We start from the raw sequence: 56,047 nt of genomic DNA, 5'->3' as shown, positions 1-56,047 counted from the left end.
ACCGCGCACCGGGACCGCATGGTCCTGCGCGTAGCGCTTCGCACAGGCCAGCAGCACCTCCGGCTCCGCGCCGGTCGGCAGCAGGGCAAAGGGCTCGGCCGCCTGCTCGCCGGCCAGCACGCGATGGCAGGTTTCCTGCAGCAGCGACGCGCATCCGTCCCAGCGGCACGCAAGCATGCGGTCGTGCAGCCAGTACCCGCGCAGGTAGCCGGTGTCGGCCGGCAGTCGCGCGAGATGGGACAGGGCTTCGCGCGCGGCGTCATCGCGGCCGGCGCGTTCGAGCAGTACGACGTGGTTCATCGACGCGTACACATCCTGAGGTGCGAACTGCAGGGCGCGCTCGCAGCTCGCGATCGCTTCGTCCAGCCGGCCCTGCTCGGCCAGCGCCATGGCGCGCTCCGACCACGCGCGCGCGAGTTGGGGCTGCAGCTTCAGTGCACGCTCGAAGTGCACCACGGCCTGCCGAGGCCGCTGCAATGCCAGCAGGCTGCTTCCGAGATTGAGCTGCAGTTCCGGCACGCGATCGTTGATGCGTGCCGCGCGCTCGAACGCCGCGAGCGCGCGCGCATGCTCGCCCGTCGCGCTGTGGGCGACGCCGATCTCATGCAGCGCTTCGAAGAACTCGCCGGCCTCGCGGATCGCGCGTTCGAAGCAGGCAATGGCTTCGCGCGCGCTGCCTCTTTGAAGGCGAACGCGGCCCAGATAGAAGTGCGCTTCGGCGGAGCAGCCGGGCAAGGCGACTGCGCGTGCCAGGTAGTGCTCGCAACCTGCCAGGTCCCCCTGGTTGCCGCGGATGAACGCGAGAAGCTCGAAGGCACGCGCGGGCGTGTCCGGCGTGTCGATGATGGCGCGCAGCATCGCCTCGGCTTGGGGTGCGCGGCCCGATCGGAACATCTGTTCGGCTTGGGCGAGAAGGGGCGGAGTTGCGCTCGGCATGGCGCCGATTTTCACGCATGGGAAATGCAGGCAGGGTGGCCTTGCCCTCGCCGAATCCCTTTACTTAACTTCACTTGCTATTGAATTCATAGCGCCAACGTCTCAAAGCAAAGGGATTGCGAGCCGAAAGGGGCGTTTTCCCCACGCCGGCGCCAGCCGACGCAAATGACATTCATTCTCATTCAGCGCCTAGAATCGCGGGCGCCAATGACCTCCGCTCCCAACGCCCCCCGCCGCGCCTACTGGCTGAAAACCTTGCACGAATGGCACTGGATCAGCTCCGCGGTTTGCCTCGTGGGGATGGTGCTGTTCGCCGTCACCGGCTTCACCCTGAACCATGCAGCGAGCATCGAGGCCAAGCCCCAAGTCACGAATCGCACTGCAAAGATCGATGCGCGCCTGCGCGAGCAGCTCGTGCAGGCCGTTCCCGAAACCCGGTCGAACAAGGGCAAGGCCGAATTGCCCGAAGCCCTGCAGGCGTGGGTCCGGCACGAATGGTCGGTCCAGACCGCCGGCCGCGAGGCCGAGTGGTCCGACGACGAGATCTATCTGTCGTTGCCGCGTCCGGGCGGCGACGCGTGGGTGCGGCTCAACCTCGACGACGGCGAGATCGAGTACGAGCGCACCGACCGCGGCTGGCTGTCGTACTTCAACGATCTGCACAAGGGCCGCAACACCGGCGCGGCCTGGAGCTGGTTCATCGACATCTTCGCCGTGGCGGCGCTGGTGTTCTCGATCACCGGCCTGTTCATTCTGAAGATGCATGCGGGCAACAGGCCCCTCACCTGGCCGGTGGCCGGGATGGGGCTCGTCATTCCGGTGCTGCTGGCCTTGTTGTTCATCCACTGATTTCAGGAAGAGGTTTTCGTGCAAGTTCGCTACTCCCTCGCTCTCGTTGCGCTCCTGGGCGCGCCGGCCTTCGCCGGAGGGCTCTCGGTCAACATCGACGTGCCGCGCCTCAATGTCGCGGAGTACCACAGGCCCTACATCGCCGCGTGGATCGAGCGGCCGGACCAGTCGGTCGCGACGACGCTGGCCGTCTGGTACGACGTCAAGAACAAGGGCAATGGCGAGGGCGAAGGCACGAAGTGGCTCAAGGACCTGCGCCAGTGGTGGCGCCGCACCGGTCGCGAACTGCAGATGCCGGTCGATGGCGTAAGCAGTGCGACGCGGCCCGCAGGCAAGCACCAGCTCGCCTTCACCGAAGGCTCGGTCCAGCTGCCCAAGCTGGCACCGGGGGCGTACAAGCTCCATGTCGAAGCGGCGCGCGAAGTCGGCGGGCGCGAGATCGTGAGCATCCCCTTCCAGTGGCCGCCGGCCAAGGCGGAGACGGCGACCGTCGCCGGCAGCAGCGAACTCGGCGAGATCAGGCTCGACCTCGCGCCCTGAACCCTTTCCATCCTCGACTTCGGGAATTCATCATGAAGATTGCCACCCGCCTGGCCTCGATCGCGCTTGCTCTTTCCGCCAGCGCCGCGGTCCACGCACACAACGTCTGGCTGCTGCCGTCGAGCACGGTGCTGTCGAAGGGCGACTGGATCACGGTCGACGCCGCGGTCTCGAACGACCTGTTCTTCTTCAACCATCGCCCGATGGGGCTCGATGGCCTCGTCGTCACCGCGCCGGACGGCAGCACGGTCAAGCCCGAGAACATGCTCGAAGGCAAGCTGCGCAGCGTGTTCGACCTGAACCTCGTGCAGCCGGGCACCTACCGGGTCGCGGTGCTGAACGACGGCGTCTTAGCGCGCTGGAAGGACAAGGCCACGGGCCAGGTCAAGCGCGCGCGCGGCACGCCGGAGAACATCGCGGGCCAGATCCCCGCCGACGCGCAGGAGGTCGAGGTCACGCAATCGGCCGGGCGCATCGAAACCTTCGTCACGGTCGGCAAGCCGAGCGCGTTGAAGCCGAGCGGCAAGGGCCTGGAGCTCGTCGCCGCCAATCCGACCGATCTGGTGAAGGGCGAGAAGGCCAGCTTCGCGCTGCAGATCGACGGGCAGCCGGCGAAGAACTTCGACGTGACGATCACGCAGGGCAACACGCGCTATCGCGACAAGATCAACGAGACCACGCTCCGCACCGATGCCAATGGCCAGTTCTCGGTCACCTGGCCCGACGCCGGCATGTACTGGCTCGAAGCGACCGGCAAGGACACGAAGACCTCCGTGCCGGCCGCCAAGGAGCGGCGCCTGAGCTACGCCGCGACTTTGGAAGTGATGCCCTGACGTCCCCCGCGAACCCGACACCGCCGCGCGTTTCGTTCGCGACCTGGCGACCCAGCGGCTATACGAACGGCGCCGTGCCTCGGCTCGCGGACCCCGCAAGTCTGCAAAGCCTGGGCGGCCGAACGATGGGCACCACCTGGAGCGTGCGTCTGGACAACCGGTCGATGGTGCCGCTCGAGACCATCCGGGCAGCCATCGAGTGCGCGCTGGATCTCGTCGTCGCGCAGATGAGCACCTGGGACACCGGCTCGTGCATCACGCAATTCAACCAGGCGCCCGCAGGCACCCGCCATGTGCTCGAACAGCCATTCGCCGAGGTGCTCGATGCCGCACTGCACTGGGCGGCCGCGAGCGGTGGCGCGATCGATCCGACGATCGGGTCTCTGGTGTCGCTCTGGGGGTTCGGATCGCACGCCAGCCCGCTGACGCGCCTGCCCTCGCCGTCCGAACTCGCTGCCGCGCGCGCTCGCGTCGGCTGGCAGCAGTTGCAGTTCAATGGCGCGGCACGCACGATCACGCAGCCCGGCGGCGTGCGGCTGGATCTGTCCGGCATCGCCAAGGGCTTCTCGGTGGACTGCGTGGCCGATTCGCTGAAGGCGCTCGGCCTTCGAGACTTCCTGGTGGAAGTCGGCGGCGAAGTGCGTTGCGCAGGCCGGCGTCCGCTCGGCGCGCCGTGGCGCGTGCTCGTGGAGGCCGGTCCCCAATCGGTTCCGGTTGCGCTCACCGACATGGCCATCGCGACCTCCGGCAACCGATGGCACGCGCACGAGCTGGACGGACAGCGCTGGTCGCACACGATCGATCCGCGCACCGGAGAGCCCGTGAGGCATCCGCTCGTTTCTGTGACCGCGCTTCATCCGCGATGCATGCATGCGGACGCGCTGGCCACGGTGCTCACGGTGCTCGGGCCGGAGGACGGCTTCGCGTTCGCGGAGCAGCAGAAGCTTGCCGCGCTGTTCGTCATGGAACACGAGGCCGGCCACCTGGCGCGCTCCACCGACGGCTGGGCGGCGCTGGCGCAAGTCCTCGCCTCATGAACGATTCCGCATGGCGCGCCCTCGGAGCGAGCATGACCGTGCTCGCCTATGCGGCGCTTTGTGCGCGCGTTTACTGGCGGCAGCGCCGGCTTCGCGCCGCCAACGCCCGTGCAGCCGCTGCGCTGGCCGGCGGCGATGCCGGCCAGCAGGCCCTGGTGCTTTTCGCCAGCCAGACCGGGAACGCCGAGACCCTCGCGTGGAAGACGGCGCGCTGGCTTCACGAGCGCGGCACGCCTTCACGTTTGATGCCGCTCAACGATGTCGACGCGGAGACCCTGCGCTCGGCGGGCAGCGCCTATTTCATCGCGAGCACCTACGGCGAGGGCGATGCGCCGGATGGCGCGAGCCTCTTCGCCGAGCGCGTGATGGGCGGCGCGATCGCCGATCTGTCGTCGCTCCGATACGCGGTGCTCGCCCTGGGCGACCGGCAGTACGCCCATTTCTGCGCCTTCGGCCGTGCACTCGATGAATGGCTGCACGCCAAAGGTGCCCGGCGCCAGGCCGAACGCGTCGAGGTGGACAGCGGCGATGTGGTTCAGCTCGCTGCGTGGCAGGCACATTGCAGCGGCAGCGATACCGAAACCGTGGCCGAAGCCCCGGTGTCGGCCCCACAGCCATGGCGCCTCGTGCGCCGAAGCTTGCTCAACGAAGGCAGCATGGGCGGGCCGATCTTCGAGCTGGCCTTCAAGCCGGTGGACGGAAGCGTTCCGCACTGGGAATCCGGCGACACCGCGCAGATCACGCTCGACGGTGATCCGGGCCGCCCGCGCGAATACTCGATCGCCTCGATCACCGCCGACGGAGAAATGCAGTTCCTCGTTCGCCAGGAACGGCACCGCGACGGCACGCTGGGTGCCGCCTCCGGGCTGCTGACCTCCACCCTCGCGATCGGCGAGGCCGCGACGTTTCGCATCCGCCCGCACCACGGCTTCCGGCTCGGCGGCAATGCGGACCGTCCGCTGATCCTCATCGGCAACGGCACCGGACTGGCGGGCCTTCGGGGCCATCTGCGCGCCCGGGCGGCCGAGGGCCGGCACGAGAACTGGCTCGTCTTCGGCGAACGCAACGCGCGATGCGACTTCCTCTGCGGGGACGAGATCGCGTCGTGGCACGAGAGCGGCGTCCTTCGCCGCGTCGATATGGCTTTCTCGCGCGACCAGAATGAGTCGCTCTACGTGCAGCATCGTCTGCTGCAGGCGCATGAAGAGGTGTCGGAATGGGTCGCGCGCGGTGCGGCGATCTATGTCTGCGGCAGCCTGAACGGCATGGCGTCGGGCGTCGATGCGGCGCTCAGGCAGATCCTCGGCACCGCGGTGGTGGGTGAACTGTCGGCGGGCGATCGCTATCGCCGCGATGTCTACTGACCGCATCCTCCCTCACTCCAGGCGCCGGCAGATCCAAGCTCAGCTACCAAGCGATCGCTGGCGCCAATTGCGTCGGCTCACCACACGCCGCATTCAAGTCCGGTGGTTCTGAGCTGCGTCCGCGCGAGACGCTCACCAGTTCATCTGCCCCGCGGTTGAGAAGGTCACACTAGTTCAGGTCCTTGTCCTTCCAGACCTTCGAGCCTCCCAGGGCTACTCCCGCCTGAAGGCCGGTCTTGGTCAGCACGTAAGCATGGCCGCCCGTGAATGCGATCGCACCCGCCTTGACATTCGCATCTTCCTTTCCCGTGCCTGCGCCTGCGCCGGCACCGGCAGAGGCGTCCCACCCTTGGTCGATGAAGTCGGCCAGAGCCTTGGCATCCTTGAAAACGAAGAGATAGCGCGTGTCGGAAGCTCCGATTTGCAAGCCCGCGCTCGCTTGCGCGATGGACATGTATGTGTCCTTCTTGGACTTGCTGTCGTGCGCAATGCCCTTGCCGCCAGCGCCCCCAAGGCCAAAGCTCAAGCCGTAGGTCGTGAACACGGCGTAGCCCGGTGCCTTGCTGACCTCATCCTTGATCGCGGGATCGGCCTTGTAGAAGTCCTGCAATGCGTGCATGGCCTTCGACTTCACCTCGGCCTGGTGCGCGGCCTTGTCTTTGTCCTTCGCGTACGAGATGCTGGTCAGCTGCGTGGCCAGAACTGCACCGATGAGTATCTTGCGACGTTTCACGGTTTTCTCCTTTCCACTTGTCGTGAGCCCCAGGCGCGAAGGCATCGGTTCGGAACCGCGGTCACCCTCGCACAACGGCCGAATGCTGACACGATTTGGGGATCTTTTCCATCCGTTACCGAACTCGCATTGCTGTCAAAAAGGTGCGACACGACCAGTTGCTCATGATGATCGTCAATCGCGCTGCCCGCGGGAGGGCAGCACCGCTGGGGCCGCGCCGTAGATCCCGGCGGGCGTTGACGCCCGTTAGCGGCCCCTCACGCACCTGTCAAGAAGGCTCAACGCCCGTGGTGGCAAGCAAACGCAACAGCTGCTGCCGAGCTCGCCGGATGTGAGCAAAATCGCCCTCCCATCTGCTGACCGGGAGACAGCCAATGATGAACTTCACCGAGCCCGCGGATCTGCATCGACAGATCTTTGCGCCCCATCGGCCGCGAAGTAGCGGGCGACAGGATCTGCTGCGCCAGCAGGTGGACAAGCTCTTCGAGCGCCTGCAACGGATTGGCGTGAAGTGCGAGATCGCGGGCCCTCTCGCACGTGAATCGAAGCCTTGGGTCGCCGGCTCCGATGTCGAGGTGTTGATCTTCGATGACGCAGGGCTGCGGGACTTCCGGATCTGGGAGATCGCCTGGGATGAGGTCCCGGACGCCGAGGTGAACCTGGTTTTCGCGCGCGACCTGGCGCTGGAGAGCTTGCCGCGACCAAATGCCTGACTGCAGAAATCCCGCGAGGCAAGCCGCCTGAGTTCACGGAAAGCGCTTTTCGCTCGCGGACGGTGAGTATGTTGCACTCGCCGAGCCATAGCCGCGAATCGACCGCTCTTGCATCGCGCAAGGAAGGGTCTACAGTGAAGACATCCGCCCACGTCAAAGCCAGCCTTCCTTCGTGCCCCAGGCTGGTTGTCGAGCTTTGAAGGCTTGCCCTGGGCTACTTGTCAGCGCACTTCCCAAGAAGGAGCGCTGCCATGGCCGCATCCTCAGACCCACCCCCGGCCGGTAACCGCCGACTGGACACCAGCACGCGCGCGCTCTTGGCCGAGTGCGCGGCCACGCGCGAGCGAGCTTGCGCAGCGAAGGAGAAGATGCGTTTGACCCTTTCGTCGGCGCGGGCGGACCTGCAAAAGGCCCGCAATGAGCTCGCCGCGGCGAAGGCGTATATGCAGGCCTTGCTAGAGCGATAAGACCCCTACGATTGCTCACACGAAGAGAAAGAAGGCCCCCGGCTGTCTGCGCTGGCCGCATTCAGCTGACCCTTGCTCGCAGCACCTCGTCAAAAAAGTGGAGCAGGTGCCGTGCGAACATGTCCATGTTCGTGGCGCGCTCGACACCCCCTGTTTCGATGGTCTTGGCCACAGACGTCGCGCCGACCACCGCGAGACACACTCGACCGGGCGGGTCTCCATACGGGCTGCCAGAAGGGCCTGAAGCGCCACTCTCGCTGAGACCCCAGGTTGCGCGGTGACTGTCTCGCATCCGCCCGGCGACAAGCAGGGCGTAGGGCTCGGTTTCACCACGCATCCCCGCGAGGTCGGCCGCGGTCAGGCCCAAAAGTGCCCGACCAGCTCGCCTCGAATAGACGACGGCACCTCCAAGGTAGAAGGCGGAGGCCCCGGGTATCGCAAGAAGCGATGCGGACACGAGCCCTCCTGCAGAAGATTCAACGACTGCGACCGACTCTCCCCGACTGCGCAAGGATGCACCCACGCGTTCTGCGAGAACTGCCAGTGATGGAAGGTCGACCTCAACAGATGTATTCATGGCTATGCCTGCAAACTGAATTCATGCTACCGACCTTTTCGTTGGGCGTTGCGCTCGGCTTCGGAAAGCGGTTTGCTGCAGGCCCACATACGGGCGAACCCGTCAGTCGTTACCGATTGCCAGTTCTATCCAGGCAGGCGCATGATCACTTGCACCCGGCCGTCCGCGCACGTTGCGATCCACGCCGGCGCCGAGCAGCATCGGCGCCGCCTCAGCATTCAGCAGCAGATGGTCGATGCGCAGGCCGGCGTCGCGCTGATAGCGGTTGCGCCAATAGGTCCAGAAGGTGTAGGGCACGCGATCGGGGTAGCAAGCGCGAACGGCGTCGGTCCAGCCCTGTCCAATGAGTTGCGTAAATGCCGCACGGCTTTCCGGCTGCAGCAGCGCGTCATTGCGCCAGGAGGCGGGGTTGTAGATGTCCGCGTCGGTCGGCACCACGTTGTAATCGCCGGCCAGCACAACCGGCATACCGCACCCGAACAGCTTCTTCGCATGGTCATTGAAGCTCTCGAACCATCTCAGCTTGTAGTCGAACTTGGGCCCGGGCCGCGGATTGCCGTTGGGCAGGTAGAGACAACCGATGATCACGCCGTCGACCACCGCCTCGATGTAGCGGCTCTGAGGGTCGGCCTCGAGGCCTGGCACGCCGCGCCCCGTCTCGATCGGTTCGCGCCCCCGCGCGAGGATCGCCACGCCATTCCACGACGGCTGCCCGAACCCGACGATGCCATAGCCGGCGCGACGGATTGCGTCCACAGGCAGCCTGGCATCCGGCGACTTCAGTTCCTGCAGGCACGCAACGTCCGGCTTCGACTCCGCCAGCCATTCCAGCAACAGATCGAGCCTGCTGGCAATGCCGTTGACGTTGAAGGTGGCGATCCTCATCACTGGGTGAAGAAAAGAGCAGTATGGGAAGATCTTCGCATCGCAGCAAACCGGAATCGACCCCCCGGGCGAAAGGCCTCGAGCCCCGCGGAGACAATCGTCTTCCGACCCAGGCCGGTCAGCCCCTGCGGTCGGCAGTGTCTTCCACCTTGAGCCATCACGTCGCCAAGGGTGCTGGCCAGAATGCGGTCAACTGCGTAGCAGATCATGGAGCAACACAGCGATCCACGGGAGGCGCAGGTAGCATCTGCGTCAACGACAAGCAGACGACAAGGCGTCGTCAGTCTGATCGACTATGTTTGGGGCGTCATCCTGCTGATCCCGGCCCTGACGATCTTTTCAACCACTCACGTGCGGGATCTTGGGGCCGCCTGCCTCCTAGCCGCAAGCGCAGTGTTCTTCGGCTTGCTTCGGGCGATCCTGGGACTTCGAGTATTCCTGGTTCTCACATACGTCCCGGCGCTGTTCGGCGTCCTGGCCGTGGGAGCCGATCTTCTGCGCGATTTCAACCTTCTCGAGGCGGCCTTGATCCGGCCGGACCCACACGAAGCGTGGCCAGTCATTCAGCCTCATGCTCAAGGGATAGCCCTGACCGCGGTCCTGCTGGCCATGCCTGTCTGGGTGTCGTTTCGCACTCCGTCAGCCCGATCAGCGCGCAGGAGGTGGTCTGCGACCACCCTTGCGGCAGTCACTGTCGCCGCAGTCACATGCGGCGTCGCCTTTCATGACACCGTGCTGCGCGCGTGGCCGCTGAATGTGATTTCCGTGGCCGCGGCGAGTGCGATCGGCCGTGGCGAATTCATCTCGACGGCGTTGCCCTATGCGCCGATCGACCCTCGTTCGGCGTCCGCGAGTTGGGGCGCCTCGCGGTTGCCGGGGCTTCGCCCGCATGACGAGACATACATCCTCATCATCGGGGAATCCGTGCGTGCCGACCGGATCGGCGCATGCGGCGGCCCAAAGCAGGTCGGCATCAGCCATCAAGACGCGATCATCTATTGCGATGTGATGGCCGGGTCCAGCAGCACGCATACGTCGGTCCCTCTGCTCGTCTCGCGCGAGATGCCTGGCGGCGCACTTCGGGTCAGCAAGGACGCAACATTCATGAAGGCTTTCGAGGAAGCTGGATTTCGCACTTATTGGCTTGCCGTCCAGGAAAGAGGCATTGCTTGGCCTGACGCCAACACAGACGTGTTCTTGACAATGAAGAAGACCGATCGTGAAAGCCTTCTGCCATCGCTCAGATCGGTGCTAGCGGACAATGCGCCCAAGAAATTGATCGTGGTGCATGCCTATGGCGCACACTTTTCGTATTGCGATCGCTATGAGCTCGCCACAGCTGCTTTTCAAGCCGACTGCTCGAAGCTCTCTGAACTCCCCGTTGATTCCACGCTGCCGGATTTCATCCACGCCTACGACAACGCCGTTGCGGAATCCCTCCGATTCGTCGATGCCGTGATCTCGGAGGCGGCGCGGGCGGGCGGCTCGTCCTTCGTGATGTACACGCCTGACCATGGCGAGAACCTGCTCGACGACCGGCGAAAACTCTTTCAACACGCGCTGAAGGATCCGACGCGCTGGGACACGACAGTCCCCGTGGTCATGTGGGCGAACGATGAATGGCGCGCCGGCAACTCCGCACGTTGGCAACAGCTCCGCGCCAACCATGAAGGCAAGGCGATGCATGCCGACCTTGTGCCAACCCTGCTCGGTTCAGCGGCCATCAGGTATGTCGATGAGCAGCGAGTGGCTATCGATCTCGGAGCGTCGTCGCCTGCTGCTGATAGAACCCGGTGGGTCGTGCGACGTCTCGGGGAGAAGATGGATGGCGACAAACTGCGCCAGGCGCCTCCCGGACGGCAATAGGCGCATGACCGGCCCGCACACACCGGGCCAGATGTTGGCGAAGCAAACATCCAGGGTCGAAACCCTTCATTCTGAAAACTCGGGTCCTGGTGTGCAGCGGATGCCGGTGAGGCCGACAACCTTGGCTCCAACCTCCTCCATCACCTTGGCCACGCTCGCACCCTTCATGTGGACCGAAAACGCGGCGTTGTCGGCGTAGAGCTCGTAGAGCATGAGCTTTGTCGGCTCCTCGGTCGGCACCAGAACTTCAAACTGGAGGGTGCCGGGCTCGTCCCGCAAGCAGCGGTCGCGGTGGGCAAGGACGGCGCTCAGAACCTCTGCCCTGGCACCGGGTTGGACGTCGATTGTTCCGATGACGGCGAGCTTTGTCATGGCAGGCCTGCTGCTGTAACGGCAGCGCCAGTGTGCCGAAAATCTTCATCGGCTCCAATGCGGCCGCGCTGCGGCATCTCCATCATCGAGGGGATGGAGCGGCGTGCGCCAATCAGGCTGCCTCGCTCCTCTCTGACTCTCTCGCCACTGCGGTCCATCAACAATATCTCCACCGCCTGCACCTGGATCAACGTCGAGGCCACCAAAGGACCGTCATCCTCTCCCCCGCACCCCTGAAGCCGACCCTTAGAAAAGCCGGGCATTGATCGCCTCGCGAGACCATTCGGGCGCGACCATCTGAATGAAGTCGAAGGCGAACTTCTTCAACAAATGGTCCCGTCGCAGGCTGATCATCGCGCTGGACGAAGGAAACAGGTGGTCGACCGCCACAGCGCGCAGGTCCTTGTCCAACGCAGCGTTGAACGCCATCTTCTGGAGCACCGCAACGCCCACGCCGGCGGCGACGTAGGCCTTGATGATGCTGGCATCCATAGCCCGCATCACGATCCAGGGCGTGATGCCGTGCCTGCGGAATTCCCCCTGCACGACCGAACCGGATGTGAAGCTGGTGTCATAGGTGATAAGCGGCCATCGCGCGATCTGCTCCATCGTCAGCTTCCCCAGCTTTCCCATCTTCAACAGAGGATGGCGCGGCGGCACGATGAGACATCGGTCGATGTCATAGGCTTTCACCGAGACAACGCCCTTGGGCACCGTATCGGGCAGGGTGCACAGGCCGATGTCGATGGTTCCCGCCGTGATGCCAGCCAGGATCTGGGTGGGGGGCCCCACCGTGAATTCGAGCTTCACTTGCGGATACACAGCAAGGAACCGACGGGTGACATCGATCAGCGAATAGCGCGCATGGATGTGCGTCGTCCCGACGCGCAAGGTGCCTTCGCTCTCGGCGGGAAGGTCCAGTCTCAGGCGCTTGAGGGCCTGTGCGTCTTGCAGGACCCGCGCGCACAGCGAGAGCGCCTCCTGGCCGGGCTCCGTCAGTGCCGTCAGGCGGTTGCCGGAACGCGCGAAGAGCTCGACGCCGATCTCCTTCTCGAGGGCACGAATCATCTTGCTGACGCCGGGCTGGGTCGTGTGCAGCGACTCGGCCGCGCGTGACACGCTGAAGCCACTGTCGACTACCTGGCGCACGCATCGGAGTTGCTGGAAGGTAATCGGCACGGTTCCCCCAAGTATGCCTTTATGGCAATGATGACGGCCTAAATATTCATTTTACACAATGGTCTGCGGAGCCAAGAATCAACGTCACCAAGGCACGACTCCATGAAGAATCCGCAACAAACAATCGAGTCCCAAGACGTGAACGCGAGCTTCCGCGGCGGCGGACGCTCGGTTGAATTCCTCGACCAGATCAACAAGGCGTCCCTCGTCGCGCTGACCGACGCGGGCATCGTTTCGGAGGACATCGCCAGCCGGATCGCGGCCGGCATCCTCGCGTTGATCCGCGCCGAGCGGGGCAAGCCGCGGCAGTGGTCCGCGGACTACCTCGACTACGAACCCAAGCTGCTCGCCGCCGTAGGCGCCGATGCCTCGCGACTGCATTGCGGACGCAGCCGGCAGGACATCTCGGCCACCATCGCACGCATGAACCTCCGGGCGGGCTTGCTGGACGAATGTGAGGCGCTCGCGCGGGCTCGCGAGGCGCTGCTCTCCCTGGCCAGTGAGCACACGCGCACCATCGCGCCGGCCTACACGCATGGCGTGCAGGCGCAGCCGACGACTCTCGCGCACTACCTGCTCGCCTTCGACGATGCACTGACCCGCAGCGCGTGCCGGTTGCGCGCCGCGTACCGGCATGTCAACCAAGGCCCCCTGGGTGCCGCCGCGTTGACGACATCGAGCTTCGCGCTCGATCGCCGCCGCTTGGCTTCGCTCCTGGGGTTCGATGGCCTCGTCGAGAACGCCTACGACGCGAACCATCTCGCGCCGGTCGACACCAGCCTGGAGGTCGCCGCAGTCCTCGGCATTGCAGCCGTGCAGATCGGGCAGTTCGCGCAGGATCTCCACGCGCAATACGCCGCCCCCGAGCCGTGGATGACGCTGCAGCGCGGCGAACTCGTGGGCGTCAGCAGCATCATGCCGCAGAAGCGCAATCCAGCCGCCCTGGAGCAACTGCGCGTGCAGAGCAGCATGCTCCTCGGCGAGATGCAGGCCGTGTCGCTGATGGCGCACAACGTGCGCAGCGGCATGTTCGACTACCGGGCCTACGACCCTGTGCCGAGCGGCCGTGCACTCGCCGTGTTCGAGCTTCTGCGCAAGATCCTCGGCGGCCTTGTCGTCGACAAGGCGCGCGCCCTGGCCGAGGTCCACGCCGACTATTCGACTGCGACCGAGATCGCCGACGCATTGCTTCAACGCGCGGATGTTCCCTTCCGCATCGGCCACCATTTCGCATCGGCCCTGACCGACTACGGCCGCTCGCGCCATCTCAGCCTGCGCGAGATTCCCTACGGCGAGGCCGCTCGCCTCTACGAGGCGACGGCATCGGAAGCCTTTCCGCTGGACGCACAGGCTTTCGCTGAAGTCACGAGTCCCGAATACATGGTCTTCGGCCGCAAGGGGACGGGTGGCCCGCAGATCCCGGAGGCCGAGCGGATGCTCGCCCGTCAGCGCGGGGAACTTGCTGCCGATCTTGCATGGACGCAATCGTGCCGCGCCCACCTGTCGAGCGCGGAGGCGCAACTCGAAGCCGCCGTCGCGGCGATCGTGGATCGCAGGTCGGCTACTTCTACAACCTCAGCCTCGAATTCGGAGACGACATCATGAAAAGACTTCTATCGCTGCTCGCAACCCTGGCGGTTTCCCTTTCGGCCATGGCCGCCCCCTACCCGGACAAGCCGGTACGCATCGTCGTGCCCTACTCGCCCGGCGGTGGCGGCGATGTGGTCGGCCGCCCGCTATCGCAGGAGCTGGGCAAGCAGCTCGGCGGTACGTTCTACATCGACAACCGCGGCGGCGCGGGCGGCAATATCGGCATGGAGTACGTGGCCCAGTCGCCGGCCGACGGGTATTCGGTGGTGCTCGCCCTCACCTCGCAACTGGCCATCAACCAGGCGCTGTACGCCAAGCTGCGCTATGACGCGCTCACCGATTTCGAGCCCATCACGCTGATCGGGTCGGCGCCCTATTTCCTCGCGGTCAACGCATCGCTGCCGGTCAAGAACCTGGCTGAGTTCATCAAGCTGGCGAAGTCGAAGCCCGGTGGCATGTCCTATGCGTCGACGGGCAATGGCAGCGGCCTGCATCTGTCGATGGAACTGCTCAAGTCGATGGCCGGGATCGATCTGGTCCATGTGCCCTACAAGGGCGGCGGCGCGGCGCTGACCGATTTGCTCTCCGGCAACGTGCAGGCGATGTTCGTGAGCTACGGGGCCGGCAGCGCCCACATCAAGGCGGGCAAGCTCCGCGTCCTCGCCGTATCGTCGAGCCAGCGCTCGCCAGCCCTGCCGGATGTCCCGACCATCGCGGAGGCCGGTGTGCCGGGCTACGAGTCCGGCGTCTGGTACGCGCTGCTCGCCCCGCACGGCACGCCGCCGGAGATCGTCAAACGCCTGCACGACGGCTCGGTGGCCGCGCTTCAGTCCAAGGAGCTGCGCGAGCGCTTTGCGTCGGATGGCGTCAAGACGATAGGCTCGAAACCGGAGGAGCTGACGAAGTACATCCAGGCCGAGCGCATCAAGTGGGCCGAAGTCGTGAAGCGGTCGGGAGCGACTGTCGAATGAAGGCAGCCGACCTGTCTGCGGATTCAGACATGCACAGGCCTGAAGGCTCCGCCTTGGCAAAGCACTGTCACATGATGCAGTGACACCTGTCACATCGCGGCACTCCCCACCCCGTGGGGAAACCCGTGGTCCCGACGCTGGCGCCAGAGGCAATGGCACTTGCCCGCATCGCTCTGGCACGCCAGTTGCGCAACAAAGGCCATGTCACATGCGCCCAGCCTTGCATCTCCCGTCGTCGGCCTGATCGCCAACCCCGTCTCCGCACGGGACATCCGGCGCATCGTGGCCAATGCGGGGAACCTGCAGTTGCCGGACCGCGTGAACATCGTGCTGCGCCTGCTCTCCGCGCTGGCGGCCACAGGCGTTTCGCGCGTCCTGATGATGCCGGACCGCGCCGGCCTGACGGCGATGCTTGCGCGGCATCTTCTGCGCGAACGGCGCCAGGGTCATGTGCTGGCGGACGTGGAGCTGCTGGACATGGTGCCGGTCGCCACGATGGAGGACAGCTGCCGCGCCGCACGACTGCTGCGCCAGGCCGGCGCCACCGCGATCGTGGTGCTGGGAGGCGACGGCACGCACCGCGCCGTGGTGCGCGAACTGGTCGCGGGCACCGCCGACTGGCGCGAGACCGTGCCGGTGTGCGGCTTGTCGACCGGCACCAACAACGCCTTTCCTGAGCTGCGCGAATCCACCACTGCCGGCCTGGCCGTCGGCCTGTATGCCACCGGCCGCTTGCCGGCAGAGCGGGCCCTGACCGCCAACAAGCTGCTGGACGTGCGCATCGATGGCCCCGCCGGCACGCGGCGCGACATCGCGCTGGTGGATGCCGTGCTGGCCGACGAACGCCTGATCGCAGCCCGCGCGTTGTGGAAGCCCGAAGGACTGCGCGCTGTCTACCTGGCCTTCGCCGAAGCGCAGGCCATCGGACTCTCTTCCATCGGCGGCCTGCTGCAGCCGGTGCCGCGCGACGCGCCCGGTGGGCTCGCCGTGCATCTGGCGCCCGAGCCCGTGCGCCGTCAGCGGATCGTGCGCGCGCCCCTCGCACCGGGCATGGTCCGCGCCATCGGCATCGAGCACGTCGAGGCCATGCCGCCCGGGCAGGACTTCACCGTACGCCAGGCGGCCGGCGTGGTCGCGCTGGACGGCGAGCGCGAGCTCGCTTTCGGGCCCGGCGAGCGGGTGCACGTCAGCGTGCGCGCCAATGCCTTTTCCACCATCGACGTGGGCCGCTGCCTGCACGAAGCCGCCCTGCGCGGCCTGCTGTGCGGCACCGCCTGAATGCTTTCTTCATTGTTCATCACCAACCCAAGGAGACGCACCATGCCTAGTGACAACCCCTTCCCGCTCGACAAGACGGGCCTGCTCGCGGCCTACCGCCGCATGCGCACCATCCGGGAGTTCGAGGAGCGCCTGCATGTGGACTTCGCGCGCGGCGACATCCCCGGCTTCGTGCACCTGTACGCAGGCGAGGAGGCCACTGCCGTCGGCATCATGAGCCACCTGGGCGATGGCGACCGCATCGCCTCCACCCATCGCGGCCACGGCCACTGCATCGCCAAGGGCGTGGACGTGGTGGGCATGATGAAGGAGATCTACGGCAAGACCGGCGGCTCGTGCAACGGCAAGGGCGGCTCCATGCACATCGCCGACCTGTCCAAGGGAATGATGGGCGCCAACGGCATCCTCGGCGCCGGTGCGCCCCTGGTGTGCGGCGCCGCGCTGGCCGCCAAGTACCGCGCCAAGGCAGGTGGGCCGAGCGACGTCGGCATCTGCTTCGTGGGCGACGGCGCCAGCAACCAGGGCACCTTCCTCGAGAGCCTGAACCTCGCCGCGGTGTGGAACCTGCCGGTGATCTTCGTGGTGGAGAACAACGGCTATGCCGAGTCCACTTCGCGCGACTACGGCACCGCGGTCGACAGCTACGTGGACCGGGCGGCGGGCTTCGGCCTGCCCGGCGTGACGGTCGACGGCACCGACTTCTTCGCCGTGCACGAAGCCGCGGGCGAAGTGATCCGCCGCGCGCGCGAAGGCGGCGGGCCCTCGTTGCTCGAATGCCAGATGGTCCGCTTCTACGGCCACTTCGAGGGCGACGCCCAGACCTACCGCGCCAAGGGTGAGCTGGAGCACATCCGGGCCAACCGCGACTGCCTGCGCCGCTTCGCCGATGCCGTGACCGGCGCCGGCCTCGTGAAGGCCGATCAACTGGCCGCGATCGACCGCGAGGTGCTGGACCTGATCGAGCGCGCCTGCACCGAAGCCAAGGCCGCTCCGCAACCCGCGCCCGCAGCGCTGACCACCGACGTGTACGTGAAGTACTGAACGAGAGAAACCCAGGAGAACACCATGGCCAGAAAGATCAGCATGAAGACCGCCATCAACGAGGCGATCGACCAGGAGATGGCACGCGACGCGAGCGTGATCATGATGGGTGAGGACATCGTCGGCGGTGCCGGTGCAGAGGGCGAGCAGGACGCCTGGGGCGGCGTGCTCGGCGTCACCAAGGGCCTGCATGCCAAGCACGGCGACCGGCTGCTGGACACGCCCCTGAGCGAAAGCGCCTACGTGGGCGCGGCCATCGGCGCGGCGGCCTGCGGCATGCGGCCCATTGCGGAGTTGATGTTCATCGACTTCATGGGCGTGTGCTTCGACCAGATATTCAACCAGGCGGCCAAGTTCCGCTACATGTTCGGCGGCAAGGCCGAGACGCCGGTGGTCATCCGCGCCATGGTGGGCGCGGGCTTCCGGGCCGCGGCGCAGCACTCGCAGATGCTCACGCCGCTGTTCACCCACATCCCGGGCCTGAAGGTGGTGTGCCCGAGCACGCCCTATGACACCAAGGGCCTCCTGATCCAGAGCATCCGCGACAACGACCCGGTGATCTTCTGCGAGCACAAGAACCTCTACGGCCTGGAAGGCGAGGTGCCCGAGGCCAGCTATGCCATTCCGTTCGGCGAGGCCAGCGTGGTGCGCGACGGCAAGCACGTGACCATCGTCAGCTATGGGCTGATGGTGCACCGTGCGCTGGAGGCCGCGGCGCTGCTTTCCAAGGAAGGCATCGAAGCCGAGGTGATCGACCTGCGCACGCTTTCGCCGCTGGACATGGACACGGTGCTCGAGAGCGTGGAGCGCACCGGCCGCCTCGTGTGCGTGGACGAGGCAAGTCCTCGCTGCAACATCGCCACCGATATCGCCGCGCAGGTGGCGATGCAAGCCTTCGCTGCGCTGAAGGGGCCGATCGGGATGGTCGCGCCGCCGCATGTGCCGGTGCCCTTCTCGCCCGCGCTGGAGGACCTCTACATTCCCGGCGCCGCGCAGATCGCCGCCGCCGCGCGCCGCACGCTCGGCAAGGGAGCGCACTGAAATGAGCAACACGCAGATCATCCCCATCGTCATGCCCAAGTGGGGCCTGGAGATGCGCGAGGGCACCGTGCAGGATTGGCTCGTGAAGGAAGGCGAGCGCATCGCGGTCGGCCAGGCGATCGTCGATGTCGAGACCGACAAGATCTCGAACGCGGTCGAGGCTGCCGATGCAGGCCTGCTGCGCCGCATCGTCGGCCAGAGCGGCGAACTGCTGCCGGTGAAGTCGCTGCTCGCCGTCATGGCCGAGCCCGAAGTGGCCGATGCCGACATCGACGCCTACATCGCTGCATTCGAAGTGCCGGACGCCGGTGCCGACGACGAGGACAGCGGCCCGGCTTTCGACCATGCCGAAGTGGACGGCATCCGCGTCCGCTTTGCGAGACGAGGCCCCGACGAGGGCGTGCCGGTGCTGTTCATCCACGGCTTTGGCGGCGACCTGAACAACTGGCTGTTCAACCTCGACGCCGTCGCGGAGCGACACCCCGTCATCGCGCTGGACCTGCCGGGCCACGGCGGCAGCGATGCCAGGCTGCCCGGCACCTCGCTGCCTGCGCTTGCGGGCTTCGTCGCGCGCTTTCTCGATCAAGCGGGCGTGCCAGGGCGGTTGCACATGGTGGGCCATTCGATGGGCGGCGCCATCGCGCTGCAACTGGCGCTCGACGCACCCGGGCGCGTGGCCAGCCTGGCACTGGTCAGCCCGGCGGGTTTGGGCCAAGAGATCAACACCGGCTACACCGACGGCTTCGTGCAGGCGCAATCGCGGCGCGAACTCAAGCCCGTGCTGGAGCAGCTATTTGCCGACCCCGCCCTGGTCAGCCGCCAGATGGTCGACGACATGCTCAAGTACAAGCGGCTGGACGGGATCGAGCCGCTGCTGGGCGAACTCGGCGCCGCACTCTTCGCCGCAGGGCGGCAGAGCACCGTGCTGGCCGAACGGCTCCAGGCGCTGGACAAGCCGCTGCTGGTGTTCTGGGGCGAGGACGATCAGGTGATCCCCGCCGCCCAGGCTGCCAATGCCGGGCCGCAGGCCGAGGTGATCCGGTTCGCGGGCACCGGCCACATGGCCATGCTGGAAAAGGCCGGCGAGGTCAATGCAGCCCTTCTGAAGCACCTCGCGCGCGCTGGTTAGCATCGCCACATGTTGCCGCGCTTTGCCATGCTCGAACACCATGTCAGTCCATTGGCTGACGGTATCGCCGCCGAGCGCGGCTGGGCGCAGGCGGCAGCCGCGGGGGCGGGGCCGCAGGCGCATCTGTGGCAAGGCGAGCCGGGCTGGGCGGTGCCGGCCACCTACGCGCGCGCGCCGGGCTGGGCCGACTGGCAGGCGCGCTGCGCGCAGGCCGGCACGCCGGTGCACGTCCGTTCGTCGGGCGGCGGCCTGGTGCCCCAGGGACCGGGCCTCTGGAACCTGAGCCTGCTGTGGCGCACGGCGCAGTCCGAACCGGTGCAGGCCGACGCGGTCTACCGCGACCTGTGCGCGCTGCTGGAACGCACGCTGGCGGCGCTGGGCGTGGCTGCATCGCCGCAGCCGGTGGAGGGCTCGTTCTGCGATGGCCGCTACAACCTCGCCGCCGGTGGCCGCAAGCTCGTGGGCACCGCGCAGGCATGGCGGCGCGTGGAAGGCGTACCGGTCGTTCTGGCGCATGCCGTGATCGTGCTGGACGCGGATCCGGCCGCTCTCACCGTCGCCACCAACGCCTTCGAGGAAGGACTGGGTCAGGTGCGCCGCTACCGCGAGGATGCGCTGACCAGCGTCGCGGTCGAAGCGATGCGGGCCGGGCAAGCGCCTGCCGCCGACTGGGCCGGCCGGCTGGCCGGGGCGCTGCGCCTGCATGGGCTGGACGGCGCCACGTGAAGAAACGCTAGAGAAGCAAGAGACGCAACAAAAGGAAGATCCATGGTTCTGCTCGAATTCCAGATCTCGCCGCGTGCCGACGGCGACAGTGTCAGCGCCTACGTGGCTCAGGTCATCGACATCATCGACAGGAGCGGCCTGCCCTACCAGCTCACGCCCATGGGCACCATCGTCGAGGGCGAATGGGACGAGAGCTTCGCTCTCGTGAAGGCCTGCTTCGATCATCTGCGCCAGGCCGGCTGCACACGCATCGGCCTGAACCTCAAGGTCGACTGGCGCGACGGACCGGCCGGACGGCTGCTGGCCAAGACCGCAAAGGTCGAGCAATTGCTCGGACGCAAGCTGCGCACCTGATCCTGCACGGGGTTTATATTGGCCAACCCCCGGGGCCAGGGGGCGATCCCGGCGCGTGCCCACGGCAGGTGCCCACAGCAGGAGACAGCGCATGCACACAGCGCAGAGCGAGCACATCCATGAGGTGATCCGGCTGATCGACCCGCGCACGGGCATCGCCGGGCCGGATATCGACCCGCTCATCCGGGAAAGCTGGTCGCGCTGCGTGCACCAGCACAAACTGGACCCCACGCGCATGCAGGAAGCCATCATCCTGCCCTCGCAACGGATTCGCGAACACCGCGAGCGCATCGAGGAATTCCTTTCCATCGCGCGCCACGGGCTCGAAGCCATCCACCAACAGGTGGGCAACCTGGGCTATTGCGTGCTGCTGGCCGACGCGCGCGGCGTGACGGTGGACTACCTGGGCGACCTGCGGCTCGACCCGGACCTGCGCCGCACCGGCCTGTACCTGGGCAGCGACTGGAACGAGCACCTCGCCGGCACGTGCGCCATTGGCACAGCCATTGCCACGGGCCAGGCCCTCGTCGTGCACCAGACCGACCACTTCGATGCCACCCACATCCCGCTGACCTGCACCGCGGCGCCGATCTACGACCCGCTGGGCCGCCTCACTGCGGTGCTCGACATCTCGGCACTCACTTCGCCGCAGGCCAAGAACAGCCAGTATTTGGCGCTTCAGCTCGTCAAGCTGTACGCGCACCGGGTCGAGAGCGCGAACTTCCTGCGCTGGTTCCGCAGCGAGTGGGTGCTCAAGCTTCATCCCTCGCCGGAGTTCGTGGAGATCAGCCCCGACTACCTCGTCGCGCTGGACGCGGGCGGCCGCGTGGTGGGCCACAACCGCGCGGCCCAGCTGCTGCTGGAGGCGGCCCACGGCAGCTGCGTGCTGGGCCTTTCCTTCGAGCAGCTGTTCGAGCTGCGCCTCGATGACCTGGGCCGGTATCTGCGTGCCATGCCGGGCGAGCGCCGCGCCGTGGTGCTGCGCGGCGGCACGCGACTGTTCCTGCACGCCATCGCGCCGCCCAGCCGCGTGGTGGCGCCGACGGCCGACGCCATCGCCCTGCCCTCGCCGCTGGCCGCGTTGAGCGGCGGCGATGCGGCACTCGACCAGCAACTGCAACGCGCAGCGCGACTGGCGGAGACGGAGGTCAGCGTCCTGGTCACCGGCGAGACCGGCAGCGGCAAGGAATACCTCGCGCGCGCACTGCATGCGGCCAGCCCGCGGCGCGACCAGCCGTTCGTGGCCGTGAACTGCGCGGCGATTCCCGAAACGCTCATCGAGAGCGAGCTGTTCGGCCACCTGCCCGGCGCCTTCAGCGGCGCCGCTCCCAAAGGCAAGCGCGGCCTCGTGCAGGAGGCCGATGGCGGCACCCTGTTCCTGGACGAGATCGGCGACATGCCGCTGGCCATGCAGGCGCGCCTGCTGCGCGTGCTCGCCGAGCGCGAAGTGCTGCCCATTGGCGCCACCCGTGCCGTCAAGGTCGACGTGCGGGTGCTGGCCGCCACGCACGCCGACCTCCCGGCGCGCGTGCGCGAGGGACGCTTTCGGGAAGACCTGTATTACCGCCTGGCGGGCGCACACCTCACGCTGCCCCCGCTGCGCCGGCGCCGCGACCTGGGCTGGCTCATCGGCCGCTTTCTCGACACGCCGGCCGATGCATGCCAACTGGACCCTGCCGCCGAGCAGCGTCTGCTGGCCTATGCGTGGCCTGGCAACCTGCGCGAGTTGCGCAACGCGCTGGACTTTGCGCGGGCCATGGCGGGCCACGGCGGCACCATCGGCCTGTCCGAACTTCCCGAGAGCATCCTGGCCGCCACTTCCCCAGCTGCCTTGGAAGCCGTGGAGACGACAGCCACGTCGGGCGACAGCGCGAGCCCGGTCGGCCGCCCGCAATCGCCCGAAGCGATGTTGCTGCTGCAGTACCTCCGTGCATCGCGCTGGAACATCAGCGCGGTGGCCCATCAGATGGGCTTGGCACGCATGACGATCTACAGGCGCATGCGACGCTGGGGAATCCAGCCGCCGAACTGAAGGTCGATGAAGGCAATGTTCCTGCGTGCCGGATGGCGGGGAACACTGGATCTGGCGCTCCGACCACCATGCGCCGGCATCGTTGCTTCGGATGACGCATGAACCTCATCGCATCTCTAGCCTTTCGAGTCAGTCGGACTGAGAGGGGAATCGAGATGACGGCGCACATCGGAAGTGGGTTCGAAGTCGCAACGACGCGAGGTCAGCGGGTGCGCCAATGATGCAACTGCATCCCACGGACTGCCTGGGCTACGCGGCGTCGGCGGCGGTGCTCGCGACCTTCGCCCTGCGCGAGATGCGGGCGCTTCGCCTGATGGCAATCGGCAGCAACGTCCTGTTCGTGTGGTATGCGCACCGGATCGGCTTGGGGCCGGTGCTGCTGCTCCATTCGATGCTGTTGCCTTTGAACGCACTGCGGCTCTACCAGGCGATGCGGTCGAGCGCGTGCGCGCCCCCGTCCGCGGGCCGGCGGCCGACGCGCCATAGCCGCTTCAGGCGCGGCGCCGCTCATTGCCCTGTCAACGGGAATGCCGGTGGCGTCAATTCGCATGTGCCGCCACACGCACCGGTGGCGTGGAGCGATGGAGCAGGCTCAGCAAATCCGACTGCCGCGTCGTGCCCGTCTTTGAAAAGATTCGCTGAAGGTGGGTGCGAACCGTCGGCTCGCTGATGCCGAGCATCGCTGCGGACTCCATGCCGCCCAGGCCCTGGGAGAGGGCCAGCAGCACCCGAAGCTCTCCGCCGGTCAGGCCATGCAGGCGGGCGAAGGCTTCGCCCGGCATGAGCGGGACCTGGACGGGGTCCTGCATGAAGATCGCAACCGATGCGGCGAAGGGCGCCAGGATGCCGCTTCGCTCGCCGTTCTCGATGGGCAGCAGGGTGGCGACGTAGCCGCAGCCGACGCCCACGCCGGCGCCATCCGGGATGGCCACGGAAGGCGATTTCCAGGACGGGTCGGCCACGCTGCGCATCGCAGCGTCCATAGCCTGCGCAAGCGCTGCACGCGCTGTGGGATTCACCGCAGACAGGCGCTGATGATCCAGCCGGATCGACCGGCCTGCGCGGACCTGACCTTCGGCGGCCGCGTTCATGTAGACCACATGGCCATCGCGGGCCGTGAGGAAGACACCCGCCGAGAGCCCGTCCAGCGTCTTCTCGAGCATTTCCGAATGGAGCGCGCGAATGTCGAGCGCGTCGGAGATCGCCAGCGCCCGGCAGACATGCGGCGACAGCAGCCTGAACAGCTGAAGGTCATGCTGCTGGTAGAAGGGCCTTTCCCTGCTACGCGATGCATGCAACGATGCCATGCGCCTGCCGGTCCGCAAGGCCGGAAACCAGACCATGTCTGCCAGATCGAACGGTTGCAGCACCTCGCGGTAGAAGCGGCTTTCGATCAGTTGCCGAGGCTCCCTGGACAGCGAGTTCACGTCGCCGACGTTGGAGACGACATCCGCGGCGGCCATCGGACTCTCGGCGTACTGGCTGCCCAGCTTCTCCAGAAATTCCGGCGAGTAGCCGAATACGAACAGCTGATCGTTTTGCACCTGCTGCAGGTCGTGAACGCAGATGCCGCCGCCCGTGCTCGCGCACAGGTCGGCGACCATCCGGCAGGTTGCCGGCCATCGCTCCGGCGCCAGGGCGCAGTCGTAGATCGCTCCGATCACGTCGGAAAGTTGCCGGGCGGTCACGCCTTCCAGGTCGATCATGTCGAAGTCCTTTCTTCTCTCGGGTGTGCAGGTTCGTCGTTGCTTCCCGGATGCTTCAGGGCCCGCCGCCCGAGCTTGCGAACGCCTCGCATGACAGCGGCGCTGGCGAACCCCAAGGCGTCCTCGTCGACCCCTGGATTCCGCACTGAATATCGTGCGCGGCGACGCGGCTGGGTACTACCTCGATAGGTGGCCCCATGTCCCTTGTGTCCCTTATGCTTGCCCGAGCGATCCGCACACACTTCTTTCGGGGACGACATGCACCAACCGACGGATTCAACCGATCTGCACCATGAGGACGCCTATGCAATGTGGGACCGACTTGCCGAGTTCTCGGCGGGCGAGGGCGATGCGGCGCTGAACTTTCTTCTGGCCACGCTGTGTGCCATGTTTGCGGCGCGCAACGTCCTCTGGGCCGTGGTCGTGCGACTGCCGTCGGCCACCCCGACCGATGCCTTGCTTGGTTGGCGCCCGCGCCTCGTGCGGCTCTTGCATCCGATCCCTGCTGTTGCAGCGTCAGTGCAGGAGCAATTCGACGGGCTCTGGTCTCCCAAAGTGGACGTGTCGCAGATTCTTGCGGTTTCAGGCGATGAGCCGTTTCGCACCCGCCTGCTTTTCCAGACGCTGCCGCCTGAATGGTTCGAGGGCGAACACTATAGGCGCCACTACCTGAACGTCGGACACGCCGACAGCATGTCGATGCGCTGCTCGCTCAATGACGATGTGAGGATTCACCTGTTCGTATTCCGGGACGCGCAGGCGCCCCGCTTCTCCGCACTGGACAGCCGCCAACTGGGTTTCGTGATGCGCGGCCTGCGCTGGTTCTACCGCCAGCAGTTGCTCAGCCACGGCCTGCTCATTGCGAATGCGCCCCTCACAGCGGCCGAGCGAAAGGTGCTACTGGAGATGCTCGACGGGCACACCGAAAAGCAGATCGCCCAGAAGCTCGACCAAAGTCCGAATACCACGCACTTCCACGTCAAGTCGATCTACGCCAAGTTCGGCGTGGGCAACCGCTCGGCGCTGGCGGCGCTCTGGCTGGGGAAGCTTCGCTAGGTTCGCCTCCCCGGGCCGACGGAGAAATCTTGGCCAGAAAAAGCCCGCCGACCCCCACTGGGGAGGGAGGGCAGTCTACGGAATCCAGCCTTCTGGATCAACACTTTAGGCCAATGGCTAGCTCCTCCGGGGGATGCTTTCGAGGTCGGCCTCATCGCTTCCGACAGCGAGCGGGAGATTCTTCTGGACGCGATTCCAGCCTCTGCCCCAGATCACCTTGCATTGGCGACCGGACTGCCCGCAAAGTAATCCATGGCTGCCAGCACGCCGCTACCGGCCAGCGATACGCCAGCCAGCCTGAAGCCCATCTCAACACCCGTCAGCGCCGCCATCAGCGTGAGGTCGTTGCAATCGCCCAGGTGCCCGATCCGGAACATGCGGCCCTTCAGCTTGCCGAGCCCGGCGCCGAGCGAAAGATCGAAGTGCTCGTGGATCAGCCTGCGCAGCGCATCGGCATCGACCCCTTGGGGCGTGATGACCCCCGTCAATACCGGCGAATGCAGCCGCTCATCCGCGCATTGCGTTGGCAGGCCCCAGGCGCGCACAGCCGTGCGAACGCCCTCGCCCCAACGCTGGTGGCGCGCAAACACCGCCGGCAACCCTTGCTCCAGCACCATGTCGAGCGATTCGCTGAGGCCGTAGAGCAGGTTCGTGCTCGGCGTGTAGGGCCAGTAGCCGCCTTTGTTCATCTCGACGATCTCGTCCCACGCCCAGAAGGCCTTGGGCAGGCGTGCCGTCCTGCTGACCTCCATGGCCTTCGGGGACAGCGCGTTGAAGCTGATGCCCGGCGGCAGCATGAGGCCCTTCTGCGAGCCGCTGACCGTTACGTCAACGCCCCACTCGTCATGGCGGTAGTCGGCACTGGCGAGGCCGGAGATGGTGTCGACCATCAGCAAGGCCGGGTGGCCTGCCGAATCGATCGCGCGCCGAACCGCCGCGATGTCGGAGGTCACGCCGGTGGAAGTCTCGTTGTGCACCACGCATACCGCCTTGATGCGATGCGCGGCATCTTTTCGCAGGCGCTCCTCGATCAGATCGGCCTGCACGCCATGGCGCCAGCTCCGCGGCAACCCTGTCTCGTCGGTGCCCGGCAATGCGAGGAACTCGGGCTCCAGGCCGAGCCGCTGCGCCATCTTCTGCCACAACGTCGCGAAGTGGCCGGTCTCGAACATCAGCACGTTGTCGCCGGGGCTCATCACGTTGACAAGCGCGGCTTCCCACGCGCCGGTCCCCGACGCGGGGTAGATCACCACCGGATGCCGTGTCCGGAACACCTCCTGCAAACCGCTGATCACCTTCTTGCCGAGCGTCGCGAACTCGGGCCCGCGATGATCGATGGTGGGCAGGCTGATTGCCCGGAGGATGCGGTCGGGCACGGGGCTGGGTCCGGGGATCTGCAGGAAATGGCGGCCGCTGGGATGGTTGTCGAGAGCGATCATTTTTGTCTCCGTCCTTCGTTTCAATCAGGGGTTTACAACTGCACCGACGCATGGCCGATGCCCGGAAATTCAGCGACGACGAGGTCACCCTCGGCCGCATTCAGGATGCCTACCCACGTGCCGGTGGTCACCACCGTGCCGGCCGCAATGCGGCCGCCGCGGCGTGTGGCATGACGCAGCCATGCGGGCAGCAGGTATGCAGGGTCGCCGAGCGAGTGACTGCCGCGGCGCTCGACTGGCGCTTGCGTGCCGATGCGCACTGCGCAGGTTTGCGCACTCCAGTCGCGCGCGACAAACGGAACCCAGTGGCCCAGCACCAGCGCACCGTGCGACTGCAGGTCGGCCAGCTTGCACAGTGCAGGCGCATCAAGCGCCTCCCGCCAGCGCGAATCGACGATTTCTATCGAGACGGCCATCGCATCGACGAGGGCCAGCGCGCTTCGCGTATCCAGTGTCGATGCAAGCGCTTGATCGACCTCGCGTCCCACCCGGAGGGCGACTTCGGCCTCGATTCCACGAAGGTGGAACGGCCACCCGCCGGTGCGGGCGGGACTCGTCCACACACCTTCGGGCGGCAATGGCGCGCAGGTCAGTTCCGCGTCGCGCGACGGTCCCCCAGCTTTCCAGTAGCGCGGCGGCGAGTTCGCGAACCAGCCGATTTCTTCGGCAACGCGTTGCTGCACTGCATAAGCATCACCGGCGTCGCGGAGCGCATCGGCCAGCGGCGCGGCGAGGGCCACGGTGTTGTCGCGGCGCGCACGGATCAGTGCCTCGACGACAACGTCGATCCTTGAAGTGTCCATGTCGATTTCCTTTGGTCGGGTTCGATGCGCTCAGAAGAAGAGGCTCAGCGGCGCGAGACCTGCCACTTCCACGTGCACGGCCGTGCCTTGCGATGCGAACAGCATTCCGGTGCACGAGCCGGTCGTGACGATCTGGCCGGCCTGCAACCCCGAGCCACGCGTCATGCAATGGTTGGCAAGCCACACCAGCAGCCCGCCGACATCCGGGTGCGCATGCTCGCCAATCGTGTGCGCGACGATCTGATCGTCAAAGCGCATCACGACCTCCGTCTGCTTCAGGTCGAACCATCCGGCGTCGAACGCCTCGGGCTCCCCTAGCACCAGGCCACCATGGCACAGCAAGTCGGCAAGGAGCGCCACGGGGGCGGCATCGAGCCAGTCGGCGAGGCGGGTTTCAGCCACTTCGATCACTGGCAGTACCGATGCGATCGCTCGCGCCACCTCGTCGCGCGTGTACGGCCACGCGCGTGGCGGCAAGTCGGATCCAAGGCGGAATGCGACCTCCGCTTCGGTTCCAAGCAAGTGCCATCCGCAGCCGTTGAGCGCAGATCCGCCGGGCACCAGACCTGCGGCCGGCAGCGGAGCACATTCCGGCTCCTTACCCGCTCCCGCCCCGCAGACCTTCCATCCTCCGATCGGGCCGATCTCAGCCAGGGTCGCGTCCTGGATCGCATAGGCCTCGTCACGGCTGCGCAGCTGAAGCTGCGTCGACAACACGCGCCGGCCATCGCGCCGCGCTCGGCCCAACGCCTGCGCAGCAGTGACCTCGGCCGCCACGGGCGCGGACATCGTCAAAGGTCGGGGAAGCGCTGCCATGGATGGGCTTGCTCGATCGATTGGGCCAGCGCGAGTAGCGCGTCGTCCGCGCCTTCACGCGCGACCAGTTGCATGCCGACCGGCATCCCGCCCGCGAAGCCGCAGGGCAGCGCAATAGCGGGCAAGCCCGCGGCGTTGGCGAACCCGGCAAACACTGCGTGGCCTCGTGGCCCCACCGCGCGTCCATCGATGCGCGGCGGGTGAGTTTCGTTCGCGGGCCACGGCAATGCAGCGGCCGCCGGTGTCAGTAGGAAGTCGTACCGGTCGAACAGTCCCGACAGCCCGGTGCGCAGCCGCTCCGCCTCGAACAGCAGGTCGAAAAGGTCCGTTGCAATGGCCTTGCGGCCGGTTTCGGAATTGGCCTGCATCATCGGGCCGATCAACGACGGGTCGAAGGGCCGGCCCGGCAACTCTTGCGGATGGGCAACGAGCCACGCCAGCCCCACCTGCGCCAGCAGCGACCAGCGCTCGTTGACTGCCTCGGCCATGTCGAAGTCTTGTGCCGTCGTGACCTCGTGCCCCATTTCCGCCAGCTTGCGCGCGGCCGCTTCGGTCAACGCCGCGATCTGCGGATCGACCGGATGACGACCGAACCGCGGGATGAAGAGAACGCGGGCACGCGGCGCACTCCACTCCTCCATCGGGCCCCGCCCGATCACCCGCATGACCGAAGCCACATCGGCCACGCTGCGTGCAATCGGCCCTGCCACCTCGAAGTCGAGGAATATCGGCGGCAGCCCTTCGCCGCGCGGCACGCGCCCACGCGACGGCTTGAAGCCGACCAGGTTGGTGTGCGAAGCAGGCCTGCGGATCGAGCCGCCACCATCGGTGCCCAGCGCTATCGGACATCCTCCCGCGGCCACCAGTGCCACTGCCCCGCCGGACGAACCGCCCGGCGTGAGCGCCGGGTTCCAGGGATTGCCGGTGGGACCGAATACCGGGTTGTCGGTGTAGCCCTGCATCGTGAACTCGGGCACGTTGGTCTTGCCGAAGATCACCGCACCCGCCTCGCGCAAACGGGCCACCGGCATTTCGTCGCGCTCCGCCACGAAGCCGGCCAGCGCGCGACTGCCCCAGTGGGTCGGCAGGCCGCGCACCTGCAGGTTGTCCTTGATCGTGATCGGCACGCCGTCCAGCGCACTCAATGCGCGTCCTTCGCGCCACCGGAGACCGCTCTGCTCCGCGGCGTGCATGGCACCCACCGCGTCCAGCGCGACCAGCGCGTTCAGGCAGGGGTCGACGGCGTCGCTGCGCAGCATGCACGCTCGCAGCGCGTCGCTCGGCGTGAAAGCGGCGTCGCGAAAACCTGAAGCGAGTTCCGTCGCGGAAAGTTGCCAGAGCGCTTGCATCTCGGGCTACTTGAGGCCGACCACCGGACCGACGACCTGCTTCCAGGTCGCCGAGCATTTTTCATAGGACTTGTCGCACAGCTCGCTCCATGTCGGAAACGACACGGTCGCCAGTGCCTCGCGAACCATCTGCTCGTCGGCAGCCTTGACCGGGACGTCCTTCATTGCAAACTTCTTTACCGTCTTGCAGGGCTCCTTGCCGACGTTGCAGCGCGATGCATCGTCGAACAACTCCTTCGAATAGGCCCACACCTCGGTCTCGAACTTCCTGAACGCGGCTGTCAACTTCGCCTGTTGGTCGGGCGTCATCGCGTTCCACTTGGACAGGTTGATAGCGTAGGCGTTGAGAGCGATCTGGAAGCCGATCGGCATGAAATGCGTCGTCACTTCCGGCCAGCCCGCGGAGTTGGCCGAACTCGGGCCCGTGATGGCGCAGTCGGTCACGCCCCGCTCCAGGGCCTGCTGCGTCTCCCCGAAGGGGATCGTGACCGGAATGCCGCCGAGCTTCTCGATGAACTTCGCGAGCGACTGGTCGTACACGCGCACCTTGCGCCCTTTCAGGTCCGCCAGTCCGTTGATCTGCACCTTGCAGAACACAACCTGCGGACCGAAGGGATAGATGCCCAGCAGCTTGCCGCCATGGCGCTCCTGCAGGCGCTTGTCGAAGGCGTCGCGGTAGGCATCGACGACCTTGCGTGCGACCTCGTAGTCGGTCGACAGGCCCACGATGTCGGGGCCGAGGAAGAACGGCTCGTCACGCGAGACCTGCGCGAGGCGCAGAGTGACCACATCGAAGAGGCCCGACTTCAGCACGCGCAGGCCGTCGGCATCCTTGACACCCAGCACGTCCATCGGCTTGTAGTCGGCATCGATGGGCAATCCCGTGTTCTTCGCGAAGTTCTCGAAGAAGGGCTGCTCCTTGGTCTGCTGGATCAGGCCGGTGGCCACCAGATTACCGGCTACCCGCAGCTTGGCGTTGTCCGCATGGGCAGGAAGAACCAACGCGAGGGTTGCTGCGAGCAGCGGGAGAACGAACTTCAGTTTCATGCCTGACTCCTTGAATAGAGAACCGGAAAAAAGATGCGGTGCCTTCATTTGCCGAACATCAGGTTGGGCAAGTAGGTGGCGATCGAGGGGTTGTGGATCAGGATCGCGGTCATCACGATCATTGCGGCGAAGAAGGGCAAGGTGCCCTGGAACACGTCGTTGATGGAGCCTTCGGCGCGCACGCCCTGGATCACGTAGAGCGTCATGCCGATGGGCGGGCTGATCAGCGAGATCTCGCACATCAGCACCATGAACACGCCGAAGAAGACCGGGTCGATGCCCGCCGCCTGGATGATGGGAAATACCACCGGCAGCGTGCCGACCAGCATCGGCATCGTCTCGAGCGCGATGCCGAGCACGAGATACAGGACCGCCAGCATCCACAGCAGCATGACAGGCGAGACATCGGCCGACTTGATGAGACTGGCCAGCGCCTGCGGCACGCCCAGCATCGACAGCACGAAGTTCAGGTACAGCGCCGCCACCAGGATCAGCGCGGTCATCGCAGTGAGCCGCATGGTCGAGCGGAAGCACTCGTGCAGCATCGCGATGTTCAGCTTGCCGTAGGCCGCTGCGATCGGCAGGCAGACGATCACGCCCAGCGCCGCGCTTTCCGTGACGGTGGCCCAGCCCGTGTAGATGCCGCCCATCACCACCGCGAATACGGCCAGAGGACCCAGCAGGTGCACGGAGTGGCGCAGCTTCTCGCCCAGCGCGGTGCTGCCCTCGCGGGCGCCTGCCACCGCGGGCCGCCAGACGCAGATCGCCAGGATGGTGAGCAGGAACAGGACCGTCATGATCGCGCCCGGCAGGATGCCGGCCATGTACAGCCGCGCCGCCGAGGTGTTGGTCATCGAGCCGTAGATGATGAAAGCCACGCCCGGCGGAATCAGGTTGCCCAGGCTCGCGCCGGCAGCGATGGTGCCAAGCACCATGCGTTGGTCGTACTTGCGGTTCTTGAAGGCCGGCAGCGCCACCGTCGAGATCGTTGCTGCGGTTGCCACAGACGATCCCGACACGGCGGAGAACAATGCCGATGCGCCGATGTTGGTGTGCAGCAGTCCGCCCGGCATGCGGTTGAGCCATTGGCCGAGAGACTGGTACATCTTGTCGGTGGCGCCGCCGCGCATCAGGATCTCCCCGAGCAGGATGTACAGCGGAATCGACAGCAGCAGGTAGTCCTCGCCCGCCGCCCACAATTGCTCACCCACCGCGTTGATGGCCGGCATGCCGAAGTGCATCAGCGCGCCGAGCAGGCCGACCACCAGCATCGTCGTCGCGACATGGAAGCCCAGGAACATCAGGCCCAGCATGATCGCCAGACCCACGAGGATTTCGAAGGGTCCGATCATGACGCGGCTCCGGTAGCACCCATGGGCGCGGTTGGCGATACCGCCGCCGGCGTCTTCAACTGGACTTCAGTTTCGGCCTCGATCTCTTCCTCGATCGTCTGCGGACCAAAGCGCTCGTTGAGTTCTCCCAAGCGTCCCCTGCAGAACAGGCGCAGCGCATCCAGCGCCGCCCAGGCCGCGACCAGCGCGAACATCAGGTACCCGCACAGCCAGATCGCCTGGGGAATCCACATCGGCGTGGCGAGCGGCGTGGCTGCCGTGCTTCGCAACTCGATGCTCTCCACCACCACGTTGTAGCCGCGCCAGAGGCACATCAGTGCCAGGGCCGCCAGGCTCACCATGGCGAGCATGTTCAGCGCCGCGCGCGCCCTGACCGAGAAGCGCGAGAGCAGGAAGTCGACCCTCGTGTGGCTGCGCGTGATGAGCGTGTAGGCGAAACCGAATGCGCCGACGATGCCGTAGGTGTACGAGCCGATCTCGTCGATGCCCTGCAGGCTGAACGAGAACAACTTGCGGCCGAGCATCTCGACGCAGGTCATGACGGACAGCGCGATCAGCCACCAGCCGCAGGCGATCACGGTCCAGTCGCAAACCCGCGCGAGCGCTCGGCTCACGTCATGGCGGGGGAGCAATGTTTTCATGGTTTTGTTTGCCAGGAGTGCGGTTGAAGTGCACCCATTGGAGCGCGCACCCGGCGCGGGCTGCGGACTATTCCGCTTCGCGGGAACGCGATCAAAACCGCTTGTTAATCAAGGGCTTGGCGCTGTGCGCCAGTGGAAGACGGGGCTAGTGAGCGCGGCCGCCGTAGGCCGCCGTGATCTCATCCGCGGCGGCGCGCACCGCGGTGCCGATCTGTGCGAAATCAGAACTCCTGATGCGCTGCGTCGGACCGACAAGCGAGATCGCGCCGAAGGGCCGGCCATGCTCGTCGCGGATGGCAGCGGCAATGCATCGCAAGCCCACCGCGTTCTGCTCGTCATCGATCGCATGGCCCGCGCGGCGCACCTCGCTAAGGGTCTCATGCAGGCGCGATGCGCGCGCGATCGTGTTGTTGGTGAGCTTCGGCAGGCCGTAGGTGCGCAGGTACTGCAGCACGTCGTCCTCTGCCATGGCCGCCAGGATCGACTGCCCCATGGCGGTGCCATGCAGTGGTGCACGAAAGCCGGGCTTGCCGATGGCGCGCATCGTTTCTCGGCTTTCGACCTGCGTGACGAAAACGATATCCCCAAGATCGGCAATGCCGAGATTGATGCTCTCACCCGTGGTGTCGCGCAGCCGGCGCAAGACGGGCAGCGCGAGGTGCGCAATTCGGCGGCGGCGTCCGAACGCGGCCCCTACCGAGAAACAGCGAACGCCAACGTACCAGAGGTTGGTCTCGCGATCGAACTGCACGAACTGGCGCTGCTCCAGCGTCGTGAGCAGCCGATGCGCTGTGGACGACGACAGTCCGCTGTGCGCCGCGATGTCCACCAGCCGGTAGCCTTCGTCATCCTCGGCCAGGAGTTCGAGCAGTTGCATGGCGCGCGTGAGCGACTGCACCGTGCTGTCGCCGTCACGGTCGATACGGGTGACTTTGGTTGTCTTGCTGGGCGTGCGCGGCGAGGTGGCGGTCATGGCGAGCCTTATGCAAATTGCGCGCCATCGACTTGACCGAGTGGCACGCGCTGCGGTCGTAGATGGTCGACGATGAGTAGGATGTCAATCAGAGCGTTTACACCGATGTCGACATCTTTTCAAAGCCGCCGCGACTCACTAGGGGAGGTCGCCAGTGGGGCGACCCAGCCACTCTGAACGCGCAGTTCCATATCCTGGGTGGGCGCTGATCCGATCTGATCGAAGCTCGGGCCGCGTGCCTCCGATCAAGCCCCGCGTCCGCTGGGACGGCGGAACAGACGGAAATCGCGTTCGACGCGTCTGAGCAACGTCAATGACGGAGCCCTTCAATGAAGCCGGCCGTGGGGATGCTCCAGGAAGAAGCGCACCATCTCGGCACTCGCATCCGGTCCACGCGGATCGGTATACGTCCCTGCGGAACTGCCGCCGGACCATGCGTGCGATGCCCCGTGTACGAGCCAGTGCTCTGCCAGGACGCGTCCGTCTGCGGCGATGTGGACTCGCCGCGTCGTCGGCCGTTTGCCGCCACCTGCCAGACGCTCGAGGTGAACTGATTCCGCACCGGCGGCACTGGCGGCAATCACGTGTTCTCCGTTCTTCGCGTGAACCGTCGAGTCGGCATCACCATGAAACACGATGGTCGGGATGGCGGTGCCGCGGCCAACCTTCGGACTCGCCCCGGACTGCATGGCGCTCAAAGCACCGGGCAGATCGCTCGCGGCGCCCGCTGCCAATCCGGAATGAACGCCGACGGCCGCAAAGATGTCCGGGTAGGCGTCCCCAAGAATTGCAGCCATCGCACCGCCCGCAGACAACCCGGCAACGTACACGCGTCGTGGATCGATTGCATGCAGTCCGATCACCTCCCTGGTCATCTGCGCCAGCAGTTCGGGCTCGCCCCGGCCGCGCTGCTGATGGTTGTGCTTGAACCAGTTCCAGCAGCCCTGTGGATTCGCGCGGCGAGATTGCGCGGGGTACAGCACATAGAAGCCTTGCTCGCGTGCAAGCTGATTCATTGCGGTCCCGGCGGCGAAGTCATCCGGGTTCTGGGTGCACCCGTGAAGCATCACGATCAGCGGCAGCCTCGCATTGCCATCCTGCGCGGGGGCGAACAGCTTGTAATCGCGTTGGGCGGAGGCATTGGCAAAGGTCCCGGCCAGAAAAGCTTCAGTTGAGCCATCGATGCCGCGATCGATGGGCATCGGCGGTCGTTCGGTCTCGATCGACGCGGGCTCTGCATCGGGCAACTCCCTTGCCTCCACGTCGATGACGGTCGAGGGAGCACCGAGCGAACCGTCGCCAGAAGTCTGGTGTGCCAATGCCTCACGGATGGCTGCGGTTGCAGCGTGCACATCACCAAGGCGGGTCAAGCGTGTCGCTTCGGCCATGCGGCGGAGGAAGTCGCTGTTCATTTGGGGCGATTGGTTAAGGGGTTCGGATGCGGCCCTTGAGAGCCGCCTTGACCGCGGGCGATGCATGGAATGCTCCGAGCACCATGACGGATTCGATCGTGGCCTGAGCCAGTGCAGGCGTCACGTCTGAGGCGATCGTTGCCAACCCCAGGACGCGGATCTGCAATGTCTGGCCGGCAGCCTTGGCCGCGCGCAGATCATCCGCCGTGAAATGCTGAATCCCGAGCACCAGGGCCTTGCGCGACACGACGTTGCGGACCATGTCGGCCTGAACGGCGAGCTGATTACGGATCGCTGTGCGGATGAGATCCGTGCGATTGGCGTAGAAGCCCTCCTGAACGAGCAGGTCGATCTGGCCCAGGTCCACGCACCCGATGTTGATCGTGATCTTCTCGTCTGCGGGCTTCGACGAAGCGGCGAGGGTTGCACTTTTTCTTGGCATGAAGGCATCTTATAAACATCCACTTGGATGGCAAGAAGAAGAAATAGGGAGGCCTTCCTAGCCGTGACGGTTTTCTCTCCCTCAATGCGCCATCGGTGTAGGACTCCAGTCCTGCCTTCGACGAAAACGGCCAATGCCCCCTGCTCTTGGTTGCAAAGTCCTAGTCGCCGGAGCACTGGCGCTTCTCCCGCGCCACCCCACCCGATGTCACAGCCGCGAATTACTAGCGTTACGATCTACAGCAGTTTCGCCATGGCAGCCCCCCGCACCACAAGCCCTTCGACGCGCCGCTTCGCGTGGCTGCTGTGGGTCATGCTGCTGCTTCCTGTGGCGCAAGTCGCCGCCCTATGGCACGGCGTGTCGCATGTGGCGCCAACGGCCCAGCAAGGCGCGCCTACGCCCAACGAGCCGCTGTCGCAGGCCGGCCATTGCGACCTCTGCCTGCTGGCGGCCACCATCCATGGCGGCGCGCTGCCAAGCGCGCCGATCCCGCTCCTGCATCCGACCGTTCGGCACGAAGCGCCGCTCGTCGCATTCGTCGCCGGATGGCCGGGGTCACCCGCGCTTCCCTACCGCAGCCGCGCGCCGCCCGCTTCCTCGCTCTGACCCGTTGACTCCACGCCCGCCCGCGCGCAGCGCCAGGCGGGCGCCCTCCAACGTTCCTGCGAGGAGCCTCCGCTCATGCAACACCTTTCCCGGGCCGGTCTCGTGCTGGCCCTGGCCATGCCGCTCGGCGCCCTGGCCGATCCTTCGTCCTCCGATGTCGACGCGCTTCGGCGGGAGATCCAGTCCATGCGCGCCGACTACGAAGCGCGCATGCAGGCGCTCGAACAGCGCGTGAAGGCGGCCGAAGCCGCAGCGGCGCAGGCGACTGCTTCGGCCACCGCCAGCGCCGCCACCGCGGCTGCGCCGGTCACCCCGCCGCCTCCAGCGGGCGATCCGGCCGCGGCGGCCGTCGCGTCCACCGGCGGCGGCGCGAGCGCCTTCAATCCTGCCCTGTCGCTGATCCTCTCAGGCGGCTACACCCGCACCTCACAGGATCCCGCCAAGTACGCGATCACCGGCTTCCCGCTGCCACCGGACGCGCAGATCGGCCCCGGCACACGCGGGTTCAGCCTCTCGGAATCGGAGCTGGGTTTCTCGGCCAGCATCGACCCGTGGCTGCGCGGCGCAGCCAGCATCGCGCTGGAGCCGGACAACTCGGTGTCGGTGGAAGAAGCCTTCATCCAGACGACCTCGCTGGGCAACGGGCTGTCGCTCAAGGCGGGCCGCTTCTTCTCGGGTATCGGCTATCTCAACGCGCAGCATGCCCACACCTGGGACTTCGTCGACAACCCGCTCGCCTACCAGGCGATGCTCGGCACGCAGTACGGCGATGACGGCCTGCAGCTCACCTGGATCGCGCCGATCGACCACTACATCGAACTCGGCGCCGAGATCGGCCGGGGCCTCACCTTTCCGGGCAGCGATTCGAGCAGCAACGGCGCAGGCATGACCGCCCTCACGCTGCACACCGGCGGCGACATCGGCGACAGCAGCAACTGGCGCGCGGGCGTCTCGGTGCTCAATGCCAAGGCGAACAACCAGACCCTGGTCTCGACGAACGCGGCGGGCGTCACGGTCAACGACATCTTCAACGGCGACACCCGCGTGTGGGTGCTCGACGGCGTGTGGAAATGGGCTCCCAACGGCAACGCCACGCGGACCAACTTCAAGCTGCAGGGCGAGTACCTGCACAGCACACGCAACGGCAACCTGCTCTATGACGTCGGCGGCATCGATGCCTTCGGGGACTATCGCGTGGCGCAGTCGGGCTGGTACGTGCAAGGCGTCTACCAGTTCATGCCGCGCTGGCGCGTCGGCGTGCGCACCGAACAGCTCGACCCCGGCACGCCGAGCTTTGGGCTGGCGTCCACGGCGCTCTTCAACGACTACCGTCCGCGCAAGAACTCGGTGATGGTGGAGTTCAACCCGAGCGAGTTCTCGCGCATCCGGCTGCAGTTCGCGCAGGACCGGGCGCGCGAAGGATTCGTCGACAACCAGATCACCCTGCAGTACCAGATGAGCTTGGGTGCCCACGGCGCCCATAGCTATTGATCACTCCACGAACGAGGACCACACCATGAAGAACCGCTCTCTCCTTCCCCTCATCGCCCTGGCCGCGCCCCTGATGCTGCTGGCCGCGCCCGCGCAGGCCGCATTGCGCGTCTTCGCCTGCGAGCCCGAATGGGGTGCGCTGGCACAGGAACTCGGCGGCAATCTCGTCGACGTCTCGGTCGCCACCAACGCGCTGCAGGACCCGCACCAGATCCAGGCCAAGCCGAGCCTGATCGCCCGCGCGCGCAGCGCGGACCTCGTGGTCTGCACCGGCGCAGAACTGGAGATCGGCTGGCTGCCGGTGCTGCTGCAGCAGTCTGGCAACGCGAAGGTGCAGCCCGGCCAGCCCGGCAACTTCGCGGCGGCGGACTTCGTGCGCAAGCTCGAAGTGCCAACCCAGGTCGACCGCTCGCAAGGCGACGTGCATGCGGCCGGCAATCCGCACATCCAGACCGATCCGCGCAACATCGCGCTGGTCGCCACTGCGCTCGGCAAGCGGCTGCAGCAGGTCGATCCGGCCAACGCCGCCGAGTACGCGAAGCGCGGCGCAGACTTCAGCCAGCGCTGGCAGCAGGCGATGGCGCGCTGGAGCACGCAGGGCGCGCCGCTCAAAGGCGCGCCGGTGGTCTCGCAGCACAACGGCTTCGTCTATCTCTATGACTGGCTCGGCATGAAGGAGGTCGCGGTGCTCGAACCCAAGCCCGGCGTCGAGCCCACGGCTTCGCATCTCCAGGAGGTACAGGCGACGCTCAAGGGCACCCCCGCGAAGATGGTGATCTACGGTGCCTACCAGGACTCGCGGCCTTCCGACTGGCTCACCAAGAACGCAGGCACCCCGGCCGTGAAGCTGCCCTTCACCGTGGGAGGCACCGACGGCGCGAAGGATCTGTTCGGCCTCTTCGACGACACGCTCGCGCGGCTGCTCGGCGCCGGGACGAAGTCGTGAGCTGGAGCGCGCTCGACGCGGGCATCCTCGGCCCGGCGCTGATCGCCGGCCTGCTGGTGCTGGCCACGCATGTGCCGCTGGGCATGCAGGTGCTGGACCGCGGCATCGTGTTCATCGACCTCGCGATCGCGCAGATCGCCGGCCTCGGCGTGATCGCCGGCGATGCCGTCGGCCTGCCCGAGGGCGGCGTCGCGGTGCAGGCGGCGGCCGTCACCGCGGCGTTGCTCGGCGCATGGTTGCTGACGTGGACCGAGCGCCGCGCGCCACAGCAGCAGGAAGCATTGATCGGCGTGATGTTCATCCTCGCGGCCTGCGCGGGCATCCTGCTGCTTGCGAGCAATCCGCATGGCGGCGAGCATCTGAAGGACCTGCTGGTCGGGCAGATCCTGTGGGTCAACAGGACGCAACTGCTGTGGCTCGGCGGCATCTCGGTCGTGCTGCTGCTCGCGATGCGGCTCGGATGGATCGAGCGACTGGGCCGCTTCGGCTTCTACGCGGCCTTCGCGCTCGCGGTGACGGCCTCCGTGCAACTCGTCGGTGTCTACCTCGTGTTCTCCAGCCTCATCATCCCGGCACTCGGCACACGGGCGCACGGCGGGGCGCGACGCCTGCGCATCGCGTATGCGGTAGGCGCGCTGGGCTACGCACTCGGGCTCGCGCTGTCGGCGTTATTCGATCTGCCCTCGGGCGCGGTGATCGTCTGGACCCTCGCGGCCTGCGCGTTTGCCGGGGCGCTCCTGATACGGCCGCGCCTCGAACGAGCGACGACACGATCTGCTTGAAAGGCGCGATAAAGCGGCCCGGTGCCAGGTCCTATTCCACGAACTCGGGCTGCGCGATGCCGACGCCCAGCCCCCCGCGCGCCGTGCGACATTAGAACGACCCTCTCAATAAGGGGAAGACGTCAACGCGCCAGAAATTGCGTCGACGAAGTAGCTTGGCAAGCCCGACCAGTCAGATAGGTTGAAGATCGACTCGGAGTCCGCAAGCTTCTTGATCTCGACGTTCGTCACGGTCAACGGCGTCCCGGAGGCACACACAGTCGGCGAAATCAGCGGCCGCACGAAATACACCGCGCTCTCCGAAGTCGTCGACGGATTCGTGACTCTCCGCGCCGTGAAGGCATGCGATCCCTTGTTGCCTTGCACCAGTAAGGCAGTCTCGACATCCACGCCGATACCGCGAGCGGCCGCGAAGCCGCTGCCCGAGGCGAGGATTCCGCCAGGGCAACCGGAGTTGGAATTGACGGCCACGAGCCGCGACACGAAGGCGATCAGGCGCCCCATTCGATCGCGGCTATCGAGGTGCGCATCGACGATGGTCGAAGCCAGGGCCGACGGCGTCAAGAAGCCGCCGGTCAGACTCAGCGGACTCGGGTCGAGCGCCATGTATTTATTGAACGGATCGGCCAAGGCCTGCGTGCTGGTGACGCTTCCTCGAAGCGCTGCGAAGTCGAACTGACCCAACACAGCCATGCCGGCACTCGTGCCGCCGATCGGCACATTGTTCGCCATCAAACCCTGAAGCGTCTGATCCAGCCTGGTGCCCTTCCAGAAATTGATGTAGTCGCTCTGATCGCCGCCTGCAATGAATACCGCGTTCGCTCTGCCCACGACTGAATTCACGAAGGCATCATTCGCTGCAGCGACGCTGGGTATGACGAGCGTCTCGACCGAGCTCAAACCGAGCGATGCACCGCCGACCCACTGATCGGCAACGGTCGTCGCGGTCGTCAGCGCTGCGTCGCTGTAGTAGATGTAAGGATCGTAGGCATCGGTGCCCGTCGCACGGATCACCACGAATCGGCCGCCCGTTCCCGGCTTGATGCCCGCTCTGGCGATCATCCAGCGGAATGCCTCGTCGACGTCCGGGCCACCACCCATCAACACAACCGAGGGCGTTGAGGAGGATTGCAGCGTCGCCACTTGCGCGTCGGCGTCCCCGGTGACGAAATAACTGTACGGCTTGCCCGCACTGGCGATGCCTAGGGCCATCGAAAGCACCGACCCGATTCCCCAACGCGTAAGCCCTCGCCTCGAAATCGAACTCGTCTTCAGAAGCGAAAAGAAGAAGGAACTGGCTGTCATCGTACTGGCCCCAGGAAGCGACGAACGAGAGTGGGATTCTGCATGAACGAACTCTCATTCGGAGGGTCGTCCGCGACGGAGCGGCCAGCAAGTTCGGCGAACGGACGGAGAGAGGCCCGTCAATGGGGCGTTTTGCCGAATGCCCGCTCCTGCGTATTGCTGATGTTCAGATCACAGAATCGAAGGACAGTTTGAGCGTGGCGGTGGCCGGTCGATTCATCCACTGAGGCCCGACTCTAAAGGCGGCGGCCATATCGCGTGGTCATCGGGTCGTCGACCGCGCCCTCGGAACTGCACGCGGAACATCGCACATTGACGCTGGAGCATCTGCAAGTGGAGGACTCATGTGCGCGATGCACACCTGACGCCGGACGACTGGGCGACCACTGCGCCCCCATCTTCAACGCGATGCCCTCGACGGGTTGATTGCGACGAGCAGACGTGCCGAGACTAAACTGAGCCTACTTAATTTTCTGGAAAGACGCATGAAGCAAATCATTGCCGCCGTCGCGCTTGGGATGTGCGCAGTAGTCTCGATGCCTGCGCTCGCCAAGGCCAATTGCAAGGCCTACCCCAAGTCGGAATGGATGAAGGAGGCCGAAGCGAAGGCCCGAATCGAAGCGCAGGGCTACACCATCTCCAAGTTCAAGGTGGACGGCAACTGCTACGAGATCTACGGCAGAAACAAGGCGGGCAAGAAGGTCGAGATCTACTTCGACGCAAAGACGCTTGATCCGGTGAAGACCGAGATCGAAAAATAGATTTATGCCGGGCACCAGTGACGCGCCGACACAAGGGCGCGTCGTCCTTGTGTGGGACGTGGCCGTTCGATTGCTGCATTGGGCGCTGGCCGGCCTCGTCGTCTTTTGCACGCTCCAAGACGACGGCGGTGAGACGCATCGCACGCTGGGATACGTGGCGGCGGGCCTGGTGGTCGCTCGCCTTCTGTGGGCCGCGCTGACCTCGGGGTACGGCAGCCTCGCTGCGCTCAGGCCCTCCCTGGCAGAGACGGCAGCATACATTCGTTCCGGCGCTCCCCGCTGCATCGGCCACGACCCCTTGGGGCGCTGGATGATCTGGCTGCTATGGTCGCTGGTGCTGCTTCTCGCGCTCACAGGGTGGATGAGCCGCCTCGACCGATTCTGGGGTGACGAGTTTCTCCAGGATCTCCATGCCTGGATTGCAAATGGCTTGTTGGCGGCGGTGGCCCTTCACCTGGTCGGAGTCGCCGTGATGAGCCGGCGATGGAAAGAGAGTCTTTCAGTCGCGATGCTCACCGGCCGCAAGCGGCGGGGCCACTGCTCAGAAGAATAGACAGCTCGCAACTACTGAGGTTTCGATCTCCGCGAGCGCGAGCAAATGACAACCGGCGCAAGGCGGGTTCGAGCCAGCCCGAAGTTAGTTCGATCAGCAACGACTTGGCCAAGCGCTCACGCTCGCGTGCCCCGCGCTGCTCGCGGTCAAGACTTAGAGTTGCAAATACGTGTCTTCGGGAAGTTTCTGATGGTGCAGATCGGGGATCTTCATGGACGTCTCGGTACCGCGACACCTATTGGGCTCCAATTTTCGTCTCCGATCTATGGCGGGAGTTCAGCAATTCCGTGGTTCGAATCTCAGAGGCAAGGTTGCGATAGAACTCTGCGCTCTCGGGATCGGCGCCCTGCCCCAATATCTGCGTCAGGCGATCGAGCGCCCTTCGCGCCGCCTTCTCATTTCCGGATTGCGAGAAGTGCTCGGCTCCCTCATTGAAATGTTCAACTGCAGCCTCCCACTCGCCCAACTTGAGTGCGGTCTCGCCGAGGATGCAATGGGCGGAGGCCGCCTCGGGCCCCGCCCCAGAAGCTTGAGCAAACTCGAGGGCGGCAATTCCTTTGGATTGCGCCTGTGCGTAATCGCCAAGTCGGTAGTAGCTATCCGCGGAGAAACTCAGAATCTGCGGCATGTCCGTCGCGTCGCCGTCCAGGGCGATCGCCTTCTCGAAGTAGCTGATTGCCTCACGGTCGTCGCCCGCCTTCTGGAGTTCGAATCCCTTTTGAACCATCTGTGCGCGGATGGGATCTTTGCGCTTGATGGGCGGCTCTTCCCCCGGCTTGGTGGTCGGCATGTGAAACGACCTCTGGCGGTTCCGATACCAGACTTGAAATCCAAACCAGACTGCGACGATTGTGATGACCGCGCCGGCGACAGCCATGCCGGCGACCAGGTGATCGACATTGCCCGGGGACATGGCGACCTCCTTTCTGGTGAGTCGCCCAGAACAATAGTCCTTCAACGCGAGGCGTCAACAACCAAATGGAGGATAGCTGAGGGCTGAGCCAGACCTTGCCCGGCCTGAGAAGAAGAGCCTCACGTTGGGACGGCGACGATCGCCGAAACTGGGCCTGCGGTCGCGACGACGCGATCGAGGCGGAAGCCGCTGGCCTCGAGCAGCATCTGGTATTCGCGCTCGCTGCGCTCATGACCGCCGGTCATAAGCAGCATGATGATGTCGAGCACCTTGGTGGGGTGTGGCTCCGGGCTTTCCGGCAGGATCGATTCGAGAACCAGCAGCTCCGATCCGCTCGGTGCCGCGCTCCTTATCGAGCGCAGGATGGCGACAGCTTCGTCATCTGCCCAGTCGTGCAGGACGCGGCTCACAATGTAGGCGTCGACTGCGGGCGGGGATTCCTTGAAGAAGTCCCCGCCCTGGATTCTCATGCGCTCGGCTGGCGTCACGTTCGCTACGACTTCCGGGCGGTCGAAGAGGACGCCACGCGCGGCGGGCGCCGCAGCGAGCACAGCGGCCAGCATGTTGCCGCGGCCCCCTCCGACATCGGCAATCGACTCGTAGCGTGTGAAGTCGAGCGCAGGAATCATTGACGCTATGTCGGCATTCGACCTCGACGTCATCGCCGCGTCGAACAGCTGTCCTTCCTCCGGGTGCTCTCGGAAGTAGGCCCACATGCCCTCCGGCGCAAGCTTTCCGACTGCAATGGCACCGCTCCGAACAGCGTGCTCGAGTTCGCCCGCGGCCGACCAGAACAGCCGGCTGCCCAACATGCGCAGGTATGGGCGCATCGTTTGCGGGTGGTCGCTACGCAGCAGACGCGACAGCTCGGTGTGAGCCCATAGGCTGGCTTGACTCTCGAACACGCCTGCCGAAGCGAGTAGCCGCAGCGTGCGGCCGAGGGCGCTTGGATGGACTCCCGTGGCCGTCGCGAGTGCGATCGTGCTCAACGGAGATTCGCCAAGGTGATCCGCCACTCCCAGTTCGGCAACGACCTGAAGACATCGCGGCAGCATGTGACCCGTTGCAAGGTGCCACAACTGCGCAGAAGGGGGTTGACGCATATTGGCACCTCCAGTGTGAAAAGGCGCCAGTCACCGCGCGAACTTGCACGAACGTGTGCGCGAACGGGGCTCGCGTCAGGGAGCGAATTATTCGTCCGCCCGCACGGTGCGGTCAATGCGTCTCGGGGATCCTCACCTCTTCCATCAGATGATCGAGGGTGCTGCCTGGGCGGTTTTAGTAGCCACCGAGTTCTCCATGGAGTGGAGCACTGCCTCCGGTGGTCTCCGCCCGACAGGCGCAGCATTTCGCGTCACCCCACCTCTGCACTAGGCAGGAGCGTTGGAGCGTTCCGTCGCCTCATCGGTTCCGAGGACGACACGATGAAGCTAGCTGCGTACCTTGCGTCCAACGCGAGGCTGCTCAGGGCGAATGTTCACAAAACTGGGGCTTCGCGTGTAGGAGCGCGTCATGTGTCGTGAAGTACTTCGCCCGGTATTGTTCGCATTCATAGTGATTTCGACTTCCGCGTGTCAGCCGCAGGGGCTTGGCATCCGAGCGGTTAGGGCAAATGATCTTGCAGGTTCAGTGGATTCGGCAGATCCCAGCCCGATTGGGAAACCCCCAGTCACTTACTTCGGCGACCTGTTTTCGAAAGAGGAAGAGACTTTGGCCGCGAAGCCCATGGAGTCGGTCGTGTCGCCTTCGTTCTGAGAGGTCTTGAGGCGGCGGCCACTACGACAGCGTGGCCATCCGCTGGGAAAAACTGGGCCACGGCGCCTTTGCTGCGAATGGCCTGGTCCCCTTCGCGACTCGCAAACACGCCGAGCCGCATCGGCAGCCGCTGTGCCGTTGAGGTGTATCGAGATACTCAAGCAAGGCCCTGCTTCAGGGTTCCTTCCACAAGCATCCGGCACCGCATTTGCGCGTGCCAGTCGGCTCGGGGCATGTGTCCTGGCATGGCCTCGACCATGGCCTCCGTCAGCTCGCGAATTCCGTCATCGGACAGCGACAGATCGAGCGGTGTGGACACTGGAGGAACGTACCAAGGTGTCTGAGCGAAAGACTCGATCCGATTGCCCGTGTCGGCCTCGGACGTCGTACGTCATGCCTTTGCAGGGTAGCTTGGTAGGCGCCAGCCTTGGCTACATGCGGCATCCCGGTGCCCGGTTTGACGATGGTCAGCGCGTTGGCACTTTCGGCGATGAACTTCAGCGTGTGCAACTGCAAACCTGACGGTCCAGATTGCAGCTGTACGGCGAATCTTCGAAGGCTTGGCTGGAGGCGCGGACTGGATCGAAACCTTGCCGCGGCGGGGTTATCGCTACGTCGTCCCCTGGCGACAGAGGACGTGATTCAACTGATGCGCAGCCTCGGCGTTTGAAACTGGGATTGCGCAGCTGATCAATACATCCCTTCGGACCTCCACCCGACCCTGCCCTGTAACAATGATCGTTGTCGGGCTCCAATCCCGACAGACCTTGATTGCTCACTCCAGCCTGCGTTGCCGCAGCGCGACGAAATCGAGGATTTCCGGTTACAACTGTATTGCGATTCATTATCATTTGAATAGATTTCGTGAATCGCGAATCTCCGCTCCAGCCAGCGAAACGCCGGGCCGTTCTGGCCCGAGGCGATCAGCCAGTCGAGTTCTCTCATCAGCATTCCTTCCAGGAGAACCTTCATGGCCTATATCAAGAGCCGCAAGCATGCGCGCATCTTGCCGCCGCTCGGTAGCGCAGCCGCTGCCACCCTCGTCGCACTGAGCCTCCCCGTCGCCGCCCAGACCTCCACGAACACGCTCAAGGAAGTTCGCGTCGAAGGCGCGGCTTCCGACGTCAAGGTCGACAACTCGGCCAATCCCAAGTTCACCGCCCCGCTGGTCAACACGCCGCAGACGATCCAGATCATTCCCGAGACGCTGATGCGCGAACAGGGCGCCACGACGCTGACGGAGGCGCTGCGCAACTCGCCCGGCGTCGGCACGTTCTTCCTTGGCGAGAACGGCACCACGAACACCGGCGACTCGATCTACATGCGCGGCTTCGACAGCTCGGCCAGCATCTTCGTCGACGGCATCCGCGACACCGGCTCCGTCTCGCGCGACACCTTCAACATCGAGCAGGTGGAAGTCGTCAAGGGCCCAGCCGGCACCGACACGGGCCGGACCTCGCCGACGGGCTACATCAACCTGATCACCAAGAAGCCACAGTTCGCCGACAGCTTCCTCGGCTCCGTGAGCATCGGCAGCGACGACTTCAAGCGCGCCACCATCGACTGGAACAAGGTCCTGAGCGGTCCCGACGGCATCGGCTCGGCCTTCCGCCTCAACGCGTTCACGCTGGATGCGGACGCCGCGGGCCGCGACGTCGTGAACAACAAGCGCTGGGGCATCGCGCCATCGCTGGCCTTCGGCCTGAACTCGCCCACGCGCTTCTACTTCGATGTGCTCTACGTCAAGCAGAACAACATCCCCGACGGCGGCGTGCCGACGATCGGCCTGCCGGGCTACACGTCGCCCGACACGAACCGCCGCTTCCTGACCACCGCGTCCCGGGTCGATTCGAGCAACTTCTACGGAACGCAGTGGGACTTCGACAACGTCACGCAGACGATGTTCACCGCGCGCGTCGAGCACGACTTCACGCCGGACGTGACGCTGCGCAACACCTTCCGCTACGGCAAGACCGAGCAGGACTACATGCTCACATCGTTCATGGGAAGCTCCGCGAACCTGGTCACGCGCGTCCCCTCCCAGCCGTCGACCTGGACGATCGCGCGCAGCAATCCGACCAACAAGGACCAGGAAAACACCCTCCTGACGAACCAGACCAACGTGAGCGCGAAGTTCAATACCGGCAGCATCGCCCACACGATGAATGCCGGCGTCGAGCTGATCCACGAAGAGCAGGACTCGGCGGGCTACTACGGCCAGAACGCAACCGTCTTCGGCATTCCCGGCATCCGCAACAGCGGCAGCTGGCCGGCGGCCAACCTCTACACGCCGAACCCGTACGTCAACGGCTACCTGCGCCTGCCGAACGGCACGACCACGGCCGGCACGACGGACACCGTCGGCCTGTATGCATTCGACACCGCGAAGCTCAGCGAACGCTGGATGCTGACCGGCGGACTGCGCTTCGATCATTACTCGACCGACTACTCCGCCTCGGCGCTCAATGCGACGAGCGGCGTGCTGACGCCGAGCGCCTTCAGCGTTTCGGGCAGCGAGTGGACCGGCAAGCTGGGCGTCGTCTACAAGCCGACCGACAACAGCAGCGTCTACCTGGCGTACGGCACCGGCGCGCAGCCGCCCGGCGGCAACAACTTCACGCTCGCGGCGGGCGGCACCGGCAACAGCGCGAACCGCACCGACTTCCTGCCGCAGAAGACCAAGAGCTGGGAACTGGGCACGAAGTGGGACCTGCTCGAGAAGAAGCTGGCCGTCTCCGCAGCGCTCTTCCGCACCGACGTGAGCAACGAAGTGGTGCAGGACGCCGTCAGCGGCAACTACTACCAGACCGGCGAGAAGCGCGTCGAAGGCCTCGAGCTCGCCGCCGTGGGTGCGCTCACCGACCGCTGGAGCGTGACCACGGGCTTCACGCACCAGAACGCGAAGGTGCTCCGCGGCCCGTCTGTCCTCGCGGACGGCGGTTCGGTGCTGGCCTACACGCCGGAGAACGCGTTCACGGCCTGGACCACGTACCAGCTGCCGATCGGCCTCGGCCTCGGCATCGGTGCACGCTACAACGGCAAGATGTACCGCGGCACCGACGGCGCCATCGGCACGCCCGCCTATGTCGAGGACTACTGGGTCTTCGACGCCATGGCGGGCTACCGCATCAACAAGAACCTGGACCTGCAGTTCAACGTGTACAACCTGACGGACAAGGAGTACGTGGCCGCCATCAACAAGAGCGGCTACCGATACACGCCGGGCGCGCCGCGGACCTACCGCCTGACTGCGAACTTCCAGTTCTGAGTCACCCTGCGGCGGTGTCGCGGCCCTCGGGACGCGACAATCCAGCCCCGCTGCCTGGCCGGGGCTTTTTTTGCTTTCGAAGGATCGACGAAATGATGCTGCATGTGCCCGAAGTACTGACCGCGGACGAGGTGCGCAAGGTCCGCGCGGCGCTCGATGCGGCCGACTGGGTCGACGGCCGCGAAACCGTCGGAGCGCAAGGCGCGCAGGTCAAGCGCAACCGTCAGTTGCCGGAACACTCGGCCCTCGCGCGCGAACTCGGCGGCACCATCCTCGCGGCGCTCGCGCGCAATCCGCTCTTCTTCGCCGCGGCCCTGCCGCTGCGCTTCGTGCCACCGCTGTTCAACCGCTACGAAGGCGGCGAGCACTACGGCTTCCACATCGACGGGTCGGTGCGTGCGTTGCAGGGAACCGGGCAGCAGTTGCGCACCGACCTGTCGTGCACGCTGTTTCTCGGCGATCCCCGGGAGTACGACGGCGGAGAACTCGAAGTCGTCGACACCTACGGCACGCACGAGGTCAAGTTGCCGGCGGGCGACCTGATCCTCTACCCGTCGACCAGCCTTCACCGCGTGCAGCCGGTGACGCGCGGGGCGCGTGTGTGCTCGTTCTTCTGGCTGCAGAGCATGATCCGCGACGACGGCCGAAGAAGCATGCTCTTCGAACTCGACCAGACCATCCAGAAGCTGCGCGCGCGTCACGGCGAGAACGAGGAGACGGTCGCGCTCACGGGCCACTATCACAACCTCCTGCGGATGTGGTCGGAGGTCTGAGGGCACACCCCCGAAGGCCCCCCTACGCGGCGACCCGCCCCTGCTTCATCTGCGCCGCCACGAAGTCCACGAACGCACGCACGCGGGTGGCCATCTGGTGGCGTTGGGGGTATACGGCATAGATGTCCGCGTCGGGCGTGTAGTACTGCGGCAGCACCTGGACCAGCCGGCCGCTTTGCAGGTGGCGCTGGATGTCCCACTCCGCCCGCATGAGGATGCCGTGCCCGTCCAGCGCCCAGTTGACCGCGATCTCGCCATCGTTGGTGGTGAGGTTGCCGCGCGTCTTGATCGACTGCGTGGTGGCGGCCCGGCCGCGGCCGCTCGACAGCCGCCAGACGCCGTAGGCCTCTTCGCCCTGGCGGATGCCGATGCAGTTGTGCTTCGTCAGGTCGTTCGGCACCTTGGGGGTGCCATGCCTGGCCAGGTAGTTGGGCGCGGCGCACAGCAGCCGGCGGTTGGGGGCGATGTGGCGCGCGATCACCCGCGCATCGGGAGGCTCGCCGAAACGGATGCAGACATCGGATGAATCCTCCGTCAGCGGCGGCGGGTTCACCGAGAGCTGGAGCTGCACCTCCACATCCGGAAACTTGCGCACGAATCGGGAAATGATCGGCGCCACATGACTTCTTCCAAACCCGAGCGTCGCGTTGACGCGCAGAAGCCCCGTGGGCAGGGCCTTCGACGTTCCGAGCAGTTCTTCGAGCCCGTCGATGTCGGAAAGGATGCGGCGCGCGTGCTGCAGGTAGAGCTCGCCTTCGGGCGTCAGGCTCATGCGCCGCGTCGTGCGATTGACCAGCGCGACGCCCAGCCGCGATTCCATGAGTGCGAGGTGCTTGCTGACCGCCGGCGTCGTCACGCCCAGTTCCCGCGCCGCGGCGCTGAGGCTGCCCATGCGCGCGAGGGTCGAGAAGAAGCCGAGGTCACCGGGCTGAACACTGCTGCTCATGCATGCGCCCTTTTCAGTTCAGTTCAAACAATGGCGGCACTTTAGCGTGAAGATCCGCGCCCGCGCCCGCGCCCGCGACACGCGGCAAGCATCCGGTCGCTGTTGAGTCGCATACTCATGATATACCGCGCCTTATACTCCGCTCCATGTCCCGCACGATCACCCTCGCGAATGGCACCGACGAGCTGCCGTGGCTGCAAGACCCGGTCGACGCGCACCGCCGCTGGCGCTCGACTCTGAGCTGGAAGCGGGACGCCTCCACCAGCGATGCCGATGCGCCGCACTATGCCGAGCACAGCAACAACCTCTACCAGTCGCTCTGGGGCAAGTTCTGCCGCTGGCTCGCGGGGCGGTCGCTGAAGCTCGACGAGGTCCGGCAGACGCACATCGAGGCCTTTCTGAAGTCCCTGGAGGGACGTCACGGGGCGCCCGCCAGCGTGCGCACCATGCGCACCTACCTGGCCGAGATCCACCGCGTGTTCACGCACCTGCAGGCGGTCGGGGTCCTCCAGGCCAATCCCGCGGCCACCGTGCTCGCGCGAAAGCGCCTCGCGCCCGAATCGCAGTTCGAGACCGATCCGCCGCTCCCCCCCGGGGCGGGCTTTCTCAAGGCCTACGAGAAGATGGCGCAGCGCATGTTCAAGGAAGAACGCGCCGAATTGCCGGAAGCGTGGACGCCCGCGCGCAACCTCGCGCTTCGGCTGATCGTCGCCGAGTGCGGACTGAAGCTGTCCGAGATCTGCAAGCTGATCCCGCGCAACATCGCCATCCAGCCGAGCGGCACGGTGCTGATCCGCTCCCCGGGACACCGGCAAGTGGTGACGCGCCCACTCGTCGGCCGTCCGGTGCTCGCCCGGGCCCTCCAAGGCTGGCTCGACGCGCGACGCGGCCTGCGCGTCGTCCAGACGCAACGCGCCCACGCGGAGGAAGGGCGGCGCTCCAACCGGCTCTTCCTGGGCCAGGCGGACAGGATCATGTCGGTGGAACTGGTGGGCGGCGGGCTCGGCGACGCCTGCAGTCCCGTGGCACCCGACCTGGCCGAACGCGTGATCTCGAGCTGCGTCAAGCGCACGCTCGAATCACTGGGCCACGAAGCCGCCTTCCATGGCCCGCAGCTGGTGCGCAATGCCTACGCCGCCCGGCTGATCCGGGACGGAATGAGCGATATCGACGTCTCCGATCAGCTCGGGATGAAGACCACCTTCACCGCGCGCACCATCCGGGCCAAGCTCGGGCTCCCGGACGGGGCAGGCCAATGAGCCATCGCGCGCGAAGTTTGTCAACGCGATCGCTAGGTGCTTGAGCGCCGGGCCGTCAAGCCCTATCCTGCGGCGAATTCGTCAGGCGGCACCGCCTCGCCGCCATAAGCCGGAGGAGGAAGGAGATCGCGATGCCCGACTTCCTGATTGCCTACTGCGGTCCCGCAGCGCTTCCGGAGAACCTCTGGGTTCGTTGGAATGCCGATCCGCTGCTCATCGCCGTGCTCGCCGCCCTGGCTGCGGTGATCGCCAGTGGCCGCTCGTCCAACGCCCGGGCGGGCTGGAGCGCGCTGGCGCTGATGTTCATGGTCTTCGTCTCGCCGCTTTGCGCACTGTCGTCGGCGTTGTTCTCGGCGCGGGTGTTCCACCACGTCGTGCTCGTTGCCGCGGTGGCGCCCCTTTTCGCGAGGGCCTTCCCGCTGCGCTCCTTGGGCTACCCGCCGCTTGCGATGGTGGTGGCCGCGCATGCCGTCATCCTGTGGCTCTGGCATGCACCAGGGCCTTATGCCTGGGGCCTCGCGAGCGTGCCGGCCTACTGGCTGATGCAGCTCTCGCTTCTCGGCAGCGCATGGCTGATGTGGCGTGCGATCCTGGCGCCGGCGGAGTCGTTCGGCCCGGCGCTCGTGGCGCTGGTGGCAACCGTCGCGCAGATGGGGCTGCTCGGCGCGGTCATCGTCTTCGCGTCGGTGCCGCTCTATCCGGTGCATCTCGCGAGCACGCTCCCATGGGGCCTCACGCCACTGGCCGATCAGCAGCTCGCCGGCCTCCTCATGTGGGTGCCGGCCATGCTGCCTTATCTGGCGGTGGGTCTCTACACGGCATGGGCCAGCCTCCGGCAGAGCGAGCCCGCGCTGTGACGACATTCCTCAAGTTCGTCCACCTGGCCGCCATCGCGGTGTGGTCCGGCGGCTTGATCGCGTTGCCCTTCCTGTTCTGGCAGCGTCGCCTGCTCGGCCCCGGCCAGGCGCTCGATCGCCTGCACCGCGTGACGCGGCTGGTCTACGTGGAGCTGACCTCGCCCGCCGCCTTCATCGCGATCGCCAGCGGTACCGCGCTGATCTTCCTGCAGACGACCTTCGTGGAGTGGTTCTCCATCAAGATGGTGTTCGTGGGATTGATGGCCATGCTGCACGTGGTGGCAGGCCTCGTGATGCACCAGCTCTTCCTGCCCAGCGGCCGCTTCGGCCGCCTTTCGTTCGTAACGCTCACCGTCGCCTACCTGGTGCTGATCACCGCGATCGTCTGGGTGGTGCTGGCCAAGCCGCACATCGATTCGAACCAGTTCGCGGTGCGGCTCTTCGAGCCCGGCGGACTCTCACGCCTGTGGCATCAGTCCTTCGGCGACACCAGGATGCCGATGCCATGATCGAACACGAGCTTGCCCCCGTGCCAGCCGGCAAAGCCCACCATGACGGAGGCGAGCACGGACAGCACGAGCCCGTGCGGCAGGACCGAGGAGGGATCGGTCAGTCGCACGCCCCAACTCGCGCCGGCGATGGCAACGAGCGTCATTGCGGCGACCGCATGCGACCAGCTCGCCTCGTGCGCGCGGATGCCGCGCACCAGCAGCAATTCGCCGGTGCCGACGATGCTCGCGGCCACGCCGCTCCAGAAGGCCATGCCGGCCGCCCAGAGGCCCGCACGCAGCCAGAAGGGATCTCCCGACCACCAGTAGAAGACATCGACACCCAGCGTCGCCACCACGAAGGCCACGGGGAAGTGCACCAGCATCACGTGGAGCGGGTGCCCCACCACCGCAACGGCGGAACCGACATCGAGACGCTGGAGTTCGAGCAGGACTTCACTCTTGGGCGCAGTCGCGTTGCCTTTGTTCGCCATGGTTCTTCTCCTTCGAAGCGCATGTCGTTGTCGATGGGCGGCCATCCTAGCCTCATGCGCGCTGCGCTCCAAGCCGGATCGTTGGTGGCCTTGTCGGGCTGCAGCGGGCCGCTGTCGACGCTCGATCCTTCCGGCCCCGCGGCCGCCTCGATCGCCACCATGTGGTGGGTGATGCTGATCGGTTCGGCGGTGCTCTTCCTGCTGGTCGTGGGCATCTTCATCCAGGTCTTCCGCCGTCCGGGCTGGGGCTCCAGCGTATCGCCCACGCGCTGGGTCGTGCTGGGCGGCCTGGTGCTGCCCGCGATCGTGCTACTGCCGCTGCTGGCCTACGGGCTGGTCACCGGCGAGCGCCTGCTGCCCTTGCCGGGCAGCGCGCCGCCACAGCGCGTCGAGGCGGTCGCGGCGCAGTGGAACTGGACGTTCCGCTACCCCGACCACGGCGGCGTCGAGACGCGCAACATGCTGCTGCTGCCCGCGGGCACGCCGGTCGACATGGTGGTGACGAGCAAGGACGTGATCCACGCCTTCTGGGTCCCGCGCTTCGCCGGCAAGGTCGACGCCGTGCCGGGCAGGGTCAACCGCCTGCGCATCCAGGCCGACCAGCCCGGACGCTACGAAGGCACCTGCGACGAGTTCTGCGGACTCGGCCACGCCGGCATGCGTTTCGGCGTGATCGTGTACCCGCAGGGTGCATTCCCGGCCGCACTCGAACAGGCACGCGCCGCACCGGAGGCAAGGAAATGAGCGGACCCGTCGATCCCCGGCCGGAAGGCGCGAAGGCGCTGCGGCTGCACCGGGAACTGACCCGGATCTGGGCGACCGGCCCGGGCTGGCAGCGGCTGGCCTCGGTGAATCACTCGGTCATCGGCATGCGGATGTTCATCACGTCCTTCACGTTCTTCCTGATCGCGGGCGTGCTCGGCATGCTGACCCGCGTGCAGCTCGCGACGCCTCATTCGGGCTTTCTCGACCCGGCGACCTACAACCAGGTCTTCACCATGCACGGGTCGATGATGCTGTTCTTCTTCGCGATCCCGATGGTTGAGAGCTTCGCCGTCTACCTCACGCCGAAGATTCTCGGCACGCGCGATTTCGCGTTCCCGCGCCTCACCGCCTACGGCTACTGGTGCTATCTGTTCGGCGCGTCGATCGTCACCGCCTCGCTGATCCTCGGCGTCGCGCCGGACGGCGGCTGGTTCATGTATACGCCGCTCAGCTCCAGCGTCTTCACGCCGGGACTCAACGCGGACATCTGGCTGCTCGGCATCACCTTCGTCGAGATCTCGGCGCTGTCGCTGGCGATGGAGATCACCGTCTCGGTGCTCAAGATGCGCGCGCCTGGCATGTCGCTCGACCGCATGCCGATCTTCGGCTGGTACATCCTCATCACCGCGATGATGATGATCGTCGCCTTCCCGCCGCTGATCCTCGGCTCGATCCTGCTGGAGATCGAGCGCGCCTTCGGCCTGCCCTTCTTCGATCCGACGCGCGGCGGCGACTCGCTCCTGTGGCAGCACCTGTTCTGGCTGTTCGGCCACCCGGACGTCTACATCATCTTCCTGCCGATGGCGGCGGTGCTGTCGACCATCATCCCGGTCTTCGCCAGGCGCGAACTGGTGGGCTACCGCATCATCGTGGTCGCGATCATCGCGCTCGCCTTCCTGAGCTTCGGCATCTGGGTGCACCACATGTTCACCGTGGGCATTCCGCACCTCGCGCTTGCGTTCTTCTCGGCGGGCTCGGCGATCGTCGCGGTGCCGACGGCGGTGCAGGTCTTCGCGTGGCTCGCGACCCTGTCGCACGGCAAACCGCGCTGGGACGTGCCGATGCTCTACATCTTCGGCTTCTTCTTCGTCTTCGCGATGGGCGGCCTGACCGGCGTGATGCTCGCGATGGTCCCGTTCGACTGGCAGGCGCACGACACCTACTTCGTGGTGGCGCACATGCACTACGTGGTGGCCGGCGCACTCGCGTTCCCGATGATGGCCGCGCTCTACTTCTGGCTGCCGCTGCTCACCGGCCGGACCGCGGTGCACCAGCTTTCGGTGCCGGCGTTCTGGCTGATCTTCATCGGCTTCAACATGACCTTCTTCATGATGCACCTCACCGGCCTGCTGGGCATGCCGCGGCGCATCTACACCTACCAGGGCGACGAAGGCTGGAACTGGCTCAACCTGCTGTCGTCGGTCGGCGGCTTCGTGATGACCATCGGCTTCGGGCTGCTGGTGATCGACCTCATCGTGCAGCTTCGCCATGGCCGCCGCGTGCGGCGCGACCCGTGGCAGGCGCAGACCTTCGAGTGGGCGATGCCGATCCCACCGGCGCCCTATGCCTTCGCATCGATCCCGCATGTGGGCCCGGAGACCGAAGGCGTGCCGAGAAGCGAACTCGCCCTTGCGCTCGCGCGCGGCGAGGGCTACCTCGGCTTCACGCGCAACGGCTGGCAGGAAGCCCTCGGCGTGCACGCGACCAGCGGCAAGCCCGAGCAACTGATCCTGCTGCCGAACCCGACCTATCTGCCGCTCGTCACCGCGATCGTCACTGCGGGCGTGGTGCTCGGCTTCCTGTTCAAGGCCTACTGGGTGTCGGCGGCGCTCGCGCTGGTCACGCTGGGCCTGTTCGTCTGGGGCGCGCGCCATGCCGGGCTGCCGCGCGACTACGGTCCGCTGCCGGTGGGGCGAGGGGTCGAGGTGCCGCCGCACACCGAATCGGCGAGTGCACCCTCGTGGCTGTCGCTGATCTGCGCGCTGGTGGCCAACGGCACGCTCTTCACCTCGCTGGTGTTCGGCACTTTCTATCTGTGGCTGGCGGGCGCCGACTGGCAGAAGATGACGCCGCCCGAACCCAGCAGGATGCTCGCCTTCGGCGCGATCGCGTGCCTGGTGGTGGCAGTGGCGACGGCACGCGGCTCGCTCAAGATCGTGCAGCGCGGTGGCAAGCCCTGGGGCTGGCTGGGCCTGACTGCGATCGCCCTGCTCGCGGTCATCTCGCAGGTGGTGCAGCTGATCATGGGCGTGACGCCCGATCCGAGCAAGCATGCATTGGGTTCGACGGCCTGCGTGCTGCTCGGCTACGTGGTCCTGCATGCGGGCGTGGGCCTGCTGTTCCTCGTCAGCAACGCCCAGCGCATCGGCAACGGCCATGTCTCGCAGCGCCGCTTCAACGACCTGCGCCTGACGCGGCTGTGGCTCGACTACACATTGGTCACCGGCATCATCGCGCTCGGGCTGGTGCTCTCGCTGCCGGCGCTGGTGACCGTCCTGGGGGCGAGGCCATGAGCCGCCCCGTCGCTCCGAAGGCA

53 protein-coding genes and 1 pseudogene (1 of these 54 running past the window's edge) are annotated in these 56,047 nt (G+C 66.0%); 30 read left to right on the top strand and 24 right to left on the bottom strand.

What is annotated here, in order from left to right:
- Positions 1-936: the 5' portion of an O-linked N-acetylglucosamine transferase, SPINDLY family protein gene (locus WKW77_RS27685; RefSeq protein WP_340360109.1), read on the bottom strand. The gene continues 1,161 nt to the left of window position 1, outside the view; the window shows 936 of its 2,097 coding nt (coding positions 1-936); it begins with the start codon at positions 934-936; its stop codon lies off the left edge, out of view.
- Between the two features lie 207 nt (positions 937-1,143).
- On the opposite strand from WKW77_RS27685, the gene WKW77_RS27680 reads away from it, so the two are divergent.
- From WKW77_RS27680 to WKW77_RS27660, 5 genes are all read left to right on the top strand, one after another.
- Complete coding sequence (locus tag WKW77_RS27680; protein WP_340360108.1) at positions 1,144-1,785, top strand: PepSY-associated TM helix domain-containing protein; 642 nt, start codon at positions 1,144-1,146, stop codon at positions 1,783-1,785.
- An 18-nt stretch (positions 1,786-1,803) separates the two neighbouring features.
- Complete coding sequence (locus tag WKW77_RS27675) at positions 1,804-2,325, top strand: DUF2271 domain-containing protein (protein WP_340360107.1); 522 nt, start codon at positions 1,804-1,806, stop codon at positions 2,323-2,325.
- Positions 2,326-2,357: 32 nt separating this feature from the next.
- A complete protein-coding gene (locus tag WKW77_RS27670) occupies positions 2,358-3,158 on the top strand; it encodes a DUF4198 domain-containing protein (RefSeq protein ID WP_340360106.1) in 801 nt (266 codons plus the stop codon).
- 125 nt (positions 3,159-3,283) lie between these two features.
- The gene (locus tag WKW77_RS27665; protein ID WP_422823284.1) at positions 3,284-4,195 is read left to right on the top strand and encodes an FAD:protein FMN transferase; all 912 of its coding nucleotides are present in this window, start codon (positions 3,284-3,286) and stop codon (positions 4,193-4,195) included.
- The gene (locus tag WKW77_RS27660; protein ID WP_340360104.1) at positions 4,192-5,559 is read left to right on the top strand and encodes a sulfite reductase subunit alpha; all 1,368 of its coding nucleotides are present in this window, start codon (positions 4,192-4,194) and stop codon (positions 5,557-5,559) included. The genes WKW77_RS27665 and WKW77_RS27660 overlap by 4 nt, the downstream gene beginning before the upstream one ends.
- Before the next feature lie 169 nt (positions 5,560-5,728).
- On the opposite strand, the gene WKW77_RS27655 is transcribed toward WKW77_RS27660, so the two are convergent.
- The gene (locus WKW77_RS27655) at positions 5,729-6,337 is read right to left on the bottom strand and encodes a lipid-binding SYLF domain-containing protein (RefSeq protein WP_340360103.1); all 609 of its coding nucleotides are present in this window, start codon (positions 6,335-6,337) and stop codon (positions 5,729-5,731) included.
- Between the two features lie 332 nt (positions 6,338-6,669).
- Here WKW77_RS27655 and WKW77_RS27650 point away from each other — a divergent pair, with 332 nt between their 5' ends.
- The gene (locus WKW77_RS27650; RefSeq protein WP_340360102.1) at positions 6,670-7,005 is read left to right on the top strand and encodes a hypothetical protein; all 336 of its coding nucleotides are present in this window, start codon (positions 6,670-6,672) and stop codon (positions 7,003-7,005) included.
- A 528-nt stretch (positions 7,006-7,533) separates the two neighbouring features.
- On the opposite strand, the gene WKW77_RS27645 is transcribed toward WKW77_RS27650, so the two are convergent.
- Positions 7,534-8,049: a CinA family protein gene (locus tag WKW77_RS27645; protein ID WP_340360101.1), complete on the bottom strand. Its 516-nt coding sequence runs from the start codon at positions 8,047-8,049 to the stop codon at positions 7,534-7,536.
- A 102-nt stretch (positions 8,050-8,151) separates the two neighbouring features.
- On the bottom strand, positions 8,152-8,934 hold the full coding sequence (locus WKW77_RS27640; RefSeq protein ID WP_340360100.1) for an exodeoxyribonuclease III: 783 nt from the start codon (positions 8,932-8,934) through the stop codon (positions 8,152-8,154).
- Positions 8,935-9,141: 207 nt separating this feature from the next.
- Between WKW77_RS27640 and WKW77_RS27635 the strand changes: the two genes are divergently transcribed.
- On the top strand, positions 9,142-10,800 hold the full coding sequence (locus WKW77_RS27635) for a phosphoethanolamine transferase (RefSeq protein WP_340360099.1): 1,659 nt from the start codon (positions 9,142-9,144) through the stop codon (positions 10,798-10,800).
- A 66-nt stretch (positions 10,801-10,866) separates the two neighbouring features.
- On the opposite strand, the gene WKW77_RS27630 is transcribed toward WKW77_RS27635, so the two are convergent.
- Both WKW77_RS27630 and WKW77_RS27625 read right to left on the bottom strand, forming a co-directional pair.
- Positions 10,867-11,172 (bottom strand): putative quinol monooxygenase, encoded by a 306-nt coding sequence (locus WKW77_RS27630; RefSeq protein ID WP_340360098.1) that lies wholly within the window; start codon positions 11,170-11,172, stop codon positions 10,867-10,869.
- Between the two features lie 246 nt (positions 11,173-11,418).
- On the bottom strand, positions 11,419-12,351 hold the full coding sequence (locus tag WKW77_RS27625; protein ID WP_340360097.1) for a LysR substrate-binding domain-containing protein: 933 nt from the start codon (positions 12,349-12,351) through the stop codon (positions 11,419-11,421).
- 138 nt (positions 12,352-12,489) lie between these two features.
- Here WKW77_RS27625 and WKW77_RS27620 point away from each other — a divergent pair, with 138 nt between their 5' ends.
- From WKW77_RS27620 to WKW77_RS27580, 9 genes are all read left to right on the top strand, one after another.
- Entirely contained in the window at positions 12,490-13,956 is a 1,467-nt protein-coding gene (locus WKW77_RS27620) for a lyase family protein (protein ID WP_340360096.1), read from the top strand.
- Positions 13,953-14,912, top strand: coding sequence for a Bug family tripartite tricarboxylate transporter substrate binding protein (locus WKW77_RS27615; protein WP_340360095.1), 960 nt, complete (start codon positions 13,953-13,955; stop codon positions 14,910-14,912). Before WKW77_RS27620 ends, WKW77_RS27615 begins: the two co-directional genes overlap by 4 nt.
- 201 nt (positions 14,913-15,113) lie before the next feature.
- Positions 15,114-16,190 (top strand): ATP-NAD kinase family protein, encoded by a 1,077-nt coding sequence (locus WKW77_RS27610; protein ID WP_340360094.1) that lies wholly within the window; start codon positions 15,114-15,116, stop codon positions 16,188-16,190.
- Between the two features lie 42 nt (positions 16,191-16,232).
- Complete coding sequence (locus WKW77_RS27605) at positions 16,233-17,231, top strand: thiamine pyrophosphate-dependent dehydrogenase E1 component subunit alpha (RefSeq protein WP_340360093.1); 999 nt, start codon at positions 16,233-16,235, stop codon at positions 17,229-17,231.
- A 24-nt stretch (positions 17,232-17,255) separates the two neighbouring features.
- Complete coding sequence (locus WKW77_RS27600; protein ID WP_340360092.1) at positions 17,256-18,272, top strand: alpha-ketoacid dehydrogenase subunit beta; 1,017 nt, start codon at positions 17,256-17,258, stop codon at positions 18,270-18,272.
- 1 nt (position 18,273) lies between these two features.
- Positions 18,274-19,401 (top strand): acetoin dehydrogenase dihydrolipoyllysine-residue acetyltransferase subunit, encoded by a 1,128-nt coding sequence (locus WKW77_RS27595; RefSeq protein ID WP_340360091.1) that lies wholly within the window; start codon positions 18,274-18,276, stop codon positions 19,399-19,401.
- A gap of 9 nt (positions 19,402-19,410) precedes the next feature.
- Positions 19,411-20,127, top strand: a complete 717-nt coding sequence (locus WKW77_RS27590; RefSeq protein ID WP_340360090.1) for a lipoyl protein ligase domain-containing protein — start codon at positions 19,411-19,413, stop codon at positions 20,125-20,127.
- A gap of 42 nt (positions 20,128-20,169) precedes the next feature.
- Complete coding sequence (locus WKW77_RS27585) at positions 20,170-20,481, top strand: MTH1187 family thiamine-binding protein (protein WP_340360089.1); 312 nt, start codon at positions 20,170-20,172, stop codon at positions 20,479-20,481.
- Between the two features lie 91 nt (positions 20,482-20,572).
- Positions 20,573-22,513: a sigma-54-dependent Fis family transcriptional regulator gene (locus tag WKW77_RS27580; RefSeq protein WP_340360088.1), complete on the top strand. Its 1,941-nt coding sequence runs from the start codon at positions 20,573-20,575 to the stop codon at positions 22,511-22,513.
- 539 nt (positions 22,514-23,052) lie between these two features.
- Here WKW77_RS27580 and WKW77_RS27575 read toward each other — a convergent pair.
- Entirely contained in the window at positions 23,053-24,219 is a 1,167-nt protein-coding gene (locus WKW77_RS27575; protein WP_340360087.1) for a helix-turn-helix transcriptional regulator, read from the bottom strand.
- 258 nt (positions 24,220-24,477) lie between these two features.
- Between WKW77_RS27575 and WKW77_RS27570 the strand changes: the two genes are divergently transcribed.
- Entirely contained in the window at positions 24,478-25,275 is a 798-nt protein-coding gene (locus WKW77_RS27570; RefSeq protein ID WP_340360086.1) for a helix-turn-helix transcriptional regulator, read from the top strand.
- Positions 25,276-25,487: 212 nt separating this feature from the next.
- On the opposite strand, the gene WKW77_RS27565 is transcribed toward WKW77_RS27570, so the two are convergent.
- The 10 genes from WKW77_RS27565 to WKW77_RS27520 all read right to left on the bottom strand — a co-directional run bounded on the left by WKW77_RS27565 (position 25,488) and on the right by WKW77_RS27520 (position 35,549).
- On the bottom strand, positions 25,488-26,714 hold the full coding sequence (locus WKW77_RS27565; RefSeq protein WP_340360085.1) for a pyridoxal-phosphate-dependent aminotransferase family protein: 1,227 nt from the start codon (positions 26,712-26,714) through the stop codon (positions 25,488-25,490).
- Between the two features lie 32 nt (positions 26,715-26,746).
- Positions 26,747-27,517, bottom strand: coding sequence for a fumarylacetoacetate hydrolase family protein (locus WKW77_RS27560; protein ID WP_340360084.1), 771 nt, complete (start codon positions 27,515-27,517; stop codon positions 26,747-26,749).
- Positions 27,518-27,547: 30 nt separating this feature from the next.
- On the bottom strand, positions 27,548-28,294 hold the full coding sequence (locus WKW77_RS27555; RefSeq protein ID WP_340360083.1) for a 2-keto-4-pentenoate hydratase: 747 nt from the start codon (positions 28,292-28,294) through the stop codon (positions 27,548-27,550).
- A gap of 14 nt (positions 28,295-28,308) precedes the next feature.
- Complete coding sequence (locus WKW77_RS27550; RefSeq protein WP_340360082.1) at positions 28,309-29,682, bottom strand: amidase; 1,374 nt, start codon at positions 29,680-29,682, stop codon at positions 28,309-28,311.
- Positions 29,683-29,688: 6 nt separating this feature from the next.
- Positions 29,689-30,729, bottom strand: coding sequence for a TRAP transporter substrate-binding protein (locus tag WKW77_RS27545; RefSeq protein ID WP_340360081.1), 1,041 nt, complete (start codon positions 30,727-30,729; stop codon positions 29,689-29,691).
- Positions 30,730-30,773: 44 nt separating this feature from the next.
- A complete protein-coding gene (locus WKW77_RS27540; protein ID WP_340360080.1) occupies positions 30,774-32,081 on the bottom strand; it encodes a TRAP transporter large permease in 1,308 nt (435 codons plus the stop codon).
- A complete protein-coding gene (locus WKW77_RS27535; RefSeq protein WP_340360079.1) occupies positions 32,078-32,722 on the bottom strand; it encodes a TRAP transporter small permease subunit in 645 nt (214 codons plus the stop codon). The genes WKW77_RS27540 and WKW77_RS27535 overlap by 4 nt, the downstream gene beginning before the upstream one ends.
- 145 nt (positions 32,723-32,867) lie before the next feature.
- Entirely contained in the window at positions 32,868-33,695 is an 828-nt protein-coding gene (locus tag WKW77_RS27530; protein WP_340360078.1) for an IclR family transcriptional regulator, read from the bottom strand.
- 326 nt (positions 33,696-34,021) lie between these two features.
- A complete protein-coding gene (locus WKW77_RS27525; protein ID WP_340360077.1) occupies positions 34,022-35,107 on the bottom strand; it encodes an extracellular catalytic domain type 1 short-chain-length polyhydroxyalkanoate depolymerase in 1,086 nt (361 codons plus the stop codon).
- Between the two features lie 13 nt (positions 35,108-35,120).
- The gene (locus WKW77_RS27520) at positions 35,121-35,549 is read right to left on the bottom strand and encodes a CopG family transcriptional regulator (RefSeq protein WP_340360076.1); all 429 of its coding nucleotides are present in this window, start codon (positions 35,547-35,549) and stop codon (positions 35,121-35,123) included.
- 252 nt (positions 35,550-35,801) lie between these two features.
- On the opposite strand from WKW77_RS27520, the gene WKW77_RS27515 reads away from it, so the two are divergent.
- The 4 genes from WKW77_RS27515 (at position 35,802) to WKW77_RS27500 (ending at position 39,374) form a co-directional block, all read left to right on the top strand.
- Positions 35,802-36,155: a hypothetical protein gene (locus WKW77_RS27515; RefSeq protein WP_340360075.1), complete on the top strand. Its 354-nt coding sequence runs from the start codon at positions 35,802-35,804 to the stop codon at positions 36,153-36,155.
- 75 nt (positions 36,156-36,230) lie between these two features.
- Positions 36,231-37,646, top strand: a complete 1,416-nt coding sequence (locus tag WKW77_RS27510; RefSeq protein WP_340360074.1) for a hypothetical protein — start codon at positions 36,231-36,233, stop codon at positions 37,644-37,646.
- Positions 37,647-37,671: 25 nt separating this feature from the next.
- Positions 37,672-38,592: a metal ABC transporter substrate-binding protein gene (locus WKW77_RS27505; RefSeq protein ID WP_340360073.1), complete on the top strand. Its 921-nt coding sequence runs from the start codon at positions 37,672-37,674 to the stop codon at positions 38,590-38,592.
- A complete protein-coding gene (locus tag WKW77_RS27500; RefSeq protein ID WP_340360072.1) occupies positions 38,589-39,374 on the top strand; it encodes a metal ABC transporter permease in 786 nt (261 codons plus the stop codon). The genes WKW77_RS27505 and WKW77_RS27500 overlap by 4 nt, the downstream gene beginning before the upstream one ends.
- Positions 39,375-39,479: 105 nt before the next feature.
- Here the strand turns inward: WKW77_RS27500 and WKW77_RS27495 are convergent, their stop codons facing one another.
- The gene (locus WKW77_RS27495) at positions 39,480-40,586 is read right to left on the bottom strand and encodes a cyanophycinase (protein WP_340360071.1); all 1,107 of its coding nucleotides are present in this window, start codon (positions 40,584-40,586) and stop codon (positions 39,480-39,482) included.
- 578 nt (positions 40,587-41,164) lie between these two features.
- On the opposite strand from WKW77_RS27495, the gene WKW77_RS27490 reads away from it, so the two are divergent.
- Together WKW77_RS27490 and WKW77_RS27485 are read left to right on the top strand one after the other, a co-directional pair.
- Positions 41,165-41,440: a PepSY domain-containing protein gene (locus WKW77_RS27490; RefSeq protein WP_422823281.1), complete on the top strand. Its 276-nt coding sequence runs from the start codon at positions 41,165-41,167 to the stop codon at positions 41,438-41,440.
- Positions 41,441-41,444: 4 nt separating this feature from the next.
- A complete protein-coding gene (locus tag WKW77_RS27485; protein ID WP_340360070.1) occupies positions 41,445-41,993 on the top strand; it encodes a cytochrome b/b6 domain-containing protein in 549 nt (182 codons plus the stop codon).
- Positions 41,994-42,228: 235 nt separating this feature from the next.
- Here WKW77_RS27485 and WKW77_RS27480 read toward each other — a convergent pair whose 3' ends face one another.
- The 4 genes and pseudogenes from WKW77_RS27480 to WKW77_RS27465 all read right to left on the bottom strand — a co-directional run bounded on the left by WKW77_RS27480 (position 42,229) and on the right by WKW77_RS27465 (position 45,633).
- The gene (locus WKW77_RS27480) at positions 42,229-42,906 is read right to left on the bottom strand and encodes a tetratricopeptide repeat protein (protein ID WP_340360069.1); all 678 of its coding nucleotides are present in this window, start codon (positions 42,904-42,906) and stop codon (positions 42,229-42,231) included.
- A gap of 119 nt (positions 42,907-43,025) precedes the next feature.
- On the bottom strand, positions 43,026-44,009 hold the full coding sequence (locus WKW77_RS27475) for a methyltransferase (RefSeq protein WP_422823280.1): 984 nt from the start codon (positions 44,007-44,009) through the stop codon (positions 43,026-43,028).
- 1,036 nt (positions 44,010-45,045) lie between these two features.
- Positions 45,046-45,174, bottom strand: a pseudogene (locus tag WKW77_RS27470) (ATP-binding protein); the annotation flags it as partial.
- 177 nt (positions 45,175-45,351) lie between these two features.
- Complete coding sequence (locus WKW77_RS27465; RefSeq protein WP_340360067.1) at positions 45,352-45,633, bottom strand: hypothetical protein; 282 nt, start codon at positions 45,631-45,633, stop codon at positions 45,352-45,354.
- Here WKW77_RS27465 and WKW77_RS27460 point away from each other — a divergent pair.
- Positions 45,632-47,929 (top strand): catecholate siderophore receptor Fiu, encoded by a 2,298-nt coding sequence (locus WKW77_RS27460; protein ID WP_340360066.1) that lies wholly within the window; start codon positions 45,632-45,634, stop codon positions 47,927-47,929. The two genes, WKW77_RS27465 and WKW77_RS27460, sit on opposite strands and share 2 nt — an antisense overlap.
- A gap of 92 nt (positions 47,930-48,021) precedes the next feature.
- The gene (locus tag WKW77_RS27455) at positions 48,022-48,702 is read left to right on the top strand and encodes a Fe2+-dependent dioxygenase (RefSeq protein WP_340360065.1); all 681 of its coding nucleotides are present in this window, start codon (positions 48,022-48,024) and stop codon (positions 48,700-48,702) included.
- A 22-nt stretch (positions 48,703-48,724) separates the two neighbouring features.
- On the opposite strand, the gene WKW77_RS27450 is transcribed toward WKW77_RS27455, so the two are convergent.
- A complete protein-coding gene (locus tag WKW77_RS27450; protein ID WP_340360064.1) occupies positions 48,725-49,648 on the bottom strand; it encodes a LysR family transcriptional regulator in 924 nt (307 codons plus the stop codon).
- A 146-nt stretch (positions 49,649-49,794) separates the two neighbouring features.
- Between WKW77_RS27450 and WKW77_RS27445 the strand changes: the two genes are divergently transcribed.
- The 3 genes from WKW77_RS27445 to WKW77_RS27435 all read left to right on the top strand — a co-directional run bounded on the left by WKW77_RS27445 (position 49,795) and on the right by WKW77_RS27435 (position 52,273).
- Entirely contained in the window at positions 49,795-50,907 is a 1,113-nt protein-coding gene (locus WKW77_RS27445; protein WP_340360063.1) for a site-specific integrase, read from the top strand.
- Between the two features lie 131 nt (positions 50,908-51,038).
- Entirely contained in the window at positions 51,039-51,764 is a 726-nt protein-coding gene (locus tag WKW77_RS27440; RefSeq protein ID WP_340360062.1) for a cytochrome c oxidase assembly protein, read from the top strand.
- Entirely contained in the window at positions 51,761-52,273 is a 513-nt protein-coding gene (locus tag WKW77_RS27435) for a CopD family protein (protein WP_340360061.1), read from the top strand. Before WKW77_RS27440 ends, WKW77_RS27435 begins: the two co-directional genes overlap by 4 nt.
- On the opposite strand, the gene WKW77_RS27430 is transcribed toward WKW77_RS27435, so the two are convergent.
- Positions 52,237-52,746, bottom strand: coding sequence for a DUF2231 domain-containing protein (locus WKW77_RS27430; RefSeq protein ID WP_340360060.1), 510 nt, complete (start codon positions 52,744-52,746; stop codon positions 52,237-52,239). The genes WKW77_RS27435 and WKW77_RS27430 overlap by 37 nt on opposite strands.
- Positions 52,747-52,800: 54 nt before the next feature.
- On the opposite strand from WKW77_RS27430, the gene coxB reads away from it, so the two are divergent.
- Complete coding sequence (gene coxB / locus WKW77_RS27425) at positions 52,801-53,490, top strand: cytochrome c oxidase subunit II (protein ID WP_340360059.1); 690 nt, start codon at positions 52,801-52,803, stop codon at positions 53,488-53,490.
- A complete protein-coding gene (ctaD, locus tag WKW77_RS27420) occupies positions 53,487-56,024 on the top strand; it encodes a cytochrome c oxidase subunit I (RefSeq protein WP_340360058.1) in 2,538 nt (845 codons plus the stop codon). Before coxB ends, ctaD begins: the two co-directional genes overlap by 4 nt.
- Positions 56,025-56,047 lie beyond the last annotated feature (23 nt).

The sequence above is a fragment of the Variovorax ureilyticus genome, from assembly GCF_037889935.1.
GTDB classification, from domain to species: Bacteria; Pseudomonadota; Gammaproteobacteria; order Burkholderiales; family Burkholderiaceae_C; genus Variovorax; species Variovorax ureilyticus.
The sequence above is the reverse complement of the archived record's forward strand: the minus strand, read 5'-3'. Positions and strand labels throughout refer to the sequence as shown.

Bases quoted from the DNA above. Each gene is read 5' to 3' on its own strand.
- WKW77_RS27680 (WP_340360108.1), top strand. From the start codon at position 1,144: ATGACCTCCGCTCCCAACGCCCCCCGCCGCGCCTACTGGCTGAAAACC.
- WKW77_RS27670 (WP_340360106.1), top strand. From the start codon at position 2,358: ATGAAGATTGCCACCCGCCTGGCCTCGATCGCGCTTGCTCTTTCCGCC.
- WKW77_RS27665 (WP_422823284.1), top strand. From the start codon at position 3,284: ATGGGCACCACCTGGAGCGTGCGTCTGGACAACCGGTCGATGGTGCCG.
- WKW77_RS27660 (WP_340360104.1), top strand. From the start codon at position 4,192: ATGAACGATTCCGCATGGCGCGCCCTCGGAGCGAGCATGACCGTGCTC.
- WKW77_RS27655 (WP_340360103.1), bottom strand. From the start codon at position 6,337: ATGCCTTCGCGCCTGGGGCTCACGACAAGTGGAAAGGAGAAAACCGTG.
- WKW77_RS27650 (WP_340360102.1), top strand. From the start codon at position 6,670: ATGAACTTCACCGAGCCCGCGGATCTGCATCGACAGATCTTTGCGCCC.
- WKW77_RS27645 (WP_340360101.1), bottom strand. From the start codon at position 8,049: ATGAATACATCTGTTGAGGTCGACCTTCCATCACTGGCAGTTCTCGCA.
- WKW77_RS27640 (WP_340360100.1), bottom strand. From the start codon at position 8,934: ATGAGGATCGCCACCTTCAACGTCAACGGCATTGCCAGCAGGCTCGAT.
- WKW77_RS27635 (WP_340360099.1), top strand. From the start codon at position 9,142: ATGGAGCAACACAGCGATCCACGGGAGGCGCAGGTAGCATCTGCGTCA.
- WKW77_RS27630 (WP_340360098.1), bottom strand. From the start codon at position 11,172: ATGACAAAGCTCGCCGTCATCGGAACAATCGACGTCCAACCCGGTGCC.
- WKW77_RS27615 (WP_340360095.1), top strand. From the start codon at position 13,953: ATGAAAAGACTTCTATCGCTGCTCGCAACCCTGGCGGTTTCCCTTTCG.
- WKW77_RS27610 (WP_340360094.1), top strand. From the start codon at position 15,114: ATGTCACATGCGCCCAGCCTTGCATCTCCCGTCGTCGGCCTGATCGCC.
- WKW77_RS27605 (WP_340360093.1), top strand. From the start codon at position 16,233: ATGCCTAGTGACAACCCCTTCCCGCTCGACAAGACGGGCCTGCTCGCG.
- WKW77_RS27600 (WP_340360092.1), top strand. From the start codon at position 17,256: ATGGCCAGAAAGATCAGCATGAAGACCGCCATCAACGAGGCGATCGAC.
- WKW77_RS27595 (WP_340360091.1), top strand. From the start codon at position 18,274: ATGAGCAACACGCAGATCATCCCCATCGTCATGCCCAAGTGGGGCCTG.
- WKW77_RS27590 (WP_340360090.1), top strand. From the start codon at position 19,411: ATGTTGCCGCGCTTTGCCATGCTCGAACACCATGTCAGTCCATTGGCT.
- WKW77_RS27585 (WP_340360089.1), top strand. From the start codon at position 20,170: ATGGTTCTGCTCGAATTCCAGATCTCGCCGCGTGCCGACGGCGACAGT.
- WKW77_RS27580 (WP_340360088.1), top strand. From the start codon at position 20,573: ATGCACACAGCGCAGAGCGAGCACATCCATGAGGTGATCCGGCTGATC.
- WKW77_RS27575 (WP_340360087.1), bottom strand. From the start codon at position 24,219: ATGATCGACCTGGAAGGCGTGACCGCCCGGCAACTTTCCGACGTGATC.
- WKW77_RS27570 (WP_340360086.1), top strand. From the start codon at position 24,478: ATGCACCAACCGACGGATTCAACCGATCTGCACCATGAGGACGCCTAT.
- WKW77_RS27565 (WP_340360085.1), bottom strand. From the start codon at position 26,714: ATGATCGCTCTCGACAACCATCCCAGCGGCCGCCATTTCCTGCAGATC.
- WKW77_RS27560 (WP_340360084.1), bottom strand. From the start codon at position 27,517: ATGGACACTTCAAGGATCGACGTTGTCGTCGAGGCACTGATCCGTGCG.
- WKW77_RS27550 (WP_340360082.1), bottom strand. From the start codon at position 29,682: ATGCAAGCGCTCTGGCAACTTTCCGCGACGGAACTCGCTTCAGGTTTT.
- WKW77_RS27545 (WP_340360081.1), bottom strand. From the start codon at position 30,729: ATGAAACTGAAGTTCGTTCTCCCGCTGCTCGCAGCAACCCTCGCGTTG.
- WKW77_RS27540 (WP_340360080.1), bottom strand. From the start codon at position 32,081: ATGATCGGACCCTTCGAAATCCTCGTGGGTCTGGCGATCATGCTGGGC.
- WKW77_RS27535 (WP_340360079.1), bottom strand. From the start codon at position 32,722: ATGAAAACATTGCTCCCCCGCCATGACGTGAGCCGAGCGCTCGCGCGG.
- WKW77_RS27530 (WP_340360078.1), bottom strand. From the start codon at position 33,695: ATGACCGCCACCTCGCCGCGCACGCCCAGCAAGACAACCAAAGTCACC.
- WKW77_RS27525 (WP_340360077.1), bottom strand. From the start codon at position 35,107: ATGAACAGCGACTTCCTCCGCCGCATGGCCGAAGCGACACGCTTGACC.
- WKW77_RS27520 (WP_340360076.1), bottom strand. From the start codon at position 35,549: ATGCCAAGAAAAAGTGCAACCCTCGCCGCTTCGTCGAAGCCCGCAGAC.
- WKW77_RS27515 (WP_340360075.1), top strand. From the start codon at position 35,802: ATGGCAGCCCCCCGCACCACAAGCCCTTCGACGCGCCGCTTCGCGTGG.
- WKW77_RS27510 (WP_340360074.1), top strand. From the start codon at position 36,231: ATGCAACACCTTTCCCGGGCCGGTCTCGTGCTGGCCCTGGCCATGCCG.
- WKW77_RS27505 (WP_340360073.1), top strand. From the start codon at position 37,672: ATGAAGAACCGCTCTCTCCTTCCCCTCATCGCCCTGGCCGCGCCCCTG.
- WKW77_RS27495 (WP_340360071.1), bottom strand. From the start codon at position 40,586: ATGGCCCTAGGCATCGCCAGTGCGGGCAAGCCGTACAGTTATTTCGTC.
- WKW77_RS27490 (WP_422823281.1), top strand. From the start codon at position 41,165: ATGAAGCAAATCATTGCCGCCGTCGCGCTTGGGATGTGCGCAGTAGTC.
- WKW77_RS27485 (WP_340360070.1), top strand. From the start codon at position 41,445: ATGCCGGGCACCAGTGACGCGCCGACACAAGGGCGCGTCGTCCTTGTG.
- WKW77_RS27480 (WP_340360069.1), bottom strand. From the start codon at position 42,906: ATGTCCCCGGGCAATGTCGATCACCTGGTCGCCGGCATGGCTGTCGCC.
- WKW77_RS27475 (WP_422823280.1), bottom strand. From the start codon at position 44,009: ATGCGTCAACCCCCTTCTGCGCAGTTGTGGCACCTTGCAACGGGTCAC.
- WKW77_RS27460 (WP_340360066.1), top strand. From the start codon at position 45,632: ATGGCCTATATCAAGAGCCGCAAGCATGCGCGCATCTTGCCGCCGCTC.
- WKW77_RS27465 (WP_340360067.1), bottom strand. From the start codon at position 45,633: ATGAAGGTTCTCCTGGAAGGAATGCTGATGAGAGAACTCGACTGGCTG.
- WKW77_RS27455 (WP_340360065.1), top strand. From the start codon at position 48,022: ATGATGCTGCATGTGCCCGAAGTACTGACCGCGGACGAGGTGCGCAAG.
- WKW77_RS27450 (WP_340360064.1), bottom strand. From the start codon at position 49,648: ATGAGCAGCAGTGTTCAGCCCGGTGACCTCGGCTTCTTCTCGACCCTC.
- WKW77_RS27445 (WP_340360063.1), top strand. From the start codon at position 49,795: ATGTCCCGCACGATCACCCTCGCGAATGGCACCGACGAGCTGCCGTGG.
- WKW77_RS27440 (WP_340360062.1), top strand. From the start codon at position 51,039: ATGCCCGACTTCCTGATTGCCTACTGCGGTCCCGCAGCGCTTCCGGAG.
- WKW77_RS27430 (WP_340360060.1), bottom strand. From the start codon at position 52,746: ATGGCGAACAAAGGCAACGCGACTGCGCCCAAGAGTGAAGTCCTGCTC.
- coxB (WP_340360059.1), top strand. From the start codon at position 52,801: ATGCGCGCTGCGCTCCAAGCCGGATCGTTGGTGGCCTTGTCGGGCTGC.
- ctaD (WP_340360058.1), top strand. From the start codon at position 53,487: ATGAGCGGACCCGTCGATCCCCGGCCGGAAGGCGCGAAGGCGCTGCGG.